Raw genomic sequence first — 52,176 nt, forward strand, 5'->3', positions numbered from 1 at the left:
AAGAACCCCTGCTCGACATTGCTCAACGGCAGGTAGACCGCTTATTGCAAGACTTGCCCGCGCAACCGATCCGTAGCAACTGGGATGCCTTGGAGCTGCTGGAAAACCTGGCCGTTAACGCGCCGGTACGGCTGGAGGTGCTTATGGCGGAATTGTTGGCCATGGAGCGACGGATATTTCCATTTGGACGCTATTGCTATGTAAGCGTTTGCAATGAGCAGCGGTTCTGGAATCTGTTGCGCGCTTCGTATGAGGCCTACTACACCGACTATTGTGATTGCTTTGAGCGCTTCCTGCTGTTGATTACCAATACCTTGAGTGGACGCGTACAGGCTCGGCGGGTATTTGAAGATGGCGTAGATGGTATTGGCAGGTTAAGAGTGTATCGAGTCTCGCAAGCATGAAGCTGTTAGCGAACGACCATAATGCGTTACACCGCGAATAACTACACTTGACTATGGCTGCCGCGCCCTCCAACAAATAACTCCCAACACGACTAAACCGCCTAAATGAAAAACAAGATCATCACCGTACACGGTGCTAACGTAACCGTCACCACTCGGCACGAACAAGACTATATGGGTGACCGCAAGGATTCGTGCGAATTTGGGTAATAAGCCTATTGGTTATAAGGTGGGTTTTTTATATAACCGCCAACGGTGGCAAACCCTACCTTTTCAAGCTCGGTTTGCCATAGCTACAGAAACGGTCGCTTTAGTAAGCGGTATGTAGTCGCTGAAAGGGGTGGCTTTCTTAGTCAATTTCGGCACAAAAAAACTGCCTAAGCACGTTTTCTTGGAACGTATACCGCTATTGCCCAAATTCGCACGAATCCTTGCAGTCACCCAACTTAGTTGCGGATTGATACCGCCGTTGAAAGGAAGGCGTTGAGATGGTTCGAAAATGCTTGCAAACCGTGGGACGGGAAAGCTTCAGGCTGTGGGCAATTGAAGTAATGCTCTCGCCGCTGACCCGAAGTCGCCCCTCAAATGGTTAATGTGACAAAATCGGCCAGAGCGGTCGTATATTCTCAGCGAATGAGGTGCCGACAAGGCAGCTGATGTAATCGGGTCAGGGCGTGGATGTTATCGAGCCACTACCCCTATTCATCAAACGTGCCGACGCCATCAGGATTCTTCCCGGCCTTGAGCATCTCGAATTCTTTCAAGAACTGATTGGCGGATTCGCGTGCCGAGTCCGGAACGGAACCCGTCTGCTGCAGGGCCATCAAGCGCCGTGCGCAGGCCGTGGTATCCACATACCGTTCCAACCAAGTCGGATTCAAGCGTGGTTGACGGCGCACGGCCCAATCCCCCATCGTCTGTGAACGTGTGTACGAGCAGAACTTCGGCAGGAAAGCCAGCAGACCATCATTTGATAAAGTTGCCGCTTCACACCATGTCTTGGCTTCGACAGGGTCGCCCCATTGGCACCATGCAGCCAGAAGGTGGGCAAGTTTTAAATGTGCCAGCAGTTCGTTCTGACTGAGTTTGGTTTTCAAGCCGTCGAGCCAGCAGGCTTTCAAGTCATCAAGAGTGCTGGCATCAACGAGCGCTTCTTCGCCGCTCGCCACTTTCTGGACCTCTTCGGAAAGTGCTGCGATCAGGTTACGCTGCATTTCGAGGGCACGACCTTGGGCTATCGCGGACTTGAGCAGGGCATGCCGTTGCGTTCGGTCGACGCGCTTGAGAAGGTGATACACCACGCGAGTGACGCGTGATTCGTTGCCAATATCGAAGAGACCTCGTTCGTCGCTATCCAGTACGAGAGAGTCACCGATGTCGAGAAGCACACCGATAAACACCGGAATATGCTCACCGGGGATGTCTTCTTCAACGTGATCCATCAGCCGTTCAAGTAATGCCCGTGCTTTTGACAAGCCATCGGGACGCTGCACGCTCGTGGCTTGAACCAGCGCGTCCCGCAATGCGGCGGGCCTTTCTGCCAAGCTCAAAAGCTCCAAAATTTCGCTGCGGCGGACAGTGCCTGGAGGAACAGACATGCGGAAGTAAGTAGGAAATGCGTCGGGGTGGCATGCGCGAAGGGTCCTCCGCCATTGCGCCAACCAGTCCGCCCCATAACCGATTTTCCCAATTTTCGGAAAGATGCGTTCAAGCAGTGCTTTCGTGCTCGAACGCAGCGACTCCGGCAGTGCTTGCGCCCATTGCTCGTGGAAGGCCGCAATCACTCTTTTATCACCGTCGTACCGGTTGTCTCGACTGTGGCCTGAGAACTTGTCCTCATTCGTGCGGATGACGTCGTACAGGCCGGGCAGGAAGACGCGAAGCGCCTCAAGTGCGATAAAGTCCACAGGGTTCACTTCGCCGCGTACCGCAGGATAGGTCACTGTCAATGTGTTCGTGAAACGGATGACATCACGCGGAACCTGAAACAGCGGATCGATGCCATCGTGGAAGGCATTCGTCCAATAGGACTGATCGAACAGACCGTCTGAGGTGTCACCAAGAATCTCGTCGAGGCGCTTGAACAAGGCTGCCCGCAAAGCCACCCGATCGACCGGTGGCAACTCGAACGGCACCTGAATGATCTTCTCCAGATAGCGCTCGCCCGGAATGCCACTCTGCTGTTCGATGGCCTGTGCGGCGACTTCACGATCAAAAGCGAGCAGATAGACGACGTTGGGAAAATCGGCCAATGCCTTGATGACGGTGAATAGCTGACGAGTTTCTTCGGGCGTCAGCCGGTCGATGTCATCGATGATGACCAAAATCCGAGTTTGTGCATCCCGCAGAATCTTGCTGATCTCTGATTTGAGCGCTGGAACATCTTTCGGTTTACGCTTGGTGATCATGCCGATCAACTTGCCGATCTTGCTGCCAGCACCGCCGGTCATTCCGCTCAGGTCGATCAAGCCTCCGACCCCTTCGGCAAAATCACCGAGCAGATCGCCCAGTTTCTTGAACTTCGCGTTCTTGGCAGGCAATACGGCTTGCATCTGGCCCAGAAAGGCCCGAGCCAAGTTTTCCTGCCCAGAGAACCACCATGGATTGAAGGTCACAATGGCAGGCTGCTTGGCTTCCGGGCACTGCTCCAAGAAGTACCGCACGTAATTCAGAACCGTGGACTTTCCCGAGCCCCAGGGGCCATAGAGCGCCAGCACTAAGCCATCATTTCCGGGATATCGGCAAATGCTATTGGCAAGACTTTCGGCGAACGGAGCATGCCCGAACAGATCGTCCTGCGGGTTTGAGCTGGGACGATCAGCGGAGAGTGCGGTCATGGAGGCGCTGTAGAGAACGGAATTTAAAGTAAATTAGTGTGTCGAGTGGGTAGTGACAAGCTAACGTCGGCCCAAGCGGCAGGTTAAGATGTTGGCATGGACAAGGATCTCTATCACCGCCAACCCTCAAACCCATTTTCACAACACAGCATAGTAATAATCTTGACCACCATCAGTACGCTTGGCGGCTCTAGCAAGCAGTTTTTTCACTGTCTCATTCCTAGCTAATTTCGCATAGCTTTGGGTTGGCCAGTTGTATCTAACATACGCTGCAGTCACTGCAAGCCTAAGCCTAAGACCAATATCCCAGTCCTCGAACAGGCCAAGTTCAGGCAATACAGGTAATAGGATAGCCCTAGCATCCCAGTTCAATCGTGATTCCAAAATACTTTCATGAAGTTCGTTAAAAATAAGTTCAATTATATCCCGCCCGGCATCGCCACCTGACTTCACTGATAAAGCAATCAAGAAACAGTCAAACGTGTCCTTGCTGTGCCCAGTCAGATCATTGGGTACTTTTTTCAAGGCAGCGCACCAAGGCCCCGAGCCAGCTGCGATTATTGTGGGTGTTGTGAGCCAACCCAAAGTGTTTGCTACTACGTAAAGGCCACGTGTACTGGGCATCAAAGATAGAATTTCCGATTTGAGTAACATACCTGGTCTACTCAAAAACTCCGATTTCCACGCATCAGCGATGCTGTCTATGTTCCCGTTGGTGGCGAGAACAACTTGCCTCATTGTTTGGTCGGGGAACTTGGCAAACGTTACCTTTGCGAGCTGCGCGTCGTTGCGCTGCAGCGCATGAGAGATCAGATTATCAATACCTACGGAATTATCAGGTAACAACTGGAGCAGTTCTGCCAGGAAGTCCCCGTCAAGTTCATCTGACATGCCAGTCAGAACTAATGTCGGTCGCAACCGGAGGATGCGCTTACATACCTGCGGATAGGTCCTTAGCAATGACCATACCTCATTTTCTTCAATGTGAGCAGTGACCGATTCGAATACTGACCTCCCCAGTGGGTCGAACGCGTCAGCGGTAATTTGGGCGAGTTCCAGAACATCAGACGATTGTTTCGGCCACGCTGACATCAGTGCCGCAATCCCGGTAGCTGACGGAGGCGGAAAGAGTGGGTTTTTTGGCTGCGTGAAGTGGTGGAGTAGGAGTTTCGCTTGTGCTGACGCAACTAATTGGCCATCAACAAGATCCTGCTTGAGTTGCCTGGCATCATCTAATTCAGGAAAAGCGCTTTGAACGATGTCAATGACACGTTGCCCCACACTCAAGGAGAGGCTGTTACTCATTAATTGGATTTCAACCAGTGGCTGGAATGAGCCACGCTGCCTACGGACATCTTGACCATAATGCCAAAGGAAGTGGCGTAAGTTCCCAGTCTTGCCTGATTGAACATCCTGCTCGGCAGCAGAGAGCCAATCACTACAGGTCTTTGGAACTGGAGGCGTGTGGGGAGTCGCAGGTTGTCCCAAAACGGCGGTCACGTCAAAACGGGTACCGCTGGAAGAACGCCTGGACTGCGACAATGCAGTTTGGAAGCGGAAATTGCGCCGAAGTCGTGGCCATTGTTGTGACCAGATCGCAAAGATGGCCGCATCCAATTGACCTGGTGATGCAATTTCGATCGATCCCTCTTCGCCTAAATATAATGTCGCAAGAAGTCTTCTCACAATACTACTATCGACCTTCGTTGGCGTCATTTCCGTCAGAGGGATGTCTACCACCATAGGTTCTTGATAATCGGCCAACTCAAGAGGCTTTGCTGGTCGAACAAAGAGCCCTGTCAGAGCGAATAGGTCTTCGATGGACTCAAGTAACAACGGCTCCATGAGTAGGGCGTGAGTCCAAACACACCCAGGTCGCGGCATCTCGTGGGCTGGCCATGTACGCATCAAAGCGTAACGGCGGATTGACGGAACGGGGATTCCGGTCCAATAACCGTAGGAATCTCCAAAAATGGTCCCCGGTGCGAGATCGCTGAGTTCGGTGAGTAACGACAATTCACTTCCCAGCGGCAGCGATGAAGCGAGTAATCCGTGACCATCGGCATATCCAAACAAGCACTGATCAAACTTCATTCTGCCGCCGACATCAGCCAGACCAAGGGGGCCGTCAGGTCATGCTTATCGCAGTCTGGCCCAATGATTTGTATACGCTCACTTGGGGTTCTATCTGCGAGTTGCTCCACTGCCTCATGGTTTTTGAGGTTAACACCCTGCGCGGACACGCCATAAATGCGGTACTTGAATACCAACTCGTTGGCGCGCAAGAATTGGTCGACAAGGGGCATTTCCTTTGCAAGCCATTCCTGTGGCTCATACATCATTGGCTCAGTAAGATCCCACGCTGAAATCATCACGGCAAGTCGACGACAGCGGGGTTCGAACGGAGGGCACAGGAGATCGCTAAGTAGCTGCACGATCTTGACTTGGGTCGGCAAGTGTTTTGGCTCCCATTCCTGAAAGTCGTTGGGTGGCGGCGGACCATCGCCACCAGTGATTTCACCCACCATTTTTGAATCTATTGTGTTTTTGGCATTGATGGCAAACGTACTTTGCGCATTAAATTCAAGAACTGAAAAGCTTTCTGTGGCATCTGTGACATCTGCAGAAATAAAAAAAAGTATACCGTTGTCACTAGATATTTCTTCTAAGAACTCTGCTCGACAACGACGCTCTGCAATTTGACGATCGTAGACTTCACCGGCCAGATCGGGGAAGCGTGCCGTGCCACTTATACCGGTATGACAATCCTTTAATTGAATTGCTACATCCATGGGACTAAGTTGCGATGTGCGCGGTACTTCCGTAAATGACCGCCAGGCGGATCCAATCTCATTGAGATACGACTTATCACCGTCTAGTCTTTCTAAGGTTAGGCGACACTTAGTTTCATCCCCTCCCGCTATCAGGTGCCAAAGTGCCGCCAGGAAAGTAGTCTTGCCTGAAGCGGGTAAGCCCATTATCACGAATCTGGTGTTCACGACGCATTCCTCCTCAAAAGGAGAAGATCGAACTCATCCCGTAAAGGTGGAATTGTTATCGGCTTGGCCTGAGCAGGCAACGGCTTCACAAGCCAACTCTGAAAAAGTGGCTCTAGGCTTGTGCTTGGTGAGATATGACCGCTTGGGTCACGCGCTGCTGTGTGGAAGACTTTGATAGTGGGGTAGGCTGTTGCCAGCCCTTTCTCAAAATTTGCCAAGGCAGAGCGGGCACCCATCGCGCCATCACCCTCCAATAGATCCCACTTTGTCGTTACCAGCTGGATCTGTGTCACCGGAGAAATGGTTTCTGTTTCCACTAGCGCCCGAATCAAGTGTCGGGTAGATGCAAAGACCTCCCCTCTCTGGCGAAAATCCGCAACCTTTTCACCATCGACAATAAATACAATAGTGCTTGCCTTGCAAAGCTCCAGCATGTCGGTAGCCAGAGACGAATTGTCACGGACTTTTTTGTAGGATTCCCCCGCTCGTTCAGCAATTAATAAGTCAGTACGTTGAAGAACTGACTGCGATGAAACGGCGAGGTGAAAGAAACTCAGACCTTCTTGAACAGATGTGCGTGGCGTATCTGGATAAAGGTTCCCTGATATGGTACGTGATTGGTAGCACTTCCTCTCAAAACCTTGAAGACTAAGGCTATGGCAGAACAAATGCCCAGCAAAGGGTGCTCTCAGAAATTGCTGATAGATTTCAGTGATCAAAGTGGTTTTACCACCATTGCGCTCTCCAACAATGGCGATGATCGAAACGGGACGCCACCGTAGCAAGCCATCAGCATCTTCGACAGTAAGCATTCCTGACGCTGATAGCGTCACCCATGGTTGCTCGGCATCTACGGGCTGTTCGTTTGAACTTGAATCAAAGACATCAATGTCTTCGTCAGCAATCTGGCGAGTCTCCATCACAGATGCCGCTCCAGAAGGAGTTCATGATAAAGTTGTATAGCCATCTGGAGTGGCTCACACTCCATTGATGCTACCAGTCCGGTCACTTCATTGTATTTTGAGTACCAGTTCTCTTTTCCACATGAGCTTGCCAAGGAGATGGCAGTGGAAATAGGTGCAAGCTTAGGTGGCAACTTTTGCTCGGTGGTATTGAACTGAACCAACGCGCGCTCGGGCAAGCTATCAATGACCTTCGCCAGCTCGCAAGCAGTTGCACCTTTTGACTTTTTGCCTAAAGCAATCACGCGTTCAAGCACCGCGGGCGCCGCGATAGGCCCCAATTCAGAGTACGTCGTCAAGGCACCAAGATCTATCGCACCCAAGATAGCCGCCTGATGGATTGAAAAGTCTGAAAACTTCTGGTTCAGCTGTTTACTGTAACCACCAAATAGCCACCATAGTATTTGGCTTTCTTCACGCATCAATTTTATCTGACAATCAAGCTCGCATAGCGCTCGCGAGGTCGACTTGGCAATTGCTGCACTCGATTGCTGGGCTTCGCGCCGAATCCTCTTTACGGTGTTCAGAGTATCCAAAGCTTGGTCGCCTTGACCATCATCTTTATCAAGATTTTGGTCAATAACTGGCTTTATCTCAGTATCTACGCCTTCTATCGCACGAAATATGACTGAATAATCTGATAGGGACTGCTGCGCGTTGTCTAAGAGCCAATCAAATTCAGGTAGGGGACGCTTTCCCATGGCGTGGCCAACAATCAATACAAGGATAGCTATAGTATCCCCGAAACTGACCAGTTGATCCAAAATCCCGGTGGCCAGAAGTTGTGTCTCCCTCTCATTATTTATGAGGCTGAAACTGGCATCCTCTTTGATAAATTCATCACGAAACCAATCCAGTTTTTTTTCTGAAAGGCCGAAATAAATTTGAGCCAAATCAAGAGTTCTAGCTGGTACCGGTTTTGAGACGACACGTTCTACGGTTGTGCTACGAAAAATAATTTGTTGAGGGCTTGCAGCAAGGAATGCTTTTGCATATAAGTCCGCTATTGAATATTGGGCCACTTTCGATCCTTATTTATTTAATTCCGCAGCAGCCACTGCGTCTTTTAGTTTGTCAAGTAGGCCGCGTTCCCTTGCGCGGCTCGCTACATGCCGAAATTGTTCCTTTGTAGGAAGGCGTAACTCATCGTTCTCGAGCAAGCCAAGTTGTTTTGCGATAATGGTTTTCGTGCTGAACGACAGCCGCGAGAACCGATATATCAAGTTTCGTAGCGCTAAGGGATCATCCAGCTTTTCATCGAGGGTGACCTCAGGCTCCTGCGCGAGCTGGATAGGGCCGTCTGAGTGGGCCATAGGAAGCTGAGGGGGGTTCCAATCGGGAAGTGCGATGGAATGTTTAAAAATCGGGTCTTCTTTATCCATTTTAGCCCGAAAACCGCTTGGCGCCGTTTGCCAAACCCTCACATGGGTATGAATATTCAGCTTACGATTGGTCGACTGCCCCTCAACTGAGATGTGAATCAAATTGTAGCCAGGCTCCCACCCTGCCTCTTCGCGCTCAGGAATGGCTGCGCTGGCTATCAGGCGAATGAAATCCCTTTCCATTGTGATTCGGTTAGTGTGAACATGGCCAAACATCTGAATAGGTGCGACATGACTTAGATGATCGGCAAGCTCTCGTTGTTGCCGTATCCAGGAAAGGTCGTGATGACCAACAACAAGGTTGATTACGCCATCCTCTCGTGGAATCTGTAGGGTGGCTGTGTCAACAAAGAGATCCCCTTGCTTATCTGCGCTGCTGGAAACAAACGTTGTATTTACCCCCCACAATCGTAACAATGAGCCGTCATTCAGTGTCAGAGTACGGATCGCACGTGTATTGTCCGGCGGAGACAAAGCACACTGATATTTCGAAGCGAAATTATTATAATTAACTAGGCTTTTATACAAATAAGTCCTTGCGTCGGGGTCGGCTAATTGACGGTCAATCTCCTTGCGGGGATTATTTGACTTTTTAATCTGATCGTGGACCATTTTAACCACATTGGCATCCGCAACAGAGCGCACGACATCATGATTACCAGGCACCACAAATATAGAATCGGTGTTACAACCACAGGCATTGCACAATTTAGTAAGCCATTCGGTGGCGAAATTGAACTCTTCTTCCTCTCCCGCAAAGGCGATATCACCGGATATGATAACAGCATGCGGTGACCCCAGTTTTAAGCATTGTTCTCTTGCGTCAAGAATTAGCTCATTTCTCAGGTGATAGTTTGGATCTTGGGTTGTTTTGAATTCATTTTTTCGAAAATGAATGTCAGACAAATGTAGTATTAGCAAGTTTTCCCCCACAGATATTTTTCCATATCGTAAGGGAAACCGAAAAACTATGAAACATGTTGTGTGAGCAACCGTGCTGCGCGATTAGATGTTTAGTGCAGCTTTCCGCAGCGAACGAATCAGTTGCAAAACACCCTCACGCAATCGCCACAACGGCTGCCAGGCAGCCTGATCAGTCTCGGTGCCCCGCCAGCGGGTGCCCATCAATACCGCCAGGCACTCGGCTTCCGTCCAGCTATTGGCGCTACGTTCAATAATCGCCGCCGCCTGACGGGCGCGCTGCTCGCGTTTGCGGGTTGCCGCATCGCGCGCCGCCAGGCCAAGCGGCTTGCGCCCCCGCTTTTTGGGCACATTGCCAACCGGCAACTCCAGTGTGACCTGATCATGATGATCGCGCATGGCGACTCCTGGCTCTGAAATGGGGGCGGCAGTGTAAGGGATTGGCGTGACATTCACCAAACCGGATGTGATTTATCGTTCTGTCGTGGGAATATGTACCACAGAACATTAAACCTAATTTTGCGCACCGATTTATAAGCGAGATAATCGGATTTTATGCAGCCTTAACCCGTAAAACCCCCTCAGCCATCCCGCTTCCAGTCGTACCCACCCCTTTCCGTTCCACGCCGCAAAAGCGGCCCCGGTAAAATCGGTCAGTACGGTCTATTTACATTGGAATGATTGGTACGTAATGAAATGTGATAGGTAGAACGTGGGAGGCTATTGATTCATGCCAGGATGACCAAGAGGAGAGGGGGAAAGAGCTAAAATATGATAACGGGTTAGTGTGCAGAAATATCCGTTTCGTGCGCGGGCACTATTCTCAAAGCAAGGGAGATTGTAGTGATGAAAATTATTGCTCTCGTTGGTCTCTTTTTGACAAAGATGCGCGCCAAGATGGGTCACGCTGAATCGATGTTCAAACTTGGGAAGATGCATCACTTTGGTCAGGGTGCTAAGGCAAGTGAAAAGGAAGCACTAATCTGGTACAAGAAGGCCGCAGGCGCCGGCAATGTCAAGGCGTTGAACAACATTGGCATGATTCTTGAAGATCAGGGGTGGAGCGGTCACGTAGATGAAGACAGCGATAGAAATCCGCTCAAATGGTTGAGGAAAGGGGCTGAGCTTGGCGATCCTGCGGCTATGTATAACCTGGCAAGATGTCTTGATAACGGCTGGTGGACTACTGCGCCAGCGACTGATTCAGACGACTTCGATCTTTGGGTTGAGCAGAACAACCAAGTAGTTTTTAAATGGTACTCAAAGGCGGCAGATCTCGGCGTTGTGCCAGCGATGTGTAGTCTAGGCTACATCTACCTTCGGGGTTGGGGGGTTCCTCAGAGTGATGCCTCAGCCGCACATTGGTTCTCATTAGCGGCCGCAAGCGGTGATCAGGTCGCTCTTAAGGAGCTCAATGCGTTAAAAAGAAAGAAGCCATAGCTGGTCGAGTAGCCCAAGGGAATTTCACCCTCTAAGGCTTTCCGGCCCTTCTCTCGAAAACGACCGTTTTTGAGCACCGTCGCCTCAGCGACTCAGACACCGCAAAACACTGCCTTTCGCCTCTTCAAACTGTCTCTCGTAACTAACTTCTCAATTGCTTCTGCGAAGCCGGTGTTTGTCAACGTAGTTGTCGCGTCGAGTATTTTTAAGCCGTCATTCTTTCCGTGTCATTTCCCTGTTGTGGATTCAAGGTGACAGCGCCGATGATTTGCCAATTCCGGGTATTGCGACTCCATCGCTCCGGATGTCGCTGCCGTGCTGCCTGATACAGCTCATGACGTTTGGCCAGGATCATCTTGTCCTTGCCTTCATGTCGCTCTGCCGGTGTAACAAACCGGATCCGACTGTGACGATGTTCCTGGTTGTACCACTCAACGAAGCCATGCACCCAGGTGCGGGCGGCTTCCAGACTGCTGAATCCGGCGGCCGGCCATTGCGGACAATACTTCAGTGTCCGAAACAGTGATTCCGAGTAGGGGTTATCATTGCTCACCCTCGGCCTGCCTCGCGACGGGACCACGCCCAGTTCGTACATCTTGTTCAGCAGGGTGGCAGACTTCATCGGTGCGCCATTGTCAGAGTGCAATACCAAGGGTCTGTTCAGGCAGGATTCTCGCCAGGTTGTCCGCTGCAGGAGAACGGCCGCCTTGCTGCCACACTCCTGCTCATGAACCTCCCAGCCCACGGTCTTGCGGCTGTAGAGGTCTTCGATCAGGTACAGGTAGTAGTACTTGCCCCTGACGGAAGACGGTAAATAGGTGATGTCCCAGGACCACACCTGGCGCGGCCCGGTGGCAACGTGTGTAGCCGGCGGCGCATGATGCCGGGGTGGCTGGCTGCGTCCTCGCCGGTTCTGCTGGTTGGCGGCGCGTAAAACCCGGTAGAAGGTCGACTCCGAGGCCAGGTAACGCCCCCGGTCTGCCAGTCGGGGAACGATCTGGCCCGGTGGCAGGCTGGCAAATTCGGCGCTGTTGCACACCGCCAATACCTCGGCCCGTTCCTCGGGGGTCAGGGCATTGACTGGGCACGGCCTGGCCGTCGTTGTGCGGGCGTCGGCCTTGATCACGCCATCCGCTATCCAGCGCTCCATCGTCCGCAGGGATATCGTCAGCTCTGCGCAGACCACCTGCCGGCGCGCACCCGCTGTGACCGCCGCTTCATACCATGCAACGAATTTCTGCCTATCCGGCAACGAGGTCATTCTTCCTCGCTGTCGCCGCTCCAGTAGGCATTCAACTTTTTTCTGAGCACCAGCAGTGCCGCCGCTTCTGCCCTCTCCGCCTGCTGACGTTCACGACTGGACTGCTGACCCTCAATGCAGGCTTGCCGCCAGGCATGAACCTGCTCGACATAGAGGCCCTTGCGCCGACAATACTCACTCAACTCGATCTCTGACAGCGCCGCCGTCTCAATCACCACCGCAAACTTGGCCTCGGCTGACCAATCATCCGGTGAAGGCTTCTCTCCAGGCACGGGAACTCCATGGGCTTTGGCTTGATTGCGCCAATTGTACAGCGTCGCCCCGGATATCCCTTCTTCCCTCGACACGGCCGCCACCGACCTATTGATCGGGGGAAGTAACTTCTTCAGTACCGCTTCTTTCCGCTCTTCGGTATACCGCAACATCTCATGGCTTTCTCCGCCCCTGTTTTCTTTCACTTCAAACGATCAACGCGACAACTAGCCTGACATCAGGGGAAGCACGAGTATCGAGAGATACGTCACAAGGCCGGATGTCGCAAATTGTGTGCTCGCTCCCAATGGGCCAAGTTGAGCCGCATCGTCTGAGAATGAGGATCTATATGACTGACACTCCGAGCGAAGGGAAGATGCCAAGAGAAAAGGAAATAACTTTTGCAGATGCATAAGATCAATTAGGAGAATCAATGAGTTTGTTGGTTACTAAAAATTTGGCCTTAAGGAAAAACTAATTTTAATTACGTTTTCAATAGAATTTCTCAATAAGTAACAAATAACAAACGAAATTTTGACAATAACTATTGATTCCTGCTCATGCCCATTAAATAATGACTCAAGAGATAACAATATTACGCCGATAACGATGTAACGTGGGTACTGCAAAGTTAGTTAATGCTTTGGTAGCCACAAGGAGCATCGCCATGAATTTCTTAATAGATCAGACTTCAAAAGTGCCAGAATCATCAACTGATGAGAACTACGAAGTTCTCGCCCCTAACTTTGACTCCGTGCTTGCTGAACGTGCAGCAACAGCAAAAGAAAGTATTGCTCCATTGACCTTAACTTCTAAGATGACGCCAGAAGAGCGCAGGATTGCTTTGCTCGCGGCGCTTGGCCGTAACAAGTAGCTTGTCTTTGCATCATGATTCACTCGATTGGGAATGGATACTTTGACTTTGTTTCCTTTCATACATCTTTCTTCGATGGGGATCGAGATGATCAACAGCATGTTGATATGAAAAAACTCTCTGATGCTGAGATAGACACTTTAATGCTATTCCAAAATAGTGTACTGGAAAGGACTAACTTAAAAGGAAGAAATAAAGAATCTCATACGGATGAGCATGGGAACGCAATTGGCTCGGCATTGAGCTATGCACAATGTTGCGTTTGGCACTATCATGCCGGCCCGTATCAAAATGGGGTACAGAATGATACCACCCCAGATTTGCCAGTCAATTTGAAAGGGTGTGGGTCTGCTGCAATAATTCATTACATAAAAGATATCCCAAATAGAAGAATTATAGTTATCGGCTATTCCCGAGAACATATACCCTTTCCACAAGCAAACAGTAGAAACAATCCCCTGCGCCACCGGATGTACACTTGGAGGGGAAGAATCGTTGACTAAACATTAGCAGTAGACGCAATCCTCCTGAATGATCGGCTAAACTGGTACAGTTTTAAGCCTTTTCCATATTTCAGTTTTGGATGCATAGTCCGAATCTTCTTTGCCTGAAGGTTGCACAGATACTGTTCTCCACCCCATCTCAAATGCCAAAGACAGTGCTGATATCTCACTTAATGGCACTTCGAAATCAACAAGATCTTTCTGATTGGAGCTAATAGCTCTATCTACTTCCAGCCATTTTTGCTGAATCTCGCGCACTTCTTTTAGTAATTCCGGCCTTTTATCAAGTAGCCTTAGCAAAACTACTAACGACTCAGCGGGTTTCGCCTTGCCAGTTTCATAACGAGAAAAGGCATTTACGCCACCGCCAAATAACTCAGATGCTTCTCTTTGCTTTAGCTTGAGCCGCTTTCTCACTTGTGTAATGAATTTCGGATCGACCATACTGGCGTTTACGCTTTTATTAAACGCCAACATTGCCTGATTAACACGCTCCCCTTCAGAAGCATCAAGAACCACTTCCTCACAGGCCGGGCAGTACTCTCCTGCAACTTCTGGAATCGTGGTCGTCTGTCCTTTATAGGTATATGGAAGATCTCGACGATCTTTCACCAACTCAGCCCCACCACAAATAGGACATTTCATGATTACTTCTCCTTGAACGATACGATCAGAACGTCGTCAATGACCGTCAGCTTCAAATATATTTGGCCGAACTCAGTGTGCGGGCGATACACGTCTTGCCAAATAGTGTGATCAGAATGGGTTGTCATGCTCTTGTAGAAATCCTTGCTTGTTAGCCTCCTCACCACATCAAACATATCTGCTTGAGACATACCTAGAGCTGCGGCCCCCTTTTGTGCGGAGCCGGTTGTTCGCACCTCTCCTGTTGCAAGAAACCCTTTTGCCTTGGTTAGGCTGTAGTGGGGCGTACCCTTTTCCATACTTTAATAATAACCTATTAGGTTAATTTCGTGGTGGCGGAGCAACCAAATAAGTAACAAGCTCCGCTGTTTATGTGCGAGAAGGTATCAATGGGTGACCGCAAGGATTCGTGCGAATTTGGGTGATAAGCCTATTGGTTATAAGGTAGGTTTTTTATATAACCGCCAACGGTGGCAAACCCTACCTTTTCAAGCTCGGTTTGCCATAGCTACAGAAACGGTCGCTTTAGTAAGCGGTATGTAGTCGCTGAAAGGGGTGGCTTTCTTAGTCAATTTCGGCACAAAAAAACTGCCTAAGCACGTTTTCTTGGAACGTATACCGCTATTGCCCAAATTCGCACGAATCCTTGCAGTCACCCTTATTGGCTACGCCACTCCGTACCTGGGGATGGGCGCCGGAATCCCAGTTTTTTCCGGCAGTCCTGAAACATGTCGAATCCACCGCAATTCAATCTGGTTCCCTTAGTCCTGAAATGCAGTACCAGTCTGTTTAGAGTTCGATTTTCATTTATCCAGTACCGAAATCAAGTGGTTTCTGTAGCCTGCACTCATATGGCACCACCGAATTTGCATATGGTAGAAATTTCTGGGATATGCGGAGTTCAGGAATATGTAGTGTTGCAAGCATGGGAGCCTAATGTACTCAAGCATGTCAGCTCCCATCACTCTGCATATTCAAGCCCCTCGCAGTGAGGCAATCAGTTTGTCAGGAGCCTTGAACCGTCCCTTTTTGAGAGAAAGGGGCACGACGGCGCTCATCGCATCCAGCTTCTCGGTCGGATCCGCCCGCAAATAGACTTCAGTCGTTTGGATATCGGCATGGCCAAGCCAGAGTGAAACCTTGCGAATGTCCCCTGTTGCCTGCAATACGATCATCGCTGCGGTGTGCCTCAGGCTATGTGGTGAGATGTGCCGTTGCTTCAGCGCAGGACAGCGTTCGGATGCCGTCCGAACGTGCTTGTCGAGAATGTACTCGAAACCGGACCGCGTGAGCGGCTGGCCATGGGAATTGACGAACAACTCTAGCGCCGGAGATGGGCCGCGTACCGCCAGCCAGGCGCGCAAATCAACACAAGTCTGCTTCCAGAGCGGGAGTAACCGCTCTCGTCGACCTTTGCCCTTGATGCGCACACTGGGCGAAGGCTGCCATTCAATCGCACTCACCGGCAGGTTGACCAGTTCCGAAACGCGCAGCCCGGCGGAGAAGCATAGATTCAGCATGGCTCGGTCGCGAATGCCGTCACGGTGCTGCAGGTCTGGCGCATTGAGAACCGACTGCATCTCGTCCACCGACAAATAGCCGACCAAGCGAGAATCGGTTCGTTTCGCTGGGATCGCCAGGATTCGCCTGCTCTGTTCCAGCAGTGCCGGCACGCGATGCTCGATAAAGCGCATGAAGGACTTGATTGCCACCAGGCGCGCATTGCGTGTGCGCGGACCATTGTGCCGGTCGGTTTCAAGGTGTTGCAGGAAGTCCATCACCAGCGGCGCATCAATCTGTTCAAGATTCAGCGCTGACGGGGTGAGTCGCAGGCGTTTGCCAGCGAACTCGAATAGCAACTGGAAAGCGTAGGCATAGCTGTCGCAGGTGTGCTCGCTCGCGCCACGTTGCAGAGGTAGGCGTTCGCGCAGAAAGGCGGTGATATGGGGGGCGATCGGTGTCATGGTGTGTGCTCCTCAAATAAGCGCTCGCACACGTCGGCGATATCCTCCATCAATCGTGGTGAGCTTTCCAAATACCAGTACGTGCTGCTTGGCACCGCGTGACCAAGATAGGTCATCAGCGCCAGCATGTGGCTCCCGACGTGATCACGGTCGTGTGGACAAGCGAGCAGCGTATTCGACGCAAAGGTGTGACGAAAGTCGATCAGCCGCGGCGTCGGTTGCCCGGCTTGGCGCGGGAGGCTGCAAGCTGACAGAAGTTTGTGGAATGTCGGATAGACGGCATCAAGACTCAACGGGCCGAGCTGCCCGGAGAGGAACAGATGGTCATCATCCGTGGCGATACGGCGGCGTTCGAGCAGATATCGCTCCAGCGCCGCCTGCGTGGTCGGGTGCAGTGGTACCAGTCGATTCTTTTGAAACTTCGTGTTGCGGATCAGCAAGCCGTCGGCCGTCATGTCCTGGATGCGCAAGCCGATGGCTTCGGAAATCCGCAGGCCAGTCGCAGCCAGCAGACCAATCAAGGTACTGTAGGTCTTCCCCCTTAGCGCTCCCGCCGGGCCGAGATGTAGCGCCTGCGTCATCAGCGCCCGGATTTCGTCCTCGGTATACAGATAGGGTGTCGGCCGCTGTCGGCGCGCGCAATATACACCCTGGGGTGGAATCTCGTGCCGACCGTCGGCGGCATGGGCGAACCGCGCGAAGCGGATGACCATCTTCAAACGGTTGCTACGTTGCGGCTCCGACCGCCCTTGCCCGGCCCAAGCGATTGCCGTCGAAGCGACAATAAACGTGTCGCCTTGCGTACTGGCAAAGCGGACAAAAGCTCGGAGGTAGCGTTCGTCTTCTGTGAGAGCAAAACCGGCAGCGTGACGAACCGCCACATAGGTATTGACCATATCCGTTAGCATGATGTTGCTCCCGGCCAAGGCCTGATAACCTGCTGCAATAGAATGGTGTCAACTTTGGCGTACAAGGCTGTGGTATCCATATCACGGTGCCGCAATACCACCCCAATCACTTGCAGTGACGCACCTTGGCGTAGCAATCCTGTGGCGGCCGAATGGCGAAGGATATGGGAGCCGTACGACGGCGCCTCAACACCGGCACGCCGGATGGCGCGTGTCGCGACGTGCTTGACGACATTTGGCGTGATCGGCTCCCAAGGAGCGACCTCGGTAATGAACACATGGTCGCAATTGACGCGCGGCCGTGCCTGCCGCAAATAGTTCAGAATGGCGTCGCCGACATCCTGAGGCAAGGGCAGCTTCGCTTCATGTCGGCTCTTTCCGATTACAGTAAACGTGCCTTGAGTCCAATTGATATCGCTGAGCTTCAAGGCGGCGACGTCGCTTGCGCGCAAGCCAAGTCGCGCCAACAGCAGCAGAATGGCCCTGTCACGAATATCGATGGATCGCGCACCAGTGCAGGCCGCCAGGACGCTCTCGACCTCAGCAGGCGGCAAATAGCGGGGCAAGCCAGCCAGGCGCCACTCGGCGATGGTTGGAACAGCGGCATCAAGACCCGGCGGGCAATGCTCGGTGGTGATCAGAAAACGCAAGAACATGCGAGCTGCCGTTACCCGGGTTTGCGAGATGGCGCGGCCGTTGTGTTTGGCGTAGGCCAACACGAAGGTGTGCAGCTTGGCTGCATTAAACTGTTCTGGTCGCGAACCCGACAAGGAGAGCAGATCAAGGACATGTCGGCGGTACGTGGCCAGTGTCGATGGTTTGACGCCTCGATGCATGATCATCCAATGCTCGAAAGCGGTCACTATTGCAGGGAGGGACGGCGGTGCCATCGTCTCAACGACAACGATGCCATGCTGGACCCGAAGAAACTCCGTGAACAGCTTCGCGCCGCGCCAGGAGCTCGTATGCTGCTTCCTTGAACCGAGCAAGCGCCCCTGCTTGGCCAAATGGTCGCAGAATACGTTCCAAACATCGCAGGATAGGGAGGAAAAGCTGGTGCCGGACGCCTGAACCCAGTTACCAAAAGCAGCAGCTCCTGGCAGGAGATGTCGGACGGCGTCGTTGTCATATCCGCGTTTCGCCAACCAGTCTGTGAACGAGTCCAGGTACGGACCGGCAAGTCCGGACCGATACCGTGCGATGGCTGGCATGGATTTGAAGTAAGTAGTCAACATGCTGCGCTCCTTACAGGGATGCCCTGAAGAGCGGCGGCATTCGGTGTGGCAAATCAGAGCGGTAGCCCGATTGGGCATGGTGAAACGGTCGTCGCCGTCGCCCTGGTATCAGACTACTCCTCCTACAGCAGCGCTACACGCACCTGAATATGCAGAGTGATGGGAGCTGACATGCTTGAGTACATTAGGCTCCCATGCTTGCAACACTACATATTCCTGAACTCCGCATATCGCCGAATATGTAGAGCACAGCATATTCTGGGATTCCGGCTTGCTACCCCGGACAGGGAAGCTTGTCATTTTCAGAAGACGACTGCACCAGTTGAGTGGGTTTGACACCGGGGGTGAAGACGACTTCTGACATTTCGATATCAGAAGTTGTCTTCACCAATCTCATTGATGCTCAATACCCGTGTGCACCAAAATCAAGGTTGGTCATAACTTCAGTGATGCCCATTTCAAGTCACCGCATTCAGTCCGGCATTGGAGCGAATTCAATGCCTTTCTTGCGGCATGAAAAGGTTTACTGACTGCGTGCAGTCGACTTCTGACATTTGGTGCAGTCGTCTTCTGAAAACGACAATGGGTACAACGTCAAGCAACTGACCGACACCTTGGGCGTCAAGCCACGCGAAGTGCGCTCCTTCCTCTCCGGTCAGCTCGCAGCAGAACACACACAGGAACTGCATGATCGCCTGTTGGCGGCAGGTGTGCCGCTATGATGCTGCGCCATTCTCAGTCATTGTGGGTCGAGCCGGATGTTATCGGGCTGTTCTCACGCAATGTGGGCTCGTTCTCACTTAATGTGGGCCAGAGCGGTCGGATATTCTCAGCGAATGTGGTCCCGACAAGGCTGATGTAATCGGGTCAGGGCGTGGATGTTATCGAGCCACTACAAGTAGTGCTTCCGGGGGATAATCTCCCGTGATCAGCTCAAAGCCACGATTTAGTTCCAGATAGTTTTTCATCTATCCCCCTTTCGGTGGCAACGCTGCTGAGATTCGGTGCCATTTCATACCCCCCGATCATCGGTGCTGTCGCTTTGAATCCATAACAAGGAAAAGCCACAGAAAGAATGACGGCTTAACAATACGCGACGCGACAACTACGTTGACAAACACCGCAGCGGCCATCCCAAATTACCCCTTGTCACCTTTCCGGGTCTTGAGGGTTTTTTCTGCATGAGGCAGCAGGTCGGCCGGAAAGAGTCGCCAGCGTTTTGAGTCCGGTGCAGACAGATAGCGCTTCCACGCATCGATGGAATAGGGCCTGACCTGTCCCTGGTTGAAAAGGGCCAAGGCTTGTTGTTGTGTGAGGCCGGCGGCCGCAATCAATTCGCGCAGACGGGCATTATTCGGGTGGTTTTGAGTATCCATTTTTCTATCTTAGGATATTTCAGGAATAGAGTAAATTTACACCTTTACATGGTGTAAATTTACACCTATGATTCACTCATCAACACCTGCTAAGGGAGTGCAAAATGGAACCGATTCCAGCGGAGATCACCCAGGTCGATGATATTGGCCCGGCCTTTAACGTGACCATCGACAGTGTGATGTTTACGGCGGACAAGGTAGGCCGCGACTGGGGGCTCGCCTATAACGTCCTGCCCGACGGACGCGTCGCGGACGACAACTGGCAGGGGATAGAAGTGGTCGCAGACTATCTAGGGATGGAGAGTAGTCAATTCTGGCCGCATTTCAAGCCCTTGCTGGATGCGGCGGTAGGCTGGTGACTGATCGTATGGATGGTGCCAACACTGACGATAATAAAGTTGTGACCGAGCAGGTCAAAAAGATAGATAGCGCCTTGTTTGGCGATGAGCCGAGTGACGCTGAGAAGGCGGCGGGGCTGGCGCTACTGAATGAGTTGATTGATCAGCCATACGAATATGCGACTGACTACGTGTCGGTTCGGGCGCCAAAGGCCCGATTTGGGCCATTTAATGCAGACAATGGTTATCGAAACGTTTGCGGGCGATTGAATTAGTGTTTTTTTTGGCCTATAGATGTACCAAGGCTGCCAGGCAAACTTGGCGGGATGCTGGCGGCCTACATGGTTTTTACAGTGCCGTGATCAATGCCAACTTTCCTCAGTGATGAAAAAGTGGGGGGTTTATTGTTTGCCGCAGAACGCCCCTAAAAGCCACCCCAGCCGGGTGGCTTTTTGTTTTGCGGCTTGCTGCGAAGCAACGTCGGGCCAGTTGTGACTCCGGCTTGCTGGCAAAACAAAGCTTGATTTGTTCGCAAAATACGAACATAATTGCACCATTGAGAACGCGATTGGCGCGATCTCAGCTTTAGGAGCAAACCATGAACCGTGCCGACTTCCGCGCTTTCTGCGCAACCCATAACCTCTCGATAGAAGATGCTGGCCGTGACTGGCATGATGCCGGCGTCAAAGGCGCTTATCTTTGTGCTGTTCTCCGCGATGACGAAGATTTCGCCAGGATCAAGCCACTTCTCGATAATGACGATGCGTACTTAGCGAGCGCTGAGCGCTCGCTTGGCCAGAGGTGGTTCGAGCATCATGGTTACGGACATATTTATGCTGACGATGCAGCTGGTGTTGCCCGAGCAATGTCCGAACAATATGCGCGATTGCTTGCATCAAAGGACGACATCAGTCATTTCAGTGCTGATGACATCGCCAAGCGCGATATGGCGTTTGTTGACAATCCTGCCTGCGAAGGTGAATCAGAAGATGAACATTTCGAGCGTATTGTCGAGTTACAGGACGATGGCTGGCTTGTGCCGCGCTTCGTAACTGAGCCAGGATATTGGTGTTGCACCAGGAACAGTTTAATGCTCTCAGATGCAGAAGTAGCGGCTGGTCTTTGGTCATACAGCTATGACAGCTGGGAACAGTGTGTCATCTTGATTCTCAACGACACGAAAGAACAAGAAATCGAATGACACCCGCAGAGTTTAAAACTATCCGCGAATCCTTGGGCCTGACGGCCCAGTGGATCGCCGACAACGCTGGCGTGAAACTGCGTACAGCTCAGTACTGGGAAGCTGGGCGGATGGCTGTGCCAGTGGATGTGGTGAATATGCTCGATCGCATTGACAGGACATTGGAGTTTTCCATTGCGCAGGCGTTGGACCAGGTTGCCGAATTGGCCAAGCAACAAGGTACTCCTGCCCAGATCACGCTAGTCCGTTATCGGACGGATGCCGCCTTATGGCAGTTCAGGCCGGACATGAAACCTTTGCCAGCCACGACACACGCCGCCATGCTATCGCGGTTACGCCGTGCACTTTGGTCGCGAGGCATCCCGACAGTGATCCAATACATGGAGCCTGAAGAGTACGAAACATGGCTGGCTGGACGTCCAGATACGGAAGTTGAGCGGGCAGCTTGGGCAGCAACGCTGCAAGAACGTTGACGCCTTCCCCCGCCCTAAAGGACGGGGCTTGACCCAGGGTGGGGAAGGTTAGCGCGGACGGCATAGCCGTCCTTTAGTTTTTGCTACCGTCACTGAGCGTGACAAATCAGGCAATGCCTAATGCGCACCTGCAAGCCGCCTATGCGGCGGGTAATTGCCCAGGCCTATCGCCTGTTCCGGACCTTGTCCTGCAAGCCGCCTGTGCGGCGGGCAACAAACTCCAAATTTTCCACATCCTAACAACCGCCTGTTCGGCGGGTAACTGGAAACACCTCGACCCCGACCTCTATCACGACCTACAAACCGCCTGCTCGGCGGGTAACCAATGAGGGCGTGAACCGGATGAAGCTGCTGTCCTACAAGCCGCCTGTGCGGCGGGTAACTCAATCTATTCAATGTTCGCCCATGATAAGAGCGAGTATTCGCCAGAGTTGGGGCGGATGCCAAGCGTCGGTAGTATTTTCCGGAGCGATGGTGTCTTGTCCAGCAACTTTTTAAGTTGCGCAGCATTCGCTCCCCGTGGCGCCTGCAAGTATCGCTCGTAGCAATGTATGGCAGGCGCCACGACCTGCTTCCAGGGAAGGTCCGCAATCTTGGCAAATCCCTCGCGTGCCAACTCGACATTAATGGGTTGATTCCCGCCGGTATCACACAGCTGCGTCAAAGCCAGGTGCGGCGAAATGCGAAACGACGGCTCTGGATGTGCCTTGCCGATCATTCCGACCATGTACGGCGGGGCCGCGTGCGTCAGCAGCCAGTTGGCCAAGTGCTTGCGGGCGGACACTTGTTCAGTGTCGATAACCTCCAAGCCCTTGATGGGGGGAAGTTGAATGCGGCCAATCAGCTGTGATGGCCCGTCACTTGCGGCAATGTAGAAGCAATCCAGTTGCCCCAGGCTCAACGGCTTCACTCCTGATGCCACACGATGCGGAAACTGCTGACTTTTCACGCTGGCTTTCTCAGGGATGCCAAGCTTGGTGCCAATTGCCTGATGGAAAAATTCCTGTGGTGTCATTCTTTTATTTCCCATGTGTAAAATATGGAGTAATCTTTCCGTGAAAGTTAACCCATTCACAGCACGTTGTCTACCGGAGGAATGCAATGAACACTTACTTATTGATTGGCAGCCTGGTTGCGGAGGAACCACTTGCAACCTGCTCCAGGGACTTGAAAGATGCCTATGAGGCGGAAAACGGCCCTAATAAGCCAACACCCGTTCCCGTCATGCAAACCGCAATGGGCAACCGCCTGTATTTCCCCGCCACCGGGATTCGTGGCGCCTTGCGCCGCTGTTCGCGTGATGTCATCCGGCAGCATGTTATTGCTGCAACGGGCAATGCCAAACCTTGGAGTTTGGATCAGCACTATCTCATGACTCTTGGCGGTCTTCAGAGCGAGGAGTCTGATCGCGCCAGCGTGGCCGATGTTGAAAAGTGGCGCCAGGCGAATGTCCATATCTCCCTCTTTGGAGGGGGGGGGGTGGGATACCTCAATTTTGTGCAGGGGCACCTGAACGTGGGCAACGCAATTTGCGAGGACGCCTGCGAGCCGACCATTTTCTCTGGAGCCAGAGTAGATGATTTTTCTCGTGACGGAAGGCAAATCGCTTATCTGTCGGACGGCGATATCCAAAGCCTGATTCAGCGCAGCCATAGCGTCAAAGCCAGAACGGACATGGCCAAGCAGTTGAAAATAGCGCAAAAGGCTTGGCGCGATGCCAAGGCCAGTGGCGGCGACGTGGATGCCGCCAAGGCCGAAATGGCCGCGCTGGAGGATCAAATCGCCGCCAGCAAAAAGGCTGGCAGCGTGTCGGTCAAAATGGCCCGTGCCGGCTATCAGGCCATCCCGCAAGGGGCGCGCATGGCGCAGCGTTGCCGGCTGCTGCAAAGCAATCCGGTCGAGTTGGGTTGCCTTTTGGCAGCCTTGTCAGAATTTGCCATGCAGCCGCACCTTGGGGCGCACGGCGGAACAGGCTGCGGGCTGGTCTCCGGGGAGTGGGAAGTGTTTGAGGTGCTCTCAACCGGCAAGCAATCCCTCGGCATGATCAAGCTCACCCCCTACGAGCCACTGGAGTTAGGTTCCCCTGCGTTGCTAGAAGCACGCAGCGCTTTTGATAGCTATTTGTCATCGGGCAAATGGGATTTCAGTGTGCCACAAAGCAGCTAGGGGGCGGACATGCGAAATCAATACGTTGATATCTTCGTCCGAGAGCCGACGCTGCTGTACGAACTGCATGGCCGCTTGCTCGCAGCAGTCCATGGATTGCAGACCGAGGACGCGGCGCTGGCCGTCGCCTTCCCAGGCTGGAAAGACGCGCCCGGCGAATTTGGCCCGTTGTTTCGGGTATTTTCGGCGCAGGCCAGTTTGCTGCAGGATTTGATTGGCAGGATAAGGCCATTGACTGAGCAAAACTGGCTGTATGTTCTGCCGATTCAGACCGTGCCTGATCATGCCCGCACGATTTGCTTTGCCAGAGATCGTGCCAATGACTGCTACACCAGCAGCAAGGCGCGACGTTTGCAGCGCCGTAATCCAGACTGGGTGCCCACCCAACATCCACGCGAGCTGTCGGTGACGCATGTGCTGCCAATGCAATCCGCAAGTAATCAGCAGAGTTTCCAGATGCGCATAAAGCGCAAACGGACTGCCCAGCTGGGCGGACATCAATACGGCTTAGGGTTGTTGGTGCCGGATTTTTGATCAAAAACGAGGGTCACCATGTCTATACATGATGAAGTAATCGCTGGCGTTCACCGAATTTTGGGTGTCAATGGCCTGCTGGTGCGCGATGGACTGACGCACAGCGAAATTCAATTTCAGTACGCCCTGCGGGTGGCGGAGGGCTTCACTCGCCCAGAAAATCCTGACGATGCGCGCACCCGCATCAATCTGCAGGAAGCACAGACCGGCACGGGCAAGACCTTGGGGTATCTGGTCCCATTGTTATTGTGCTCGGCTTTGACCGGGAAGCGGGTGATGGTCAGCACACATACACGGGCGCTGCAGAAGCAGATTTTGGATAAAGATGCCGCCCTGGCTCAGCGCTGGGTGGCCGAAGTCACGGGGCGCGCTTTGACCGTGCGTCGCCGCGTCGGACGCGCCAATTACCTGTCCCCCTTTGGCTGCCAGCAGTTGTTGGCAGAACTGGAGAGCGCAACGCCGCCAGCAAAGGCGGAGGCAGACTGTTTGGAACGCATTCTCGCCTGGCTGAATGCGACCGATAAGCTTGGTCGCCCACAAAACTCTGGCGTTCTGGACGATTGTTTGGCCGATCTGGAACTGGATACTTTGCCAGCAGGGATCTCTCGGGGGCGTATCACGCTCAATCAGGATTGCCCCGCTGCAGAACAACAACACTATCTGACAGATGTTGCCCTGTCCAAGGCTGCGGATGTCGTGGTGGTGAATCATGCCTTGTTGATGATGCACGCCTTTCGCTGGGCTCAAATTCTGGACGACCAACAAGGCGATGAGGCGCGCACGGCACGCTTTATCGTGGCAGACGAGGCCGACCGCCTGCCCGACGCAGCTGCCTCAATCATTGGCGCGGATCTGACGCTGCACCAGATGATGATGCTGGCTCAGGACGTGGGGAAGCTGTATCCCGGCGCCAGCAATGCGGTTGAGGCGATCCAAACCCTGCATGATGAGGTTAAGGCTATGCGGACGCCAAGCACTGCCGTGCTGGCCCTTTTGGAGGGCGATGACAATAGCCAGCGCCTTGCTCAACGGGTTGTTCAGGCGAACAATGCGGCCAAAGCCGTTGCCAGCCGCATCAGCAGGCTATTGACTCGCGGCGAGGCTGAGTTAGGCCAGCATGACAAGCTGGCGCGATTCGTGGACATGTCGAACGATCTAGCCTTGTTTGCAACGGCCATGCAGGCCCACGACAACACGGCCGTGGTTAGCTGGTCTCCAGTGCGGGCCTATCCCGCTTTGCGCATCGGTCGCCCCAACCCTGGTCGATTGCTGTCCCGACTTTGGCGGGATCGCACAGACGCAATGGATGACACCCTTCCATCGCCAGACCCTCTCGACGCCATCTTGTTCACCTCGGCCACCTTGTCTGTGCCGGGTAAGCCCATGCCGATGGCCTTTGATGAGTTCGCGCAGAGCGTTGGGGTAATCCGCGTCCCGCGCAAAGGCGAAAGCATATCCATTCATCGCGCACAGACAGACCTGTACGCCCAATTCGAGCCGGCCCGCTTTGGTGACCTGCAATTTGTGCTGGCTGACCCTCGGGTGCCGAACCCTTCGGCAGGGGATGGCGCAGAGACGGATAGACACGAATCCAATCCGGAGTGGCTGGACTACTGTGCGCATGTTGTAGACCAAGCCTGGGAGAGTGGTGGCCGGGTGTTAGTCTTAACGCTCTCGCACGCAGACACCCGAGCCTTGCATGAGCGCCTGCAGGGCCGCCCCGTTGCGGAGCACTTGCTTTGGCACCACGCAGGAGAGCCATTGCACAGTCTGACTGCCAATTACATCAACGCCGAACGGGCCGTCTTGCTGACCCCAGGTGGCTGGGAAGGACTAGATCTGCCGGGGATGGTGCCCAATCTGGTGATCTCACGGATCCCGTTCACTCCACCGCAAAATGCAGATGCTGAGATTCTGCGTACCCACCTGGCCGCTCTCGGTTACGCCCCTGACAAAATCAAGGCGGCACTTGCCAGTAAGGCGACTAATGCGGCTCGCCGTAAGCTGGCGCAAGGTATCGGACGGGCGATCCGCACGAAGACCGACAAGGCAACTATCTGGATCGCTGACCCGCGCTTTCCCTTGCCGGAGATTATGGAGGGGTCGCTCGACCCAATCTTGATGGATGCGTTGCCACGTCATGTGCAGCGGATGATGCTGCACTGCATCCCTCCCCGCTTCCGCAGCAGCTCGTTTGCAGAGGCAAAACTCTGCTTGCGTGACAATGGCTTATATCGGCCAGATTGAGAGGACGCCATGACGCCATTCAAATTAACGCTCGAACTTGCTACGCCGTTTTACCTGTCTAGCCGACTGACGCTTGACGGGCTGCTATCGGCAGCGATACATCATCAAACCGGAAAGATGGGAGCGGATACGCTCGCCGCCATCCCGCTCGATCAGGATCAGGGCATTTTCCGAGGGTCTTCCCTTTTTTGTCATCCACGCTACCGCCACCGGCGGTTCAGCCGCATCATGTCCCTGAAATCAGAGAGGGATCTGCATACAGAGCTGTTTCAGCCAAACAAACGTGGCGACCGCTACGGCGTGGTGGATCAGCAGCGTGGCAAATTTAAGGCCAACCTTGATTCTTACTTTGCGATTGAGGCAAAGGAGGTTTATTTCTGGGGGGTTGGCGATAGTGATCAGACGTGCTATCTGATTGAAAATTACATTCACGGGATTGGCAAGCGGGCCAATACAGGGGCCGGCGAAATCCTCTCAGTGCGCGCTGAAGAGACGGACGATTTTTCGTGGGTGACCCGGAAGGGTAAGCCTGCGCGTCCCTTGCCGGTTGAGATATGGAATGACATGGGGTTGGCTCCAGCGTCTACAGCGCCACTTGCCGTTGTGTTGCCGTATTGGGGAACTGCACCTGTTGATGCTGTTTTCCCTGCGACATGGGAGGCTTGATACGAAGGAATTAAATAAAAGCACTTTATTAACAATCATTTATGTTGCGGTTAGTGCAGCCAAGCTTAAATGGGTGAATTGGCGATAAGTATCTGTTTTTCAGGGTATTATCAGAAATAGACTTGAGTTTCCCGCTGCACAGGCGGTTTGTTGGATACATATCTCCGAGCTCATATCTACTTTGTAGTTTCCCGCTGCACAGGCGGTTTGTTGGTATCTGGAAATCTTCAATTTTCATGACACCTCGTTTCCCGCTGCACAGGCGGTTTGTTGGAGTCCGCCAATTGCACCAGGCCGGCATACAGGGTTTCCCGCTGCACAGGCGGTTTGTTGGGGGCACATGCAACGCACGCTATCGCGCTTGATGTTTCCCGCTGCACAGGCGGTTTGTTGGATATCGGGACCGCATAGTTTGTCGATACGCGCGTTTCCCGCTGCACAGGCGGTTTGTTGGGCTTCGGTCTTGCCACTCCCGGTTTCAGACTCGTTTCCCGCCGCACAGGCGGTTTGTTGGGCTTTGCGCGGCATTGGCCAATGCTTGTTCGAGTTTCCCGCCGCACAGGCGGTTTGTTGGTTGATAGCTGCCCTTGTAGATTGCGGCGTATGGTTTCCCGCCGCACAGGCGGTTGTTAGGATGTGGAAAATTTGGAGTTTGTTGCCCGCCGCACAGGCGGTTTGAAGGAGCGCGCTTCGCCGAGCTGCATCGTAGAGCCTGTTACCCGCCGAACAGGCGGCTTGCAGACAACTACCCCGACTGGGGCGCTACGTCCGATCGTTACCCGCCGAACAGGCGGCTTGTAAAAGCGGCAAAGGGTTACCTGCCAAGCGGGCGGGTTGTCAGTAGCTGTTACGAGCATTGGCTTATCAAATACATTCATCGAGGCAGCATGCTTGACTTTATGCTCATCCGTGATGACGGGCAGGAGCTGTACAGCAGCAACATCACACACAATCTGGCAAGGATGGCGGAAGAGGCCGGCATCTATACATGCCTTTGGGCGCCGGATGAAAACAGCTTCACTACCGCCGGACAGATCATTGAGCCGCTCGCTTCCGGCGTGTGTCTTCTGGCGACCAACAGGGCCCGATTTGAGCTATTTAATGCAGACAATGGTTACGGCCGCTGGCAGGACTTGTTGTGTTTTTGCGCCGAGTGTTTGCAAGCCTGCAAAGACCATCCTCATGCCACCATCTGCGTGAGCCGATAAAGGTTAGGATATGAATGATTTATGCCCAGTGTGCCGAAAAGGCCACCTGCAGCCTGCAACATACATGCGCACTTTTGCACCGGATGGTGTTGCCATTTCAGTGGAATTGCATACGTCTCGATGTGACCAATGCGGTGAAACGACAACCAACGCTGCCCAACATAAAGGGAACTTACGTGCGTTAGCCGAACGGAAGTCTTCATACGGTGATGTATTGATGGGCGAGGAAATTCTCGCCTTGCGTAAGCGTTATGGTATCTCGCAGCAACAAGCCGCCAAGACGTTTGGAATCGACGTTGAGGCATTCGCTTGTTTTGAAAGGGAAGAAAATTACCCAACAAAAATGATAAAAATCTTAATAACATCAGCCATAGAAAATCCAAGGACAATGAAGTCCTTGGCAGACAAGGCTGGGATTGAATTGCCTCTTTGGCAAAAGCACCATATTAATTACAACCCCGGTTACACAAAATTAGGCACACCCTCTCATCTCTTGATTTGATCTGTTGCACGGCAAGCCTCGCCATTCGGCAATCGGGGCTTAAGTGCGGACGGCCCAGCTGACTGAGACTGCTGCCTGTCCACCGCCCGATTCGCGGCATCGTGGTGATACCAAGATGGAGTGGTCGGTTGGTTTTGTTTTTTCTCGTCCATGTAAAAACCCTAACGTATCTGACAATTGTAACTGACTAGGAGCTCTTCCTGATGGCTTCTAGGGCATTCCGCCTGCTTTAGGGCACACAAAAAACGCCCCACTCACTCATCACTGAGGAAAGTTGGCATTGATCAAAGCACTGTAATAACCATAGAAATCGTTCTCATTATTTTCCAATCCTCTTTTTCGACGACTGTTATAACTCGTGTCTGCCAACCAAAACTGAAGCGTAGTAAATGGAATAAGTCACCACAGATCTCTACTACTGCCGCGCTGCGCTTGGACTTCCGCACCCCTACGGGTGCCGGACCGACTTATCGGCGCTTCGCCTGTTAGTTAATTATCTGAACATCAACCCACCCCACGAATAACCCACATCACGGATCATCATCGACCGAACCACCGCTAACGCCAAACAAATCAATCGTTTGCGAGTCACCCAGCAAGCCTCCTACACTACAGTTAGCACTATCCCCGACTAAGCGAACCGTCACCACGGCTTTCCCACCCTCCGCTGAAAACCTAACCATTTGGCTATTTGTCTCAACGCCCCCTGCAGCCGCAGGTATCTGATAAACACCATCATTAACACCCCTTTTCTCACCTTCACCCCCCTCTGCCTTGGTTAGGATGGGCGGTTGCTGGCAGTGGTCGAGCACGTCCTGGTAGTGGGCGACGGTCTGCCGGCAGAGCTGGGCCAGCTTGGCCACGGCCGTCTTGGTGAGGGTCTGGCCAGCCTCGAGCAGTTGCTGACATGCCTGGCGGATCTTGTCGGCGGTGGCGTTGCGGCGGACCTGGTGGGTCCGCTGCGCGCTCAGGCGTTGGCGGGTGGCCACGGACAGGGCTTGTGACAACTGCATCACCCCGCGATGGCAGGTGCGGCGGTAGCCACGATATTTGTCCCAGGTCCAGCGTGCCACCGAGCGCACGGTGGCTTTGATCGAGGACCAGGGCAAGGGGCCGGCGGCAAATTGCGGGAAGCGGTTGTGTTGTTCGGCAAAGGCGATCAGCAGCTGGTAGAAGCGGTCGAAGCTGCCTTCTTCGCGCTGCCGATTCACGATGGAATAGGCGTAGAAGCGCAGTTGTTCGAACAGGGTGCAGTGACGGGAGTGGGCAACGGCATCGAGGTCGGGACCTTTGCTCCATTGCGGTTGACGAACGAGGTCTGCCTCGACGTGCTTGGCGAGATCTCCAAGCGAAAATACCGCATCGTGTAACACGAGGGTGTTCCACCAAGGGTGTCCAGGTGTTTTGGCTACTGGTCCAGAGTGGTAATTCGGGTCTGCTTTCAGTCTGATCGCCATCGCTTGGTAGATGGCTTTCATGTAGTCGATGGGTGCTTGGCGAGCCTTGTGGTGAGTGGCAACCGGCCGGATTGCATAATATAGGTGGGATCCACCACGTCCTTGGCGATCCCGCACAATGATGCTGGGCTCGGGTAGCTGAACTTTGTCCCATATCATGTGATCAGAGTGATCCAGGTCAAAGATCAGCCAGGACACCCTGCCACCCGTTTCTCCGGAACAATTTACCTGCATGTATGGATAGCGTACCGCATACTCTCGAGGGCGGGTTCGCGTGGCTGTCTTATTGTCCGAGCAGCGTGCGATATACGGCGCTTGGTCGAGAATGCGTTCAAGTGCCGGCATCCCTTCGCTTGAAGCGTAAGGGTCCGCGAGGCGTACAGCTTCTATAGCTTTGTCCCACTCCAGGATGGAGGTCTCAGATCTTGCAACAGATATCGCACTCATCTTATGCCATCCCCCAATAGTAAATTTCCGTTTTCAGTGGACGTATCGATCCCTCCGCATGTACTACCGGATTCATGAGAGGGACGGCAGGCAAAGCAACAGGCACGAGGCAAACCGGTGCCCGCAACGGCATCAAATGACGTTGAAGGGCTTCCAATGCACGCAAACCACCACAACGCAGAAGCGCTGGGTTAGGCATTGCTCGACTGGTGGATTTTGTTTCGTCCTGCGACAAAGCTGCAGCAGGACTGCGCGTCATCGCACCGGCGTTCGGTCGATGCGACGAAGGTTAGTGTGTTGAGTGGGTGTGCACGGTGGGGTCACCGTTGAAGTGAATGTGAAAGTGTTTTTTTGGCGTAGCATAACGCCTCCTAGGTCGTAAAAGGATATTGACCCAGTAGCAACTACCGCCTAGGATTCGATTGAGAAGACGAATCTCGCCAGCGCAGTGTGCTGTCGCCAAACAGCAAATGTAGTTGGACCGGGATTGGTACAGAGCTGAGCGCCAACTCGGCTCTTTTTTCCTGTCTTGATCACTGCATAATGCATGACCTCCAAAGCATTGAAATTAAATGGTTTTTTTTGATAATTCGTTCAATAGCGTTTCTATTCTGCACCCAAGATCTTTTATATCCAGTCCTTTAGCAGGTGTTTTAATCTGGATTGATGACCCACGTTTACCAACCGCCATTGCCATAGTTGCCACTATGGCACCATCTTGATTCCGGATCTTGACCTCAGTCTTGCTTTTGGGGCCTGTGATTTGTCGAGAAATCCAATCAAACATTGGCTTACCCTTGGTCAGCTTCTTATCGTTCACTAACGAACAGGCGGCAATCACCAAATCCAAGTGATCTCGTTGTAAAAGATCTTGAGTCTGTTCAATATACGTACCCGTTATCAACTTCGGGTTTTTATCAAGAAAATCAACGAGCTGTGTTGGCAGCGACTGGAAAGCAAACAGCCGATGTATGGTGCGCTCACTTTCCCCCAGCACTCTGGCTAAACTTATGTAAGTTTTTGCAGCACCGGTTTCTTGGAGTGGTGCAATCAGCTTCGACTTCTCATAGTCACTTAGATCGACACGTCCCAAGTTCTCAACTGCAGTGATGAGAACAGCCTTCGAATCGTCACAAATCCGAATAAGAGCTTCAATCGACTCCCATCCCAAATGATCGCGAACAGCAATCAGTCGGCGCTCACCTGCGAGTAGCTCAAAATCGAAATCGGGGTCACCAACTATTTCACGAACAAGAATCGGTTCAACGACACCATTTGTCTCTTGAATGAGAATTGCTAACTTCGCCAGTTCGTCGTGATCAAACTCAACTCGGGGTTGAAATGGCGACCGTTTAATCCTGCGACATGGGATAGTTTGCTTTCGATCCCCTTCCTGAAAATTGAATATCGCACGCGCTGTTTCCTGGGCCTGCTCAGCTCGACCTTCTCTTTGCTCAGCCCTGGCCGCCAACGCAGATGCCATGGCATCCTTCTTGACCCGACTCATGTCAGACCTACCCGAACCAAAATTTCGTCCGCCAACTCGGTAACCGCTTTAGCCGGCGACCCGTCGCGAGCTGCCTCAAGAACGGTCTTTGATGTAGCAGCTGCTTCCTCAAACTGCACTGAACGTGGAAGGCGTGCCGATAGAAGATCCTTTCCAAACTTGCTCTCTGCAACACCGAGCAACTGCTGCGCAACATTAGTCCGGCCGTCATACATATTGAGAAATGCGCCAAGTAACTGAAGTTGTGGATTGTCTTCCTTCGCTTCTTTAACAGTTGCCTCGAGATCTTCGTACCCGTCCAGTGAGAAGATATCCGCCCCTTTTATGGGGACTAGATAGTGAGTAGCTGCACACAGCGCATTGCTTGTAAGCCGTCCAAGGTTAGGCGGACTATCCAAGATAATGATGTCGTAATCAGCGGCTATTATTGCAAGCCTCTTGCGTAGGGTTGTCGTGTTCCGACGAATCAACTCAGTCTCTGCAGCACGCGCTAGCTTAATACTGCTTGCAATCATATCGAGACCCTTAATTCGAGAACCAATGATGCATGCACTAGCAACTGTTGGATCAGAATCAAGCAAAAGGTTGACCGTATTGAAGCGCAACTTTCCTGGATTGACCTCGCTGATGATTGAGGTGGCATTACTTTGCGGATCTAAGTCAATTAAAAGGGTGCGTTTCCCTCTTCGGACGAAGGCATCTGCCAAATTCACCGCCGATGAAGTTTTTCCAACCCCGCCTTTTTGAGTTGCAATTGCAATGATGATGGTCATCGTATGCACCGCTCTTGGTAATTAGTTGCTGTAATTTTGGCAATTACCTGACTAGCAAGCAACAACAATTTTTGGCCATTTCAAGAAAATACTATGTATTGATTAAATATCATTAATGTAATCAGTTAGATATAAACGCTTGTTGTCTTCACACTCTCCATTTTAGATGTTGGCAATTGCCCTACTTACAACCCTTGAACTTGTCGAGAGCGTTGCTAAACAGCCATCCTTCTCTTGGGAAAATTTCTAACCTCCAGACACAATTAGAAATATAAATACCTAATAATCAATGCGTTACGCAGTATGCAGAATGCACCCCTAACACAGCATGGCAACCATCATGTTTGACCTGTGGCACCCATAGCTGTATATTTACAACCGAGAAGACGTTTCCCAGCAGTAACACTGTCGCCAAGCAGCATATGTAATTGCGTTCTAGGGCAAGCTAAAGATATTTCCTCATCCAGCTTGCCTGCCCCCACACACTACCCACCACCACAACCATCAACGGCCCCATGATCCACCCAGGATCCACCGTAAATGGCGCCGCAACATACAGCAGACACCCCAGTGGCAGACCGACCTTGCGCATGGCTTTGGCCAGGTTGAATTTTGTCGCAGACTCACGTCCTGCCTCTTCGACTCGAATCGCTCTCTGCACCAGCCCATCAATTCCCGCCACCAACACCAGAACCAGCAACAACTCAAAACAGGCCAGTAGAGCGGCCAATCGTGTACCGATCAATTGCACCGCATACAGGTAGGCCAGGATCCACGGATGCAACACTCGTTGGGCAGGCGTTAACGAGCCATCTGACTGTTGACGTCGAACCACAGCATCGAGTCGGGTCCAAACCCCGAGCGGCTGATACAACACATCAGCCGCTTGCCTGGCCAAAACAGGATCTGCCGCACGCTTCTGAGCATCTGCCAGCAACTGCCCCAATCTTTCAGCCGGCTCCGGACTGAACCAGCGCGCTGTACCGATCTGCACTATCAAAGCCACCACCACCAGCATAATGAGGCTGTACAAGGCTCGGCCGGAGGCCATGATTGGCCATACTGCCAGCGCTTCACGCGGATCCTTAACGGCTGCCATCTAACCACCCTGCCCCAGCGCCATCCACTTCAGCCGAATCGATCTGATCGATGTAGGCTTGATACTGCTCGCGCATGGCAATATCAATTGTCCGCAAATCCGCAGGCATGCAGGCATCGCCGGTTTCGTCCGCCAACGGGAATCGCAATTTGTAAAGCTGCCCACCATTGATCAACGCGAAAGCCTGGCCTTTCGGCAGTTGCACCAGATCCGCCGGTTGCAGCATCTCCACTTCCTTGTCGGTCACCTTGTCCGCATTTGCGCTGGAAAAACTTTTGCCATCGAACAAGTCCCCCGCGTCCGTTGCCTTGCTATCGGGGGTGACACTGCGAATCCGCACCTTGGGCAGCTGCGAGGTCAGGATTTCTGCCGTGCTGATGTGCTTGACCCGCAGCATGATCAAGGTATTGAAGTTCCCGAAAATCTGCTGAGCCTTGGCGGCAGAACCAATTTTGGCCTCCATGTCGGCCGAGGTCTGGGTATAGGCGGTCACCTGAAAGCCAGCGCCACCTGCCTTGTTGACCATGGGGACGAAGGCGTCGTTGATCAGCTCATTGACCTCATCCAGATGCAGGGCCAGTTTCGCTGGCTTAATGGCCTGACGCTGACCGTAGGCTTGGCCGTACTTATAGAGCTTGCCGGCCGTGGAAGTCAGATCGTTCAGCATCGAGGTCGCGACCGCAGAACCCACTTCATGGTCGGTCAATGAATCGAGGCCAATGTAGACGATGGCACGCTGATCAATGACCTTCGCCCAGTCAAAAATGGGCCGGGGGTCGTTTGGATCGTCATAATCAGGGGAGAGTAGGGCAGAGACCCTGCCGGTCGTCACCTTTTCCAGCAATGGGTAAAGCGACCCAATCAGCTTGTCAAAGAAGGTTTTGTCGTTATTGATTACCGAAATCAGGGCGTCGCCAATCGGGTCATGCAGACCCTGAGACTGGATCCAGAACACCAGCGCCAACAATTCAAAGGACCTTCCAGTCTTGTTGGCCTGAGTCAACAATTGCTTATTGGTCTCCTTGTCGTTCCCCAATTCCAGCAACTTTTTCTCAAACTCGGATCGCCAACTCGGGCGAACTGACTCCAGCCAAAACTCCAGATAATTTTTGGTCAGCTCCCCGATATTGACTGCATTGGCGTAAATGACCTCTAAGTTTGGCTTGAATCCCAAGGCGACAAGGGCACGCGCCATTACATTGATAAAGCGCCAAACAAAGGCTTTAAAAGCGGCGGCCTGCCCCTCACTCGGCAGCTGGCCAGCAACCCGGGTTGCCACCTCGGTCACCTTGGCGAAGCTACCAATCGGGTTATATCTGGCAGAGATTTCCGGAAAGCCGAGATGGAACATATAAAACACATCTTGCCGGCCTGCCCTCACCGCTTCGGCATACATGCGGCGCAACAGGTCCGCATCGCCCTTGGGATCGAACACGATCACCACATCGCCGCGCCGGATATCCTGCGTGATCAGCACCTCCGCCAGCCGGGTCTTACCGACGCGGGTGGTGCCAAGCACCAAGCTGTGGGCAACCCGCTCGCCGAGGTCCTGATAGACGTCCGACTCGTCCACTTCAATCCCATGCAGCTCGGGAGAGCCATGAACCGGCGGCAGGGGACGCACCGGATTCCACCAGGCATCCCGGCTGGTGTAGCGACACAGCCAGTGTTGGCCATGGCTAATCCGCTCCAGCTCCCGCGCTGCGCGCTCCAACCGCGTCTCGCCCAACAGTTCCTGGTAGCGCTCGCGCACCAGGGCCAGGCGCTGGCTATGAATCGGCAGCCAGCGGAAGCCCCGCCCCAGAAACAGGAATTTCTCGTGATAGGGAATTTCGGAAGCGGTGAGTTTGTAGACCGGCAATCGTCGCAAGTTGGCGCGGTAGCGCATCTGCCGCCAAGCCCCCCGTCCGCGCACGATCGCCAAAGCCCCCAAACCCAATACCGACGCCCCTTGCAAGATGGCGGACGGCGCCAGGCCGGGCAGAACCAAGATGCCAAGCGCTGCCCCGGATGCCGACAGGGCGGGGATCCATTCGAGCGGTGGGCGAAATCGGTTCTCGATCATGGCAATGGCAGGCCAGCGTCAAGACGCGCTACAGCTTGTTCCAGTAGCTGGATCAGCGATGGAGTGTGAGGTCCATGCAGCAACACAAAAGCCGCTTCCGCGTCACGACCATGCCCGAGCGTCATGAGCGCTCCGCTATCGTTGCGGCTGTCGAGCATGTGGATGATGTCGCCGAGTGGGGTGTTGTCATCGACAGGCAAAGAATCGTGTTGATCAGACATTGTGGGATCCATGGGCTAGGCCGCCGTCGCCGTGATTTGGCGCACCAGGTGCGGGTTGGGTTGGGGGACCGGATTGAACAGTTGCGAAGGTTTCCCGAACAGCATGGCATGCAACAGTTGTCCGGTATTGGTAACGTACGGGTGTATCCACTGAGGATCCACCTTGCCATTGGGCAAGACAAGTAGACGCGGTACAAACAGCTTGCTGTCGCAGCAAGCCCGCTGCAGCACCTGCTCCAGCTTTTTGCCAGCAGGCACGGGGGGTTGGTCTTCGGTTGGCAAGGACTCTGCAAAGTCCCGGAAAATCACTGGCGAAATCAGCAACATCCCTTCTTCGACAAAGTGAATTCTTGCGCCCGTCACGTTGAAAGACAGGCTGCCATCACTGACGCCGGCCTGGACCCAGGCAAGCAGGCGCATCGCCCACTCTTTCTTTGACAGTGACACCCCGCCGCCCGGATCCTGGGCCGCCAACGTAGCCGGGGCCATGGGCGGCAGGGGTTGCTTGGGCAGATTGCGGCTAACGTGTCGCTGTTCGGTCACCGGAGGCAAGCAATCATCACCCACCGACCAGTCCATCCCCTTCGGCTCTGATTCGAACAGTACCGACACAGACTCAGATGGCTGTATAGCCGATTGACAGGTCACTGTCTGGACAGTTTCCGCAGAGAGCAGGCCACCGTCCGGACCATCATCCGGCGGGCCGCTATCCTCCGGCGGTCCGGCTTCCTCTTCGAAACCCCAATCCGTGGTCGCGGCACGCAATGACGGCGCCGCGTTGGCAGGCGGTGTCATTGCGGCGGCGGGGCGCGTCGGGGTGACTGCGGCCTCGGCCGGGCTGGGTATTGACGTGGCTTCGCCCTCAATCACGCGTAACCGACCGGCGAAACTCGCCGGCCGCGCCCCGCCACTGGACCACAGGGCCGACACGGGAAATACGATGACCGTCAGATTGGCTGCAAACTCACCATCCTGCACTGCGATGCGCCAGATGGCCCGGCCATTGGCCGGGTTGGGAAACAACGCTTGATAATCCTGCCAGGCGTCGAACAGACGCTCGTTGTCAGCCGGTACCGGCAAGGGATTTTCCTGCCGCTGTAACCAGCCACGCACTTCATCGGCAATCCGTTTGGCCACAAGATAAACCTGGCCATCGACCACCCAGCCCGCTGCGCCAGGCTTGTTCAACGGCAGCTCCCCTTCGGCCAGCAGACTGCGTAGCGCCAACATCAAGCGCTCGATCAGCGGTGTGCTTTGGGCGGATGCAAACCGTACCCGCGACCCTGCTTCCAGATTGTGCTTGACGCTCCACTGATCCGCCTGACTGACGATGGCCATCAGCACATTGCTGGCGGGATCCGCGTCGCCACTCAATGCTGGTAACAGGGTTGCCATCAGCCGGCTTTCCTCAGCCAGCCAAGCTCGGGTCTCATCCCGCAGCAGGCGCTGGTACAGCAGGATGCCCAGCTTGCTGTGGGCGTCATAACATCGTTCCGCACTGGGCGGGAAACGCACCAGATAGTGGCTGGCGCCTTTGATGTCGGTCAGCGAGGTGGTCAGCGCATTCCACACTTGTCCGTGCTGCGGATCCTTGCCAAACCAACTCACTCGCAGATCCGACACGGGCTTGCCAACGTCGTGCAACAACGCCACCACCATCACCGCAAAATTCCAGCGATGACGAATCGGCAATCGCTCTTCGGGCGATATTCCAGGCGGCAGTTCTTTGCCTGCCGCAATTTTCAAGGCCTGCTGACAAACCTCGAACAGGTGGATCAACAAACCGCCAGGCTGGGCATGGTGATGCGACTCTGAAGCGGGCAGCTGTTGCACGTACTCCGCCACCCCACACAACAGAGGCAGGGCATCGCTCTGCCAGTTGATGTCTGCGAATCCCAGGACTTGTCGGATTGAGTTGATCGAACCTTGCAACCCATGTCTGGCCACTAGTTGCTCAAAGCTCAGGATCGGCAGTTGCTCACCCCGCGGCTGCGGCAGGGCAGGGGGGGTCTTGGCCATTTCTTGAGCAGGGGCAGGTCGCAGTTTGGTCAGGAGTCGCTGCAGCATATCGGGTGCCTGTCGGGTTGGTCGTTTGGGACAGCCGGTTGGCGTTCTTTTTTTATGCTTGCCGCGACCTCAAAAAATTTGCAACGAATTTATTTGCATTTATGACAATGGGTTGGCGGAAAATTGCGTCGAGTTGACATCACATGAACCCATTTTTTTGTGGCATAATGAGGTAGCAAATTGCTCTAATGCCATTTTTCTTGCATTTTTCCCCTTTGGGCCAGCCCTTATCCCTTTAGCGCCGCAGGCGACGTAAACCCTTGTCCCATAAAGCCCTTTTTGCCATTTCCCGTGGGCCATTTAGGCCTGGCCGAGCGGGATTTTAGCGAGGCCAGGCCGGCCCTTTTGGTAGTCCCCGTAGCCATTATGCCATTGTCGTGTGACAAGGCCATTTTCGGCGCTTTGACCATTTTCAGAATCGATCAGTCGTAAGTAATTGTTTTATATGATTATTTATTTTAGAGATTTTTCTGAAAAACCCTCAACTGTACCACGAGTATTTCGTATTCACCAAATTTAAACTGGTGTCACGTAAAACCAGTTTGATTGCTGTTTTGCAAAATCTTTTTTGCTAGAGTCCGCACATCGATGACACGGGGCATCAGCCTCCATGTTGCCGGTGCCGTCCGCTTTCAAAGTGATCGTTTACTTACTTTGTACGGGCAATTGCAGAAGTTTACTCCTCCTCTACCGGACCGCTGCACGGCGGTGGTCCGGATCTTTTTGGAGCATACGGTCATGAATACGATCAGTCCCAATCATCCAACACCTCCCACACCCGTGCCAGTTGAGCCCGAGTCAGGGTGCTTGATGTTCGGCACTGCTCGTGCAGGCAAAACCCGCCTGGCGGAAGACATAGTCCTTCGCCAGACCTATCAGGATCTTTCAAGCGCACAACAATCGGTGAATGGTTTGTCACCCACCGATCCATACCTTGATCCATGAGTTGGACCGCCCAACGCGGCAGGGTCTGATCCGCACTACCACCTGACGATTCATTAAAGGATTTTTTATGAGTGCTCTCCTCACTCAGGGGACCTGCTACGCCCAAATTCTGCACCGCTCTATCCGTCAAAGGCTGCGCCCGCTGCTATTGACCTTGATTTGGCTCGGAGTGCTGGGGAACACCGGCATCGCACTTTTAAATGATCTAGCCTACCTTTTTTGCGAGGTTGTCACACTGCCACTTAATGGCTCCGTATGGATGAATGCTTTGGTGCGCTACAGCTGCGTCCTTGCTTTGTCGGTTGGTGCCGTCGTGCTAGCAGTGGGATTGATCAGTCTCGCCATCGAGTCTGTTCGATTTGAAATGCGGGGCTGTCATGCGTGAAGTACTGAGCGCCCAGCAGCAGCGCGATCAGGATGCCTTGGTTCTGCTCAGAGAGTACCTGGGCGAAATCGGGCGATTGATGGACGACCCCACGGTTCAGGAAATCATGTTGAACCGCCCGGACTGTATCTGGGTGGAACAGAAAGGAACAATGCTCCTGACTGGTATCCGTCTATCGGCGGATCGGGTCGAGGGCGCCATCCGGGCGTTGGCCTCCCTGTGCAACAAGATTGGCAGCGGTCAGGATCTGGTTCCCCTGCATTTCGACGCCCGAACCGCAGGCTTCCGGTTCGCGGCGGTATTGCCACCGCTAGCCAGTAATGGCCCCTGCTTGGTCATCCGCAAGCACGCTCCGCAAGTTTTCTCGCTGCGGTCGTATCTTGAGCGCGGACTGTTGTCACCCCTGCCATCCCCCTTGCTCACCATGGCCTCTTTTCCTGATTTGGCGAAAGTCCAGCATGGCGGTCAGGCATTGTATGACGCTCTGTCCTGGATCATGGCCAGTGGTGCCAACTTGCTGGTGTCCGGCGGCACTTCTACCGGCAAAACCACGCTGTTGAACGCCTTGATTGAGCTCATCCCTCGTGAGAAGCGCTTGATCACACTGGAAGACACACGAGAACTGCAAATCACCCATCCCAATACCGTCCAGATCGAGTGTTCCCCAGAACTCGGTCTGAGCATGCAGCAAGCGGTGACGCTATTGATGCGGATGCGGCCGGACGTGCCGGGCGTCGGAGAGGTCCGTGATGGTGTCGCCTTTGATTACCTCGACCTACTGAACACCGGCCACGCTGGCGGCTTTGCCTCCATTCACGCCGATAGCGACGAACAGGCGCTGTACCGACTGGAAGACCTGGCTCGCCAGAACGCCAAAGCCGACAACATGCCAGTCGGTGTACTTCGCCGAAAAATCGCCTCCGCTATTCATTTCGTGGTGCAAGCCGCTCGCCACGAGGGTGAGCGCTTCCCCCTGTCTCTGTTGCGCGTACTGGGTGTCGATGAACAAGACCGCTACCTGACGCAACGCCTTTATCACCGCTATCAGTAAGGAGAGTCACCTTGTCACTTGTCATCCCCCCACTCACTGCCAGCCGTCTCGCGTTTAGACGCCGGTTTCTTGCGTACAGCAGCTTGATCCTGTTGCTGACGCCTTACGCGCATGCGGCACAAGGCGGCTTCAGCCTGGGCATTGCCAAACCTCTGTGCAACATGATCAGCAGCGTAAGCCAGGAAGCCGCAATCATCATGGCCCTCCTTGGCATTGGAATTGCCGCTTGGCTGATGTGGGGCGGCGAAAAAGGTTCAAAAGTCATGGAGGGGATTATCCGCACCGTGGCAGCGGTAACCATCGTCTTGTCCCTGACTACCATCGTCACAGTCATCTTCCCCGCTGCTCAGATGCAGCTGTGCTCATGATCAATACTCCAGAACCCTTGCGCCAGACCCCCATGGACACCGCTGTACTGGAACCCATTCTGTTGTTCGGGATGGAGTTTTCCTGGCTGGTGAAGTGGTTGTCGGGCTCGGTCCTATTCATCTTCCTTGCCTGGCTGGCATTTGGCACCAAGTGGGCCATGGCTGGCGCTCTCATCTTTGATGTCCTAGCACTGATCCTGCTTGCCGGCCTCAACCGTCTGGTGGATCCCAACTTCTTCTCAGTGCTGTGGCGCTACTACCAGCAAGCAGCGTTATATGACCCGTGGCCGCATCGCCGCCAACGACGCGGACGCCGGCCACGGGGTTTCGGCAGAGGCAATTTATGGTAATCGATCTGGCCGCACGTCTGCGCCAATATCAGACCTTGCCCAATGGTGAGGAAATCCGCTCTTCGGCAGAGCTATTGCCCTATCTGTTCACCCAGGGTCACCAACAGTCTCTGGTGGTGAACAAGGATGCCGGGCTGCTCGCGTGCTTTGAGCTCGCAGGGGTGGATGCAGAAGCGCTGGAAAACACGGAAGTCAATCTGCTCGCCCGCAAGCTCGCCACGCAACTCGCTCGGCAGGATCAATGGCCGCCCATCATCTGGCTAACAGTCAACCGCCAGGTTCAACCACCTCCACCTCCTCGCGAGTTGGCACATCCGATGGCGCGGACGTTTGATCAGGCGCTGCGCGCACCGCTTCTAGCCAGCCGCAACCTCGTCAATAGCCACTATTTAAGTTTGCTGGCTCCGGCCACCAGCAACCGCCACGCCTGGCTCGACCGGTTTCGTCACCATTATCAGCGGACAGGACAGCTTGGTCAGGCTGTCATCGAAACCTTGCGGAGCACTTTGCTCGGCGATCAGGCGTTTGCCTATATGGCCGGCGAACTGGATGCGGCAAGCCTGCGCTTTGAGGAAATCCTAAAGGAATTCAGTGACAGTTTGAAGGAACTTGGACTGCAACGCCTGAGCGGTCAACGCCTGCTGGGGTTTCTGCACGGTATGGCCTCGCCCTTGCACGAATCCCAGGAGCGGGTCGCAGTGCCCCAGGATGTTCCACTGGACACTTGGCTGGGCGACTGCGTGATTTATCCACACGGCAAAGTCATTCAGCTCGTGGGGAGTCAAACCCGCTACGCAGCAGCCCTTTCCATCAAGGCTTGGCCGATCCGCCCGGATGGTACCCGCCCTCGCATGCTGGAGTCGTTGTTAAGACTGCCCGTGGAAATGCGGGTCTCACTTTGCTGGCGCATCCTGCCACGAGAGGAAGCCCTCTCCCGCCTCACCCGCAAGATCCGCTTTTATGAAGCGGCTTCACGCCCCTTGGCCAGCTATATCATGGCTTTGACCAAGGGCAAAGACGACAAACCAACAGAACCACCCAAGGAAGATGCCGGCGCAGTGGAGGCCGTCAAGGCGCTGAAGGATACCGAAGCCTCGCTGCAGTCCCGTCATGGCGCACTGGGTTACGGCAATCTCACCATCCTGATCTTTGCTGATACCCCTGCACAACTGGAGCAGGACGTCGCCCGGGTCGAGGAGACGTTGCGACAAAAGCGTTTGACACCAATCCGGGAGACCCTGCACCTGACCTCAGCCTTTGCCGGCAGTCTGCCAGGCCAGTGGGGTGAACTGGTGCGCTGGCGGGAACTGACGGCAGACCAGGTTGCAGATCTGGCTCCCATCCATACGATTGATCGTGGTCAACGCATCAACCACTATCTCACCGAGCAGACCGGCCGCACCATTCCGGCACTGGCCCAGTTCTTGACGGAACACGGCACGTTGTTCAACTTCAATTTCCACGTCAATGACTACGGCCACACTCTGGTCATCGGCCGAACTCGTGGCGGCAAGACAGTCCTGATCAATATGTTGACCCTGGCCTGGCAGGCGTACGGGAAAGTCCGGGTGATCCGCCTGGACCGCGATCGATCCTGCCGGATTGCCACCCTGATCACTGGGGGCATCTGGATTGACACCGCATCGGATCGTGCCCGCGTCAATCCCCTGATTCATCTGAGCGATACCCGGCATCGCCGTTTCCTTTGCAACTGGCTGGAACAACTGGCGAGCAGCTTTGGTCATGCTGTCTCCGCAGAGGATTCGACCGAAATTGCACGCTGTCTCGATATCATGGCCAAGGAGTTGTCGCCATCGCTGTGGCGGCTCGGCACCTTCTCCCTGCACCTGCGCCGACAAGAGTTAAAGCAGGCCTTTGCGCCATGGGTCGAAGGAGGCGCCTACGCCTCGGTGTTCGATCACGCCGTCGACGACATGGCCCTCTCCGACAATCTGTGTGTCGATCTTGGCGGCATCCTGCAATCTCCGCGAGCCGTCGAACACTTCTTTGCGCTGTTCCTGTATCGGATCGAGGATTTGCTCAATCATCAGCCCGATGATGAGCGCGTACCCACCTTTATATATTTAGAGGAAGGCGGGGTCATGCTGAAGTATCCCTGGTTCGCCAGGGAGGCAGACTCGCTACTCAAGCGTCTGGGCAAGAAGCTGGCTCATCTGGTGATTACCGTGCAGTCGCCGGAAGACGTGGAGAGTATCCGCGCCTCGGCCCGCGACAACATCGCCACCAAGATCTTCATTCCCAGCCCAAGGGTCAGCAATGAAAGCCTGTCCCAGATCTATGCCAGCGAATTCGATCTGAATCCTCGGCAGCTGGAACAGATCATCCACGCCACCCCCAAGCGCCAGTACCTGGTGAAACAGGATGAGCTGTCGCGCCTGATCACCACCAATCTGACCCCGGAAGCCTTGTACTTCCTACGCTCCGACAAGCTGGCCCAAGACCTGTTTGACCGGCATTGGCGCGGCGGCCAGGGCGTCGTCGGCTGGGAAAAAGCCTATCTCGATGCCTTGAAGCCTTTACCGGATGAGGACGACGGTGATGAAGATTACTGAGCCCCGGCCGCTCCCCCGGCCATCCCCACCAAGGAGTACTGCCATGCCTCAATTCCCAAACTTGCGTCGTTCCGCCATTGCAGCGCTGCTCAGCCTGTCTCTGACCACGCCAGCCTCCGCAGTCTGGTGGGCCTCGGAATGGACCCAGGTGCTGAACAACATCGAGCTGGTTGCCACGGCTTTGGCTCAAGCCAAGGAGGTGCAACAGACCTTCAAGCAGTACGAAACCATGATGCAAAACCTGCAGCAGCTAAATGACAGCGATATCCGCGCCAAACTGCAGCCCTTCTTGCAGCAAAAGGCCCAGTTCCAGAAGCTGGCGCAGTCGGTGAAGGATTTCAAGGAGTCGAGCCAGAACGCCCGTGAGGTGTTGAGTCGGCGGATGGAAGAGGCGAAGAAGCTCAATCTGTCCCCGAAGCAGTACTTCGAAGCCGAATATGAGCTGGCCGCGAACAAAGGTGGCTACTACCGGCAGCAACTGGATGCGGATTTGAGTGCGCTGGATCAAGCCACGGTACGGGCCAATAAGCTCAACACCCTGCAGGCTTCGGTGCCCAAGATCAGCGGCAATATCGAAGGCATGCAGACCCTGGCCATGTACGCCCATAACCAGGCATCCGAGCTGGGTGAGATCCGTACTCTGATGCTGCGTTCGTCGGTTGAGGCGCAGAACAAGCGGGTCGATGAGGAAGCTGCCGCCAAATATGAGGCCAAGAAGCGTCTGGCCTTGCAGCGCGATGCCGAGGAGATGCGCAAGCGTAATGAAGCGGCAGTCGGCGCGATCAAGTTTCAGTTACCAAAACTGAATCAGGTGTCGCCATGAGCCGGCTGCAGCAATGGCTCTGCCGACGCCTGCAATTGTCGGCCGCCGATATCCAGCATCTGCAGGAACTGCTCGCCACCCGCGCTGCATTGCCCAGTGCTGATAGGGAGCAGCAGGCGCTACCCCGCGAATTGACCGAACTGTCACGAAAAACCCTGGCCTGGACGCTACTGACCGTCGCGGAGGACCAACCCCGCTACTTGATCAGTGGTCTGCTGGCCATGGCCAGTCTGCCGGTCTTGGGTTTGCTGGCCAGCGTCATCTGGTGGAGGGCCAGCCATGCTTGAGCGTTCCCCCGCCTTGGCCTGCAGTCTGCTCGCCGCCCTAGGTTTGTCGCTCATGGCTGACCTACTAACGCATCTGAGTGCGCAGGTAAACCAGCGCCAACCCGTTCAGCACTGGCTGAAGCAGACAGCGCTGTCTCAAGTCATCTTGCTATCGATCGCCGCCGGAGTCTGGTTTGGAGGGACTCATGGCTGATATGGTTTCCGTCGCTTGGGCAGCGCTCAATTCCGCCCTCTCGGTGCTACCCGGCAAAGTAGCCGAGATGTCGGGTCGCACCATCCCCGCCGGACTGGGCCTCACCGGTGTTCTGTCCCTATGGGCATTGATGTGGCACGTCATTGACTTCTATGCAGCCAACAACTTTGCCAGTTGGACCCGCGACACTTTGCAAACGGTGATTCGTGTCGCGATTTTGACGGCGTTGTTGCTCGCCTATGCCTCGGCGAATGGTCCGAAAGGCTGGTTGGTCCAGGGAGCCGATGAACTGGTCATGCTGATCACGGGTAGCAGCGATGCCAACCCCTGTCAGATTGCTCTGACTCAATTGGCGAAAGCCATTCAGGCGGTCAGCTGGATGAATGACGTCAGTCAATCCGGGGCGGCAGATGCTGGACTCTCCATCTCTGCCTACAACCCCATGACCCTGCTGATGGAGCTGCACCGCATGCTGGTCCGCCTGCTGTTGATCGGCTTGCTGTCCGGACTCCTGACAATCTGTGGCGTGGTCTACTGTGGCATCTACCTGCTCAGCAATCTGACCCTGTCGATCGCCATCATCATGGGCCCGTTGATGCTGCCCTGGTTGTTGATGGAGCGATTCGAGTGGTTAGCCGATTCCTGGATCAAGTTCTCAATCGGTGCCGCGTTGTACAAGGTCGTCGCCGCCATCCTGTTCATGCTGGGCACCGAATTGGTCATCCCCGCCCAAACCACCGCCAAGCTCCTGTCACAACAACTGGCACTGGAAACAGGGACCAAGGCTTATAGCCCAATGGTCGATCTCTTTGCGGCAGCACCGGTAGTCATGATCCTGATGCTGGTGATCATGATGATGTCTTCCGCTCCATCCATCGCTGCCAACCTGCTATCTGGAAACGCCAGTGTTCGACTGGGTCGTTTCCCGCTGCGCTAGGAGTCTTTCATGTTTGGTAAATCCCGCAAACCCACCGACGCCAGCCTGCCACCACCGCTGACGGTCAGCAGTCAGCAGCGCTTCTTCGAGGCCTTTGGACTGCCCCAGCTCAAGCTGGCCCGCGCTCAAGCGATCGCCGTCCTGCACTGGGCCGTCACGCTTGGCCTGGTCGTGCTGTTGATCGTGCTGCTGCCACTCAAAACCACCGAGTACCGCTTTGTCTCGGAAGACAAGCTGACCGGTCAGGTCCGGCAGAGTGACCTGGTTGCCCGCAAGTTCGAACCGAGCGAACTCAATAAGTTGTTCGAGGCGCGGCGCTGGGTAGCAGAGCTGCTGACCGTGGATCCGGCCCTCCTACTGGCCAATCAGGCCCATGTCACGGCCATGGTGCGTGGCAAGGCGGTGGGCGAGCTGCGTAGCTGGCAGATCGAAGACAAGCCCTCCGCCCGCCTGGTCGCCGATCCACAGTTCACGCGCACCGTCAACGTGCTGTCGTCCAACTTGCTGTCAGACGGCGGAGCCGACATCGCAATCATCCGGGTGCTACTGACCGAGACCGGGCGCGATGGTCTGGCCAAGCGAGCCGTGAAGGTGGTCACCCTGCACTACAACCTGTTGCCGCCAGCCACGCTGGAAGAGGCCGAACGCACCAATGCCATCGGTTTCACCGTCACCCACTTTTCCATTTCGGACGAGAGCAAAGCCCAATGATGAAGACTGCTACCCCCCTCATTCTGTCGCTCGCCAGCGGTCTGGTTCTGGCAGATCCGCCGGCGCTGCGCGAGTTGCCGCCGATCAAACCCTTGCCCGCCGTGACCCCTACGCCCCCCGCGCCACCGGTCACGCTGCCGCTGCCGAGCCTGAGTAAACCGCCTCAGACCAAATCGGCAGCGGCGGAAGGGCCCCATGCCGTGCGCAAGGCCAAGCCACGCCCCAAACCCACCCTCTTGACGGTCACTGAGAAGCAGCCATTGGACAGTGGCGGGACGCCGGGCACCCCCACGCTGTCGGTCTATCACGATCCGCGTCTTGTGGCGTTTGCCTACGATCCGGACCGGATTTTCCCGGTGATGACAAAGGGCGGCATGCTGACTACCCTGGCTTTCCAGCCAGGGGAGAAGGTGACCGGCACCTATTTTGCAAACGGCTGCGTCACCTTCGAAGCCAGCGGCCAATCGGCCGAGGCTCCCGCCGAACCGGCAGGCTGTGATGCCGGTTGGCGCATCCTGCTCAACAAGGCGCGCAATCTGCTGTTGATCAAGCCGATGACCGATGGCTTGGACAACAACGCCATCATCACCACCAATCACCGTACTTATCAGCTATGGCTGGCCAGCCAGTCCGATCGCCAGTACTACCAGCGGGTTAGCTGGCGTACGCCAGAACTGACACGCAGTACGCTGGCCCTGGGTGAGCTGGATGAAGAGCAGGCCTCCATTCCAGCCAGGGCCACGGCAATGGGGCGGCCAGAACCGGTACGGCCTCTGGCAGACTCCGCTGTCATTCCGAATCAAGGCCCTACAACCAGTAACCAGATTGACCTAGGCCGCCTGAATCTGGACTACCAGGTCGAAGGTCGCGCCCCTTTCCGGCCGACTGCGGTGTTCGATGATGGCAATCAAACCGTGCTGCGGCTGCCGCCCAAGCTGGAGGCCTTGCCGGTGCTGTTCGCCATCGACGAGGCCTCAGGCAAGGCGGAGATCCTCGACGCTCAGCTCGAACAGGGCAACTTCCGCTTCGCTGGAATCCGCACGAAGCTGCTGCTGAAGCTGGGCGATGCGGAAATCCGGATCCTGCGCAAGACCGCCGACACGTCCGGCTGGCTGGCACGGGGGCGTGAATGAGCGAGCCGAATACCCTACCGGTCGGTGGGCGCAGCCTGTCACGGACCCAGCTGCGGGCGCTGGTCATCGGCCTGATGATCGCCATCGTCATTGCCTTGCTGGTTTTCAGCGGCAACAAAGGCGCCACCGCCCGCCGCAATGAGCTGGTGCATGACATCCGTCAGGATGCTGCCGCCTCAGCTAATGCAGGCGACCCGGACCAGACCCGCAAGCTGTTACGCGATCAAGCGGATGAAGCCCGTGCGCAGCAGGAAGTCCTGGCTGCTGCCCGCCAATCTCCCGCCAACGCCACCGCACCAGCCTTGGGCGCCGCGCCATCGGTGACACCGATCGTGCCGGGGGTCAGCGACGCAGGCCTCGATCGGGTTGACCACTATGCACAGCGCAAGGCCGATGTCGCGGCCGAGCAGCATGCGGCGCAGCGGCTGGAAACCCGGCAACGGATCGCGTATTTCGAGCCGGGTGACGACGCCAACCAGAACGGTGACTTCGCCCCCCAAACCTCCAGCAAGCCGAAACAGTCGCCTTCGGATCCTGTCGCCGAGCAGGCCGCCTTGCGCCAACAAATGATCGCCGCCGCGCAACAGCGGATGGCGGCCGGCGGGCAGGGCGGGGCAGGGGGACCGTCCGGCACCGAAACGCCTGCGGGTACCCCCACAGTAAAGGGTCACCAGGCCTGGTTGCAGCAGCAGGGAACCGTGAGCGAGCAAGCAGCCCTGCAGGTGATCCCGGCCGAGTCGCCGTTTTTGCTGATGCAAGGCAGTGTCATCCCCTGCACCCTGCGCGTCGCCGTGCAATCGCAACTCCCCGGCTCCGGCAGCTGTCAGGTCGAGCGTGATATCTACGATTCAATTCGCGGTCGGCACAAGCTGGTGCCAAAGGGCACGCTGGCCTTGTTCAACTACCAGAGCGAGGTCAATGCCGGGCAGAGTCGGCTGTTGGCTGCCTTCACCCGGCTGATTTTCCCAACAGGAGCCTCGATCCGCTTGGGGGCGATGCCGGCAGCGGAGCGTTCCGGTGCGTCGGGCATCCCGGCAGAAGTCGACAACCATTTCTGGTCGCAATTCGGCTCCTCGCTATTGGTGGCAGGCCTGTCCGGCCTGGTGGGTGGCGATAGCAGTGGCAATACCCAGGTGGTGATCGAAGCCGGTGGCGGTGGCAGTGGTCTGCGCTCAGCGGCCGGCCAGATCCTGGTGCAGACCACCAAGCAGATGCTGGAGCAGAACAAGACCACCCAACGCACGCTATCGGTCAACGCTGGCGACCGGATTGCCATTGTCGTCACCCAGGATCTGTTGCTGCCACCGAGTTTGACTGGGGGCCAGCCATGATCGACTGGACCCCGACCCTGTTGCAGTGCGCACCCAATGTTCACCCTGACACCATGGCGCGAATCATTCGGGTGGAAAGCCGTGGCAATCCTTACGCCATCAGTATCAATGGGGGGAAACGTGCCTTGCGCCGGCAGCCCCGCAATCAGGCTGAAGCGGTGGCCACGGCGGCCGCCCTGACCCGTGCCGGCTATGGCATCTCGGTCGGTCTGGCTCAGATTGAATGGCGCAATCTCGGGCGCTACGGCATCCGACATTGGGAGCCCGCCTTCGACCCCTGCGTCAACCTGGCTTTGGCCGGGCAGATCCTTGGTCGTTTCTACCACGCTGACTTACGTCGCCTGCAGGCGCAGGGGCATGCGGCCCCGCAGTCGGCGGCGCTGATCGCTGCCATCTCCCGATACAACACCGGCCATCCTGCGCAGGGCCTGCGCAACGGTTATGTCGGTCGCGTGCTCCAAGCGGCCCCAACCCCCGTTTTTGCCTTAAAAGGATCCCACTTATGAGATCGATGTCCCCTCTGTTTTCTGCACTGTGCCTGGCTGGCTGTCTCGGGCTGAGTCCGCTCACCGCCCTGGCCGACAGCCCAACCACCCAACCCGCCGCGCAACTTGGTCAGTTTGATTTCCGCTACCGGATCGAAGGCCAGGGCGTGTTGCAGGCCTTCGATGATGGCCGAGCGCTCTATCTACAATTGCGCGGTGACGTGCCGCCGGTCGTCCTGGACCTGACCGAGGGCGAAAAACTCGTCGTCGCTGAACGCAAAGCACCGTTCTGGCGGGTGCCCGTCCTGCCGCAAAAAATGGCGGTGTTGCTAGGTCAAAGACGGACCGTGCTGACTTATCTGGGCGAACGGGTTCGCGGTGGCACTCAGACCCACGGTATGGCCAGTCCGATTCGCTCAGATGGACTGCTGCCCTTACCAGATACGGCGGTTTCCCGTGAAACCGCCACCCAAGCTACCACCGTGCCGCCAGTGCCCACGCCACTCCCCCAGACGCCGGCATCAACCGTTTCCGCCGCTGACCCAACCCCTACGCCAGCGGCCATCGCCCGCGCCGAAGCACTGGATCAGTTGTTTGCCGAGTCCGGCCTGATCCGTTTACGGCAGCCCGAGCCCGCAGTTCGTGGTGGTGGCGCGGTGGATGACTTGCCTGCTGTCGCTGCACCGGTCGTCAGCAGTTGGGCACTCGGACCGCAGCACGCCACCCTGCGACGTGCGCTGCAGGACTGGAGCCAACGTGCCGGTTGGCAGCTGGCCTGGGAGGCGCCGGTGGACTACCCGCTCAGCTACACCGCCCGCTTCGACGGTGACTTCGAAGCTGCCGTGCAACAGGTATTTGCGTCGCTGCAAGGCGCCGATCAGGCCTTGCAGGCCGTGCTTTATCAAGGCAATCACACCCTGCGGGTGATGGTCGCCGGCAGCCAGCCCTAAGGAGGCCCGCCATGTCACAGTCCAATGTTCCCGTCCTGATGTTGGCCAGCCTGCTGGTGGCCGGTTGTTCCAGCATTGAGCTCAAGCAGCAGGTCACCCAGTCATCCGAGCGGGTCGCTCTGGATGCCAGCCAGCAACGCCATGTGCAGCAAGCGATGGCACAGCAGCAACAGGCGGTCGTCCGCAAGCTGGACACCGCCTGGCTCGGCAACCGTGCGATCAAACTATCGGCCGATCAGCAACTGCCACCGGTATTCGACCAGCCGCACTCGCTGAGCCTGCGTTACCCAACCACGCTGGCCGGTGTGGCCGATGCGCTGACCAAGGTCAGTGGCGTGATGATCCGGATCCAGCCGGATGTGTATACCGCGACGCCAGCCACTGGCAGCCTGCCGACCGCGGCGGGTAAATCCGGTAATGAGGCGCCGTTCAGTGGTTATCTTGCTGCCGACTCGCTGCGCGGCCTGCTCGACAAGATCGCCGCCCAGGCCAGCATTTCGTGGGAGTACCGCGATGGCCTGGTGCAGTTCTACCGGCTGCAGAGCCGCACCTTCACGCTGCTGCTGCCACCGGGCGAGGGCGATGCCACGGTCAATGTCTCGAAGTCGGCCACCGCCACCAGCTCGGGTAGCGGCAGTGGCTCGAACAGCGGCTCGGCCAGTAGCAGCAGCGATAACAAGGTGTCGTCCACCGCCAAGCTGCAGTTCTGGAGCAACATCG

General features: G+C 55.1%; 53 protein-coding genes and 1 CRISPR repeat array. Of the genes, 31 read left to right on the forward strand and 22 right to left on the reverse strand.

Annotated elements, in window-relative coordinates:
- A partial coding sequence (locus tag PZA18_RS19430) for a hypothetical protein (RefSeq protein ID WP_284102542.1) occupies positions 1-404 on the forward strand: 404 nt, incomplete at its 5' end.
- A 698-nt stretch (positions 405-1,102) separates the two neighbouring features.
- On the opposite strand, the gene PZA18_RS19435 is transcribed toward PZA18_RS19430, so the two are convergent.
- The 7 genes from PZA18_RS19435 to PZA18_RS19465 form a co-directional block, all read right to left on the reverse strand.
- Positions 1,103-3,241: a KAP family P-loop NTPase fold protein gene (locus PZA18_RS19435; RefSeq protein WP_284102543.1), complete on the reverse strand. Its 2,139-nt coding sequence runs from the start codon at positions 3,239-3,241 to the stop codon at positions 1,103-1,105.
- Positions 3,242-3,379: 138 nt separating this feature from the next.
- Entirely contained in the window at positions 3,380-5,335 is a 1,956-nt protein-coding gene (locus PZA18_RS19440; protein WP_284102544.1) for a GAP1-N1 domain-containing protein, read from the reverse strand.
- A complete protein-coding gene (locus PZA18_RS19445) occupies positions 5,332-6,240 on the reverse strand; it encodes a TRAFAC clade GTPase domain-containing protein (RefSeq protein ID WP_284102545.1) in 909 nt (302 codons plus the stop codon). The genes PZA18_RS19440 and PZA18_RS19445 overlap by 4 nt, the downstream gene beginning before the upstream one ends.
- Entirely contained in the window at positions 6,237-7,160 is a 924-nt protein-coding gene (locus PZA18_RS19450) for a TRAFAC clade GTPase domain-containing protein (RefSeq protein ID WP_284102546.1), read from the reverse strand. The genes PZA18_RS19445 and PZA18_RS19450 overlap by 4 nt, the downstream gene beginning before the upstream one ends.
- The gene (locus PZA18_RS19455) at positions 7,160-8,224 is read right to left on the reverse strand and encodes a GTPase-associated system all-helical protein GASH (RefSeq protein ID WP_284102547.1); all 1,065 of its coding nucleotides are present in this window, start codon (positions 8,222-8,224) and stop codon (positions 7,160-7,162) included. The genes PZA18_RS19450 and PZA18_RS19455 overlap by 1 nt, the downstream gene beginning before the upstream one ends.
- A gap of 9 nt (positions 8,225-8,233) precedes the next feature.
- Positions 8,234-9,517 (reverse strand): metallophosphoesterase, encoded by a 1,284-nt coding sequence (locus PZA18_RS19460; protein ID WP_284102548.1) that lies wholly within the window; start codon positions 9,515-9,517, stop codon positions 8,234-8,236.
- A 72-nt stretch (positions 9,518-9,589) separates the two neighbouring features.
- Positions 9,590-9,904, reverse strand: coding sequence for a hypothetical protein (locus PZA18_RS19465; RefSeq protein WP_284102549.1), 315 nt, complete (start codon positions 9,902-9,904; stop codon positions 9,590-9,592).
- A gap of 447 nt (positions 9,905-10,351) precedes the next feature.
- On the opposite strand from PZA18_RS19465, the gene PZA18_RS19470 reads away from it, so the two are divergent.
- Positions 10,352-10,945 (forward strand): tetratricopeptide repeat protein, encoded by a 594-nt coding sequence (locus PZA18_RS19470; protein WP_284102550.1) that lies wholly within the window; start codon positions 10,352-10,354, stop codon positions 10,943-10,945.
- Between the two features lie 205 nt (positions 10,946-11,150).
- Here PZA18_RS19470 and PZA18_RS19475 read toward each other — a convergent pair.
- Positions 11,151-12,631 (reverse strand): IS3 family transposase gene (locus PZA18_RS19475; RefSeq protein WP_284102551.1). Its coding sequence is split into 2 segments (ribosomal slippage): positions 11,151-12,241 and positions 12,241-12,631, totalling 1,482 coding nucleotides; the frame shifts between segments, so codons are not numbered across the junction.
- Between the two features lie 494 nt (positions 12,632-13,125).
- Between PZA18_RS19475 and PZA18_RS19480 the strand changes: the two genes are divergently transcribed.
- Positions 13,126-13,332: a hypothetical protein gene (locus PZA18_RS19480; protein WP_284102552.1), complete on the forward strand. Its 207-nt coding sequence runs from the start codon at positions 13,126-13,128 to the stop codon at positions 13,330-13,332.
- 14 nt (positions 13,333-13,346) lie between these two features.
- Entirely contained in the window at positions 13,347-13,835 is a 489-nt protein-coding gene (locus PZA18_RS19485; RefSeq protein ID WP_284102553.1) for a hypothetical protein, read from the forward strand.
- Between the two features lie 36 nt (positions 13,836-13,871).
- Here the strand turns inward: PZA18_RS19485 and PZA18_RS25010 are convergent, their stop codons facing one another.
- The 5 genes from PZA18_RS25010 to PZA18_RS19510 all read right to left on the reverse strand — a co-directional run bounded on the left by PZA18_RS25010 (position 13,872) and on the right by PZA18_RS19510 (position 18,587).
- Positions 13,872-14,480 (reverse strand): type II toxin-antitoxin system MqsA family antitoxin, encoded by a 609-nt coding sequence (locus PZA18_RS25010; RefSeq protein WP_308447429.1) that lies wholly within the window; start codon positions 14,478-14,480, stop codon positions 13,872-13,874.
- A gap of 2 nt (positions 14,481-14,482) precedes the next feature.
- Positions 14,483-14,779, reverse strand: coding sequence for a type II toxin-antitoxin system MqsR family toxin (locus PZA18_RS19495; protein ID WP_284102554.1), 297 nt, complete (start codon positions 14,777-14,779; stop codon positions 14,483-14,485).
- A 675-nt stretch (positions 14,780-15,454) separates the two neighbouring features.
- Complete coding sequence (locus PZA18_RS19500) at positions 15,455-16,444, reverse strand: tyrosine-type recombinase/integrase (RefSeq protein WP_284102555.1); 990 nt, start codon at positions 16,442-16,444, stop codon at positions 15,455-15,457.
- Positions 16,441-17,352 carry a tyrosine-type recombinase/integrase gene (locus PZA18_RS19505; RefSeq protein WP_284102556.1) on the reverse strand — a complete coding sequence of 304 codons (912 nt, stop codon included), beginning with the start codon at positions 17,350-17,352 and terminating at the stop codon, positions 16,441-16,443. Before PZA18_RS19505 ends, PZA18_RS19500 begins: the two co-directional genes overlap by 4 nt.
- Complete coding sequence (locus tag PZA18_RS19510) at positions 17,346-18,587, reverse strand: tyrosine-type recombinase/integrase (RefSeq protein WP_284102557.1); 1,242 nt, start codon at positions 18,585-18,587, stop codon at positions 17,346-17,348. The genes PZA18_RS19505 and PZA18_RS19510 overlap by 7 nt, the downstream gene beginning before the upstream one ends.
- A 557-nt stretch (positions 18,588-19,144) precedes the next feature.
- On the opposite strand from PZA18_RS19510, the gene PZA18_RS19515 reads away from it, so the two are divergent.
- Entirely contained in the window at positions 19,145-19,309 is a 165-nt protein-coding gene (locus PZA18_RS19515) for a hypothetical protein (protein ID WP_284102558.1), read from the forward strand.
- Between the two features lie 417 nt (positions 19,310-19,726).
- Here PZA18_RS19515 and PZA18_RS19520 read toward each other — a convergent pair whose 3' ends face one another.
- Positions 19,727-19,963, reverse strand: coding sequence for a hypothetical protein (locus tag PZA18_RS19520; RefSeq protein WP_284102559.1), 237 nt, complete (start codon positions 19,961-19,963; stop codon positions 19,727-19,729).
- A gap of 104 nt (positions 19,964-20,067) precedes the next feature.
- On the opposite strand from PZA18_RS19520, the gene PZA18_RS19525 reads away from it, so the two are divergent.
- The 4 genes from PZA18_RS19525 to PZA18_RS19540 all read left to right on the forward strand — a co-directional run bounded on the left by PZA18_RS19525 (position 20,068) and on the right by PZA18_RS19540 (position 21,975).
- Entirely contained in the window at positions 20,068-20,322 is a 255-nt protein-coding gene (locus PZA18_RS19525; RefSeq protein WP_284102560.1) for a hypothetical protein, read from the forward strand.
- A complete protein-coding gene (locus PZA18_RS19530) occupies positions 20,319-20,576 on the forward strand; it encodes a hypothetical protein (RefSeq protein WP_284102561.1) in 258 nt (85 codons plus the stop codon). Before PZA18_RS19525 ends, PZA18_RS19530 begins: the two co-directional genes overlap by 4 nt.
- Positions 20,577-20,899: 323 nt before the next feature.
- A complete protein-coding gene (locus PZA18_RS19535; RefSeq protein WP_284102562.1) occupies positions 20,900-21,502 on the forward strand; it encodes a hypothetical protein in 603 nt (200 codons plus the stop codon).
- The gene (locus PZA18_RS19540) at positions 21,499-21,975 is read left to right on the forward strand and encodes an Aca2/YdiL-like domain-containing protein (protein ID WP_284102563.1); all 477 of its coding nucleotides are present in this window, start codon (positions 21,499-21,501) and stop codon (positions 21,973-21,975) included. Before PZA18_RS19535 ends, PZA18_RS19540 begins: the two co-directional genes overlap by 4 nt.
- A 388-nt stretch (positions 21,976-22,363) precedes the next feature.
- On the opposite strand, the gene PZA18_RS19545 is transcribed toward PZA18_RS19540, so the two are convergent.
- Entirely contained in the window at positions 22,364-22,990 is a 627-nt protein-coding gene (locus tag PZA18_RS19545) for a hypothetical protein (RefSeq protein WP_284102564.1), read from the reverse strand.
- Between the two features lie 86 nt (positions 22,991-23,076).
- On the opposite strand from PZA18_RS19545, the gene PZA18_RS19550 reads away from it, so the two are divergent.
- From PZA18_RS19550 to PZA18_RS19575, 6 genes are all read left to right on the forward strand, one after another.
- Positions 23,077-24,141 carry a hypothetical protein gene (locus tag PZA18_RS19550; protein WP_284102565.1) on the forward strand — a complete coding sequence of 355 codons (1,065 nt, stop codon included), beginning with the start codon at positions 23,077-23,079 and terminating at the stop codon, positions 24,139-24,141.
- Between the two features lie 9 nt (positions 24,142-24,150).
- Positions 24,151-24,675: a type I-F CRISPR-associated endoribonuclease Cas6/Csy4 gene (locus tag PZA18_RS19555; protein WP_284102566.1), complete on the forward strand. Its 525-nt coding sequence runs from the start codon at positions 24,151-24,153 to the stop codon at positions 24,673-24,675.
- An 18-nt stretch (positions 24,676-24,693) separates the two neighbouring features.
- The gene (locus PZA18_RS19560; protein ID WP_284102567.1) at positions 24,694-26,922 is read left to right on the forward strand and encodes an ATP-dependent DNA helicase; all 2,229 of its coding nucleotides are present in this window, start codon (positions 24,694-24,696) and stop codon (positions 26,920-26,922) included.
- Between the two features lie 9 nt (positions 26,923-26,931).
- Positions 26,932-27,588 (forward strand): hypothetical protein, encoded by a 657-nt coding sequence (locus tag PZA18_RS19565; RefSeq protein WP_284102568.1) that lies wholly within the window; start codon positions 26,932-26,934, stop codon positions 27,586-27,588.
- A gap of 126 nt (positions 27,589-27,714) precedes the next feature.
- Positions 27,715-28,270: direct repeats of the CRISPR family, unit length 28 nt; unit sequence GTTTCCCGCTGCACAGGCGGTTTGTTGG.
- 205 nt (positions 28,271-28,475) lie between these two features.
- Positions 28,476-28,796, forward strand: coding sequence for a hypothetical protein (locus tag PZA18_RS19570; RefSeq protein WP_284102569.1), 321 nt, complete (start codon positions 28,476-28,478; stop codon positions 28,794-28,796).
- 10 nt (positions 28,797-28,806) lie between these two features.
- Positions 28,807-29,298, forward strand: a complete 492-nt coding sequence (locus PZA18_RS19575) for a type II TA system antitoxin MqsA family protein (protein WP_284102570.1) — start codon at positions 28,807-28,809, stop codon at positions 29,296-29,298.
- A gap of 530 nt (positions 29,299-29,828) precedes the next feature.
- On the opposite strand, the gene PZA18_RS19580 is transcribed toward PZA18_RS19575, so the two are convergent.
- From PZA18_RS19580 to mobH, 7 genes are all read right to left on the reverse strand, one after another.
- A complete protein-coding gene (locus PZA18_RS19580) occupies positions 29,829-31,100 on the reverse strand; it encodes a replication initiation protein (RefSeq protein WP_284102571.1) in 1,272 nt (423 codons plus the stop codon).
- A gap of 670 nt (positions 31,101-31,770) precedes the next feature.
- Positions 31,771-32,685 carry a ParB/RepB/Spo0J family partition protein gene (locus PZA18_RS19585; protein ID WP_284102572.1) on the reverse strand — a complete coding sequence of 305 codons (915 nt, stop codon included), beginning with the start codon at positions 32,683-32,685 and terminating at the stop codon, positions 31,771-31,773.
- Positions 32,686-32,705: 20 nt separating this feature from the next.
- The gene (locus PZA18_RS19590; protein WP_284102574.1) at positions 32,706-33,482 is read right to left on the reverse strand and encodes a ParA family protein; all 777 of its coding nucleotides are present in this window, start codon (positions 33,480-33,482) and stop codon (positions 32,706-32,708) included.
- Between the two features lie 445 nt (positions 33,483-33,927).
- The gene (locus tag PZA18_RS19595; RefSeq protein ID WP_284102575.1) at positions 33,928-34,581 is read right to left on the reverse strand and encodes a DUF4400 domain-containing protein; all 654 of its coding nucleotides are present in this window, start codon (positions 34,579-34,581) and stop codon (positions 33,928-33,930) included.
- Positions 34,568-36,646 (reverse strand): type IV conjugative transfer system coupling protein TraD, encoded by a 2,079-nt coding sequence (traD, locus tag PZA18_RS19600; RefSeq protein WP_284102576.1) that lies wholly within the window; start codon positions 36,644-36,646, stop codon positions 34,568-34,570. Before traD ends, PZA18_RS19595 begins: the two co-directional genes overlap by 14 nt.
- Positions 36,643-36,867, reverse strand: a complete 225-nt coding sequence (locus tag PZA18_RS19605) for a hypothetical protein (protein WP_284102577.1) — start codon at positions 36,865-36,867, stop codon at positions 36,643-36,645. The genes traD and PZA18_RS19605 overlap by 4 nt, the downstream gene beginning before the upstream one ends.
- A gap of 15 nt (positions 36,868-36,882) precedes the next feature.
- Positions 36,883-38,934: a MobH family relaxase gene (mobH, locus tag PZA18_RS19610; RefSeq protein WP_284102578.1), complete on the reverse strand. Its 2,052-nt coding sequence runs from the start codon at positions 38,932-38,934 to the stop codon at positions 36,883-36,885.
- Between the two features lie 738 nt (positions 38,935-39,672).
- Between mobH and PZA18_RS19615 the strand changes: the two genes are divergently transcribed.
- The 16 genes from PZA18_RS19615 to PZA18_RS19690 form a co-directional block, all read left to right on the forward strand.
- Entirely contained in the window at positions 39,673-39,879 is a 207-nt protein-coding gene (locus PZA18_RS19615; protein ID WP_284102579.1) for a hypothetical protein, read from the forward strand.
- A gap of 67 nt (positions 39,880-39,946) precedes the next feature.
- Positions 39,947-40,264: a hypothetical protein gene (locus PZA18_RS19620; RefSeq protein WP_284102580.1), complete on the forward strand. Its 318-nt coding sequence runs from the start codon at positions 39,947-39,949 to the stop codon at positions 40,262-40,264.
- The gene (locus PZA18_RS19625) at positions 40,257-41,315 is read left to right on the forward strand and encodes a CpaF family protein (RefSeq protein ID WP_284102581.1); all 1,059 of its coding nucleotides are present in this window, start codon (positions 40,257-40,259) and stop codon (positions 41,313-41,315) included. Before PZA18_RS19620 ends, PZA18_RS19625 begins: the two co-directional genes overlap by 8 nt.
- A gap of 11 nt (positions 41,316-41,326) precedes the next feature.
- On the forward strand, positions 41,327-41,683 hold the full coding sequence (locus PZA18_RS19630; RefSeq protein ID WP_284102582.1) for a TrbC/VirB2 family protein: 357 nt from the start codon (positions 41,327-41,329) through the stop codon (positions 41,681-41,683).
- Positions 41,680-42,033 (forward strand): hypothetical protein, encoded by a 354-nt coding sequence (locus PZA18_RS19635; protein WP_284102583.1) that lies wholly within the window; start codon positions 41,680-41,682, stop codon positions 42,031-42,033. The genes PZA18_RS19630 and PZA18_RS19635 overlap by 4 nt, the downstream gene beginning before the upstream one ends.
- Positions 42,027-44,606: a VirB4 family type IV secretion system protein gene (locus PZA18_RS19640; protein WP_284102584.1), complete on the forward strand. Its 2,580-nt coding sequence runs from the start codon at positions 42,027-42,029 to the stop codon at positions 44,604-44,606. The genes PZA18_RS19635 and PZA18_RS19640 overlap by 7 nt, the downstream gene beginning before the upstream one ends.
- Before the next feature lie 43 nt (positions 44,607-44,649).
- Positions 44,650-45,429 carry a hypothetical protein gene (locus PZA18_RS19645; protein ID WP_284102585.1) on the forward strand — a complete coding sequence of 260 codons (780 nt, stop codon included), beginning with the start codon at positions 44,650-44,652 and terminating at the stop codon, positions 45,427-45,429.
- Positions 45,426-45,716: a hypothetical protein gene (locus PZA18_RS19650; protein ID WP_284102586.1), complete on the forward strand. Its 291-nt coding sequence runs from the start codon at positions 45,426-45,428 to the stop codon at positions 45,714-45,716. Before PZA18_RS19645 ends, PZA18_RS19650 begins: the two co-directional genes overlap by 4 nt.
- Positions 45,709-45,909: a hypothetical protein gene (locus tag PZA18_RS19655; protein WP_284102587.1), complete on the forward strand. Its 201-nt coding sequence runs from the start codon at positions 45,709-45,711 to the stop codon at positions 45,907-45,909. Before PZA18_RS19650 ends, PZA18_RS19655 begins: the two co-directional genes overlap by 8 nt.
- Positions 45,902-46,846, forward strand: coding sequence for a type IV secretion system protein (locus PZA18_RS19660; RefSeq protein ID WP_284102588.1), 945 nt, complete (start codon positions 45,902-45,904; stop codon positions 46,844-46,846). Before PZA18_RS19655 ends, PZA18_RS19660 begins: the two co-directional genes overlap by 8 nt.
- A 9-nt stretch (positions 46,847-46,855) precedes the next feature.
- On the forward strand, positions 46,856-47,557 hold the full coding sequence (locus PZA18_RS19665) for a VirB8/TrbF family protein (protein WP_284102589.1): 702 nt from the start codon (positions 46,856-46,858) through the stop codon (positions 47,555-47,557).
- On the forward strand, positions 47,554-48,690 hold the full coding sequence (locus PZA18_RS19670) for a TrbG/VirB9 family P-type conjugative transfer protein (RefSeq protein ID WP_284102590.1): 1,137 nt from the start codon (positions 47,554-47,556) through the stop codon (positions 48,688-48,690). The genes PZA18_RS19665 and PZA18_RS19670 overlap by 4 nt, the downstream gene beginning before the upstream one ends.
- The gene (locus PZA18_RS19675) at positions 48,687-50,021 is read left to right on the forward strand and encodes a TrbI/VirB10 family protein (protein WP_284102591.1); all 1,335 of its coding nucleotides are present in this window, start codon (positions 48,687-48,689) and stop codon (positions 50,019-50,021) included. Before PZA18_RS19670 ends, PZA18_RS19675 begins: the two co-directional genes overlap by 4 nt.
- Positions 50,018-50,527 (forward strand): lytic transglycosylase domain-containing protein, encoded by a 510-nt coding sequence (locus PZA18_RS19680; RefSeq protein WP_284102592.1) that lies wholly within the window; start codon positions 50,018-50,020, stop codon positions 50,525-50,527. Before PZA18_RS19675 ends, PZA18_RS19680 begins: the two co-directional genes overlap by 4 nt.
- Positions 50,524-51,456: a TcpQ domain-containing protein gene (locus PZA18_RS19685; RefSeq protein ID WP_284102593.1), complete on the forward strand. Its 933-nt coding sequence runs from the start codon at positions 50,524-50,526 to the stop codon at positions 51,454-51,456. Before PZA18_RS19680 ends, PZA18_RS19685 begins: the two co-directional genes overlap by 4 nt.
- An 11-nt stretch (positions 51,457-51,467) precedes the next feature.
- A partial coding sequence (locus PZA18_RS19690; protein ID WP_308447430.1) for a hypothetical protein occupies positions 51,468-52,176 on the forward strand: 709 nt, incomplete at its 3' end.

The sequence above is a fragment of the Parachitinimonas caeni genome (genome assembly GCF_030129945.1).
In the GTDB taxonomy this organism is placed as follows: domain Bacteria; phylum Pseudomonadota; class Gammaproteobacteria; order Burkholderiales; family Chitinimonadaceae; genus Parachitinimonas; species Parachitinimonas caeni.

Excerpts from the sequence above, each read along its gene's own strand:
- PZA18_RS19540 (WP_284102563.1), top strand. The coding sequence starts at position 21,499 with ATGACACCCGCAGAGTTTAAAACTATCCGCGAATCCTTGGGCCTGACG.
- PZA18_RS19470 (WP_284102550.1), top strand. The coding sequence starts at position 10,352 with ATGAAAATTATTGCTCTCGTTGGTCTCTTTTTGACAAAGATGCGCGCC.
- PZA18_RS19670 (WP_284102590.1), top strand. The coding sequence starts at position 47,554 with ATGATGAAGACTGCTACCCCCCTCATTCTGTCGCTCGCCAGCGGTCTG.
- PZA18_RS19635 (WP_284102583.1), top strand. The coding sequence starts at position 41,680 with ATGATCAATACTCCAGAACCCTTGCGCCAGACCCCCATGGACACCGCT.
- PZA18_RS19645 (WP_284102585.1), top strand. The coding sequence starts at position 44,650 with ATGCCTCAATTCCCAAACTTGCGTCGTTCCGCCATTGCAGCGCTGCTC.
- mobH (WP_284102578.1), bottom strand. The coding sequence starts at position 38,934 with ATGCTGCAGCGACTCCTGACCAAACTGCGACCTGCCCCTGCTCAAGAA.
- PZA18_RS25010 (WP_308447429.1), bottom strand. The coding sequence starts at position 14,480 with ATGAAATGTCCTATTTGTGGTGGGGCTGAGTTGGTGAAAGATCGTCGA.
- PZA18_RS19485 (WP_284102553.1), top strand. The coding sequence starts at position 13,347 with ATGATTCACTCGATTGGGAATGGATACTTTGACTTTGTTTCCTTTCAT.
- PZA18_RS19655 (WP_284102587.1), top strand. The coding sequence starts at position 45,709 with ATGCTTGAGCGTTCCCCCGCCTTGGCCTGCAGTCTGCTCGCCGCCCTA.
- PZA18_RS19450 (WP_284102546.1), bottom strand. The coding sequence starts at position 7,160 with ATGGAGACTCGCCAGATTGCTGACGAAGACATTGATGTCTTTGATTCA.
- PZA18_RS19550 (WP_284102565.1), top strand. The coding sequence starts at position 23,077 with ATGAACACTTACTTATTGATTGGCAGCCTGGTTGCGGAGGAACCACTT.
- PZA18_RS19510 (WP_284102557.1), bottom strand. The coding sequence starts at position 18,587 with ATGTTGACTACTTACTTCAAATCCATGCCAGCCATCGCACGGTATCGG.
- PZA18_RS19545 (WP_284102564.1), bottom strand. The coding sequence starts at position 22,990 with ATGACACCACAGGAATTTTTCCATCAGGCAATTGGCACCAAGCTTGGC.
- PZA18_RS19590 (WP_284102574.1), bottom strand. The coding sequence starts at position 33,482 with ATGACCATCATCATTGCAATTGCAACTCAAAAAGGCGGGGTTGGAAAA.
- PZA18_RS19520 (WP_284102559.1), bottom strand. The coding sequence starts at position 19,963 with ATGGATACTCAAAACCACCCGAATAATGCCCGTCTGCGCGAATTGATT.
- traD (WP_284102576.1), bottom strand. The coding sequence starts at position 36,646 with ATGATCGAGAACCGATTTCGCCCACCGCTCGAATGGATCCCCGCCCTG.
- PZA18_RS19535 (WP_284102562.1), top strand. The coding sequence starts at position 20,900 with ATGAACCGTGCCGACTTCCGCGCTTTCTGCGCAACCCATAACCTCTCG.
- PZA18_RS19480 (WP_284102552.1), top strand. The coding sequence starts at position 13,126 with ATGAATTTCTTAATAGATCAGACTTCAAAAGTGCCAGAATCATCAACT.
- PZA18_RS19685 (WP_284102593.1), top strand. The coding sequence starts at position 50,524 with ATGAGATCGATGTCCCCTCTGTTTTCTGCACTGTGCCTGGCTGGCTGT.
- PZA18_RS19680 (WP_284102592.1), top strand. The coding sequence starts at position 50,018 with ATGATCGACTGGACCCCGACCCTGTTGCAGTGCGCACCCAATGTTCAC.
- PZA18_RS19640 (WP_284102584.1), top strand. The coding sequence starts at position 42,027 with ATGGTAATCGATCTGGCCGCACGTCTGCGCCAATATCAGACCTTGCCC.
- PZA18_RS19440 (WP_284102544.1), bottom strand. The coding sequence starts at position 5,335 with ATGAAGTTTGATCAGTGCTTGTTTGGATATGCCGATGGTCACGGATTA.
- PZA18_RS19500 (WP_284102555.1), bottom strand. The coding sequence starts at position 16,444 with ATGACACCGATCGCCCCCCATATCACCGCCTTTCTGCGCGAACGCCTA.
- PZA18_RS19555 (WP_284102566.1), top strand. The coding sequence starts at position 24,151 with ATGCGAAATCAATACGTTGATATCTTCGTCCGAGAGCCGACGCTGCTG.
- PZA18_RS19585 (WP_284102572.1), bottom strand. The coding sequence starts at position 32,685 with ATGGCATCTGCGTTGGCGGCCAGGGCTGAGCAAAGAGAAGGTCGAGCT.
- PZA18_RS19580 (WP_284102571.1), bottom strand. The coding sequence starts at position 31,100 with ATGCCGGCACTTGAACGCATTCTCGACCAAGCGCCGTATATCGCACGC.
- PZA18_RS19625 (WP_284102581.1), top strand. The coding sequence starts at position 40,257 with ATGCGTGAAGTACTGAGCGCCCAGCAGCAGCGCGATCAGGATGCCTTG.
- PZA18_RS19525 (WP_284102560.1), top strand. The coding sequence starts at position 20,068 with ATGGAACCGATTCCAGCGGAGATCACCCAGGTCGATGATATTGGCCCG.
- PZA18_RS19435 (WP_284102543.1), bottom strand. The coding sequence starts at position 3,241 with ATGACCGCACTCTCCGCTGATCGTCCCAGCTCAAACCCGCAGGACGAT.
- PZA18_RS19675 (WP_284102591.1), top strand. The coding sequence starts at position 48,687 with ATGAGCGAGCCGAATACCCTACCGGTCGGTGGGCGCAGCCTGTCACGG.
- PZA18_RS19650 (WP_284102586.1), top strand. The coding sequence starts at position 45,426 with ATGAGCCGGCTGCAGCAATGGCTCTGCCGACGCCTGCAATTGTCGGCC.
- PZA18_RS19605 (WP_284102577.1), bottom strand. The coding sequence starts at position 36,867 with ATGTCTGATCAACACGATTCTTTGCCTGTCGATGACAACACCCCACTC.
- PZA18_RS19660 (WP_284102588.1), top strand. The coding sequence starts at position 45,902 with ATGGCTGATATGGTTTCCGTCGCTTGGGCAGCGCTCAATTCCGCCCTC.
- PZA18_RS19495 (WP_284102554.1), bottom strand. The coding sequence starts at position 14,779 with ATGGAAAAGGGTACGCCCCACTACAGCCTAACCAAGGCAAAAGGGTTT.
- PZA18_RS19595 (WP_284102575.1), bottom strand. The coding sequence starts at position 34,581 with ATGGCAGCCGTTAAGGATCCGCGTGAAGCGCTGGCAGTATGGCCAATC.
- PZA18_RS19615 (WP_284102579.1), top strand. The coding sequence starts at position 39,673 with ATGAATACGATCAGTCCCAATCATCCAACACCTCCCACACCCGTGCCA.
- PZA18_RS19575 (WP_284102570.1), top strand. The coding sequence starts at position 28,807 with ATGAATGATTTATGCCCAGTGTGCCGAAAAGGCCACCTGCAGCCTGCA.
- PZA18_RS19570 (WP_284102569.1), top strand. The coding sequence starts at position 28,476 with ATGCTTGACTTTATGCTCATCCGTGATGACGGGCAGGAGCTGTACAGC.
- PZA18_RS19620 (WP_284102580.1), top strand. The coding sequence starts at position 39,947 with ATGAGTGCTCTCCTCACTCAGGGGACCTGCTACGCCCAAATTCTGCAC.
- PZA18_RS19505 (WP_284102556.1), bottom strand. The coding sequence starts at position 17,352 with ATGCTAACGGATATGGTCAATACCTATGTGGCGGTTCGTCACGCTGCC.
- PZA18_RS19465 (WP_284102549.1), bottom strand. The coding sequence starts at position 9,904 with ATGCGCGATCATCATGATCAGGTCACACTGGAGTTGCCGGTTGGCAAT.
- PZA18_RS19560 (WP_284102567.1), top strand. The coding sequence starts at position 24,694 with ATGTCTATACATGATGAAGTAATCGCTGGCGTTCACCGAATTTTGGGT.
- PZA18_RS19565 (WP_284102568.1), top strand. The coding sequence starts at position 26,932 with ATGACGCCATTCAAATTAACGCTCGAACTTGCTACGCCGTTTTACCTG.
- PZA18_RS19665 (WP_284102589.1), top strand. The coding sequence starts at position 46,856 with ATGTTTGGTAAATCCCGCAAACCCACCGACGCCAGCCTGCCACCACCG.